This is a genomic window from uncultured Halopseudomonas sp., from assembly GCF_963977355.1.
Taxonomy (GTDB): domain Bacteria; phylum Pseudomonadota; class Gammaproteobacteria; order Pseudomonadales; family Pseudomonadaceae; genus Halopseudomonas.
Genome location: NZ_CAXBOV010000011.1, coordinates 1 through 57,671 on the forward strand (window position 1 = coordinate 1; position 57,671 = coordinate 57,671).

The following is a 57,671-nucleotide window of genomic DNA, read 5'->3' on the forward strand; positions in this document are numbered from 1 at the left end:
GCCAGCAAGCTGGCCTGGCGATCAGACAGGTAGCTGGCGCCAACGCCGAAATGCTCACGGGCGGCTGCATCGACACCAAATACTCCGCGATCCCATTCGGCAATGTTGAGGTAGACCTCGAGAATCCGCTGTTTGGGCCAGAACACTTCGATCCAGAGGGTAAACCACACCTCCAGCCCCTTGCGTGCCCAACTGCGGCCGGACCAGAGAAACTGATTCTTGGCTACCTGCTGGCTGATGGTGCTGGCACCGCGCACGCTTCCACCCTGGCGATTGTGCTCAACCGCTGCCTTGATGGCCTGCAGGTCAAAGCCGTAGTGCTCGGCAAAGCGCTGATCTTCGGCTGCGATCACCGCCATTTTCATGCTATCGGGTATGCTGTCGTACGGCACCCAGTCGCGGCGGATCTCATAGGGGGCGTCATCGCCACGATGCTCGATCCAGCGCTCGACCATCAGCGCCGAGCCGGGAGAGGGTATCCAGCGCAGGGCGATGACCGGCAGCAGGCTGATCAACATGAGGATCAGTACCCACTTGGCGATTTTCAGCAGGACTTTCTTGAACATTCATGGGCCCTTCACAGCATTGGCTCGCAGTATAGAACGGAGTATTCGGCCATGGCCAAACTATTGCTTTTGCTGGCGTCCTTCAGCGGTTTTACCGGGGTAGCCCTTGGCGCCTTTGCTGCACACGGGCTGCGCGCCAAGTTGCCAGAGAATCTGCTCAACGCCTTTCAGACGGGCGTTCAGTATCAGCTCTGGCACACCGCCGCCCTGATTGGCATCGCACTATTGTTGCTGCGCTGGCCGGAGAGCACTTTATTCAAGGTCTCAGGTGGCCTCTTTGTTTTGGGTATTGTGCTGTTTTCCGGAAGCCTCTACGCCATGGCGCTGAGCGGGATCGGCAAGCTCGGCATCATTACCCCCTTTGGCGGCGTGTCTTTCCTGCTGGCCTGGCTGTGCATGGGCGCCGGGGTATGGCGTCATTTGTGAGCCGTTGAGCATGGTCAGCCCCGGCGCGATCACGTTACAATAGTGCTTTCCCGATGATCCCCAGCCCCCGAGAAGCCCATGCAGATCCAACTGAATGGCGACCCTTTCGTCCTTGACAGCGCCACGACCCTGACCGACCTGATCGAACAGCTGGGTCTGACCGGCAAGCGTCTGGCCATCGAGCTGAATCTGGAGATTGTGCCGCGTAGCGAGCACAGCCAGACGGTCCTGACCGAGGGTGATCGGATTGAAATCGTCCATGCCATTGGCGGCGGCTAGCCTGCCCTGCGGAGAACACATGACAGATCTGAATCAGGACGCCTTTACCATTGCCGGCGTGCAATACGGCTCGCGGCTGCTGGTTGGCACTGGTAAGTACAAGGATATGGAAGAGACCCGCGCGGCCATCGAGGCCTCTGGGGCGGAAATCGTCACGGTCGCCATTCGCCGCAGCAATATCGGCCAGAACCCTGATGAGCCCAATCTGCTGGACGTGATCCCGCCGGATCGCTACACCATCCTGCCCAACACAGCCGGCTGCTATACCGCAGAAGATGCCGTGCGCACCTGCCGCCTGGCCCGTGAGCTCCTGGACGGGCGCAACCTGGTCAAGCTGGAAGTGTTGGCCGACCAGAAGACCCTGTTCCCCAATGTGATTGAAACCATCAAGGCGGCAGAAGTGCTGATCAAGGATGGTTTTGACGTGATGGTGTATACCAGTGACGACCCGATAATCGCCCGTCAGCTGGCCGAAATGGGCTGTGTAGCTGTCATGCCCCTGGCCGGATTGATCGGCTCCGGGCTGGGTATCTGCAATCCTTATAACCTGCGCATCATCCTCGAAGAAGCGACAGTGCCGGTACTGGTTGACGCCGGTGTGGGCACAGCGTCCGATGCTGCCATTGCGATGGAACTGGGCTGCGCCGGGGTATTGATGAACACCGCCATCGCCCACGCTAAACAGCCGGTAATGATGGCTGAGGCTATGAAGCATGCGGTACTCGCGGGCCGTGGCGCTTTTCTGGCCGGCCGTATGGAGCGCAAGCTTTACGCCAGTGCCTCTTCGCCGCTGGCCGGCACCTTTTTCTGAACGAGATCTACATGTCCCAGACCCCCCCTGAAAACACCTCCGACGATCTGCCCGCCAGCGATGCAAATGAAGTGATCGAAGTCGCAACCGGCGAGGAGGGCACGTCCCATCCGCGCCGGGCAATTCGCAGCTTCGTGATGCGTGCCGGCCGCATGACCGAGGCCCAGAAACGCGGCATCGATCTTGGCTGGCCGCGTTTTGGCCTGAGTCTGGATCAGGGTCAACTGGATCTCGAGGCGCTGTTCGGCCGCCAGGCTCCGTGCACCCTGGAAATTGGTTTTGGTATGGGGCAATCCCTGCTGGAGATGGCCCAGGCCGCACCCGAGCAGGATTTTATCGGCGTCGAGGTCCACCCTCCCGGCGTGGGCTCGTTGCTTAACGGCGTACTCACTGCCAGCATCGACAACCTGCGGGTATTTGACTGTGATGCCATTGAAGTCCTCAACCAGTGCATACCCGATGGCAGCCTGGACCGGTTGTTGCTTTTTTTCCCTGATCCCTGGCACAAGAAGAAGCACAACAAACGCCGTATCGTGCAACTGGCCTTTGCCGAGCAACTACGCAGCAAGCTGAAGATCGGGGGCATCTTCCATATGGCCACCGACTGGGAAGCCTATGCCGAGCACATGCTGGAAGTCATGAGTGCGGCACCGGGTTATCGCAACCTGTCTGAAGACGGCACCTTCGTGCCCCGCCCCGAAGAGCGGCCGATCACCAAGTTCGAGCGCCGTGGCGAGCGCCTGGGGCACGGGGTGTGGGACCTCAAGTTCGAGCGCGTAGACTGAATCTGGCGTGTGCGAATGACATTGTTCCTATGGGTTGGCGGGCTGTACATACCTAAGTCGGATGCGCTCCAGTTCGCCTGACTCTTGAAGCTGTTCCAATGCCTCCGACCAGGCGGCCACCAGGTCGTCGTCGCTGTCCTTGCTGAAGGCGATATACAGCGAGGCGCGGTAGATCTCAACTGGAACCTGTCGCAGCATTCCGGGTGCGATATCCAGTTGACGGCTGTAGTGCGCTACGCCGCTATTGGTGTCGCCAATGATTATCTCCGTTCGTCCAGCCAGCAGCATGAGGTAGAGCTGCTGGTTTCTGACGGCGCTCCGGTCCAGATTGTCGAACCCCAGAGAAACCAGCAGGTCGGGAATGAGGCCCGCATTTCGCGTAGTAATTCGCGGTGCGCGCATAAGTTGTTCCAGGGAATACACCGGCTGCGGTGCACTGGCCAACTGATAGGGGTGGATGGACACTTCAGCGATCGGGCCCACCCATTTGTACAGCGACTCGCGCTTTGCAGTGCGGAACAGGGAATACATGATCGTTCTGGGCTCCAGGTTCAGAGCGCGGGTAGCTCTGAGACTCGGCACCAGTTGTATATCAAAATCATCACCGGTTACTGCCATGATGGCCCGAACGACTTCCGTGGTCATGCCGGTGAGTTGACCCTGCTCCTGATAGTTATAGGGCGCCCACTCTTCAGTGACAATCTGGTATTGCTCGGCGGTGGCCATGCTGCTGAGTATCAGAATGAGCAGCCCTGCGGTCCATGTTGACACTTTCACTCGTTCGGCCTGGTCTGAGGTGAATGGCTAAAACAGAGTCTTGAACGGAATCTGACCCAGAAAGCATAGACGTTTACGCGCATAAACCTTGCTAGCGTTTAAGGCATGATGTGTTCGGAGGACCGGAAGCTACACACTTTCAGCTGCATGAATTCGGTTGCGGCCTTTTTGTTTGGCTTTGTACAGGGCTGCGTCGGCCGCATAGATCAACTGATCGGCACCGCTTGGTGCACTGGGTACCATGGTGGCATAACCCACGCTGACGGTGACCCGGTTGCTGGGCGTCGAGTGCTCGTGCCTGATACCTAGCGCTTCGACAGCGCTGCGTGCGTTCTCAGCCACCTGTATCGCACCACTGCTGTCGGTGTCGGGGAGTATCAGCATGAATTCTTCACCACCGTAGCGCACCAGCATGTCGGTGGAGCGCTGCAGCTGGGCCTGGATTGCTTGAGTTACCTTGATCAGACAATCGTCACCCATCTGGTGGCCATAGTTGTCGTTGAAGAGCTTGAAGTGGTCCACGTCGAGCATGATCAGCGACAAGGGTTGCGGTTGCCGCCGCAGACGCAGCCAGACCTCCTTGAGGTAGGCATCACCAGCACGTCGGTTGGCGACCCCCGTCAATCCGTCACGGTCAGCCAGACTCTGTAATTCCTTGTTCAGCTCCTCCAGTTTGGCGGTGCGTTCAACCACCTTGTCTTCAAGAATGCGCGAATGATCCTGAATCTGGGTATACAGGCGTGCATTTTCAATGGCGACGGCGGCCTGGGCGGCCAGGAGCTTGATCAGCTCAACCCTCTCATCCGTGAAGGCGCCATCAGTCAGGTTGTTTTCCATGTAGACGGCTGCCTCAAAGCGCTCCCTTGCAATGGGTACGCAGAGGACTGAGCGCGGCTGAAGCTGAACGATGTAGGGATCGTTAACAAAGGGGCCTTCGCGCCTGGCGTCGTGGAGCACAACAGAGGTCCCGCGTTGGAACGCCTGGCTGATAACGCTCATTGGTAGGCCCAGCGCATTACCCTCATGATCGCGCAGCTTGCAATGCTCTGGGAGCTCTGCAAGGGAGGGCGGTGTTTCTGGCAGGGTGTCCGCTTCGATGATCAGCACGCCGGCGGTTCTTACAATCAGGCAGCCCCATTGGCCGCCAGCGTTCTCGAGCAGGATCGCCAGGGTTTTTTGCAGCAGCTGATCAAGGACCATTTCACCGGAGATCTCGCGTGAGGCTTTCATTACCGAGGCCAGGTCCAGCGTCGATAGCTGATTACCCGTCTGGTTGCGCCGTGCATGACCCCACTCGCGCAGTAGCGGAAACTCCATTTCCAGTTGGTTGACCTTGCGTAGCGCCCCCCAGCGGTTATAAACGCCGTGCGCGCCGCGCAGGTAGCCCTCGGCTGCATGTTGCTTGCCCAGGGCCAGCAAGTGCCGTCCAGCACGCTCAAAGGTGCTGGCTTCATCATGAAGAAAACCATGCAGACGGGCGTTGTCGATTGCCGCATCGTAGTGCTCAAGGGCTTTGCCATGCTCACCGTCAAGTTGCGCAAGTTCGGCGCTCATCGCCCATTGCAGGTGGCGGAAATTGGCTTCGCAGTTATCGGCCCAGCGGGTCATGCGGGCCAGATCTTCTTCCAGCCGCTGGCGTGTGCTTTGTTGCTCGGCTTTGTCCATGGTGGGGTACAGCGTGCTGAGCGTCCGGTTGGCGACGATGTAGAAGCGCACCAGTTGCGGCAGGGACATGGCAGACTTGATCAGCTTGTCCTGCTGGCGGACGCATTGCAGGGCCTCTGCGTAGTTGCCATACAGCAGATGTATCTCGGCGCTGTAGATATGGTGGTTGGCGATGCCGGTCTGAAACTCGCGCTCGCGCATGGCATTCAGGCAGGCCTGGGCGTCAAAGTCGTCGCTGCTCAGGCTGCCAGGGGCCAGGGTGTCACCCAGGAAGTTGCGCTGTAGCTGCAGGAACAGGCTGCCGGAGTCCATCGAGTCCTGGTACGCACACTCGCGCACGATAGCCAGGTTCTCGGCATGCAGCCGCCTGGCGGTTTCCAGGTCTATGCTCGGGTCCCAGATCACGCAGTCCTGGGCACTGTAGGCGAGGTAGAGCAGGTCGCCGGACTGGTAACCCGCCTCTATACCCTTGCGGAACCAGGGCGTCAGGGTGGCCCAATGGTTGCTCCAGTGGTGAATGAACATGGCGTATACATAAATCACCCGCGCACGCAGGCTCAGGTCATCCAGGCGCTCGTTGATGGCCAAGCCTACCTTGCCATATTCGTAGCCCAGGGCGGGTTCGTCCATTTCCCCGCACAGCAGCATGCCGTAGGCAGCGTAGGCAAAGGCTGACTCAGGACAGTTGCCCCGCAGCAGCGCCAGGTTGACGGATTTGAGCACCAGGTAACCAAACAGATTGCTGCCTGACAGGAACGCGGCGGCAAAAATTTCCATCAGCAAACGCATGGCGGTCAGCGTCGCGGGGTCTTCGATGATTGGCGCATTGACCAGATCGGCGATCTCCCGGCCAGCCAGATAATGTTTGACCAGACGCAGCTCCAGCGCGATTTCCTCTTCCCCGGGATGCTCGCTGAAGTTGACCCCCAGCAGCGCGAGCCCTTCGATGGCCGCATGGATGGACGCTTGCATCCTGCCCAGCGTTGCATTCTGCCGGCAGCGGATGGAGAGGATGTCGGCGCGCTGCAGGTCGGACGTGGCATGCTCAAGCATCTGTTCCAGCCAGCGGTCGGCCTCATGGGTGTGCCCGGTGAGATAGTTGTTCAGCTGCATCTCGGTGGCCAGGGTAGCCATCATCGAAGGCACCTGTATCCAGGGGTCTTCAGGCAGAAGCTCTTCCACTACCTGCAGATAGCCCAGCGCCTGTTCGTAGGCCGATGCCTTGCGGGCGCGGTAGGCGCTGCGCAGATTGAGCTCGGCCAGCTGTTTGCGCTCGCTGACGTCGGTGATCAGCGCCCGTCCCTGATTGAGGTGGTTGACGATATCAATCAATAGCTCATCGGCCACCTGTGCTCCGGCCTCCCGAAGCATCAGCCGCCCGATTATCAGGTGTACGCTGGGTAGTTCTTCACTATCGATCAGGTGGTAGGCAGCCTGTTGGACCCGGTCATGTTGAAACCGGTAGTCCGGATTGAGTTCCAGGCTCTCGCTGTGTTGCGTTGCCAGTCGGTAGTCATTGTGCAGCGGAAGCACGGTGTACTGCTGCAGCGCGGGAACCAGGGCCTGGGCCGTGTCAGCCTGAGAATGGTTGTAAATGATCGCGAGCGTCTGCAAGGTAAAGCTGTTGCCGATACAGGCGGCCAGTTGCAGTACCTTTTGCGTGTTCTCCGGGAGTTGGCGAAGGTTATCCAGCATGAACTCGACTACATCATCACTGGCGGCTTCCCAGCTGGCCTTGTCCAGATGCCAATGCCACTGACCGGTGCCGGGGTCGGACCAGATAGCGCCCCGCGCATGCAGTTGGCGCAGCAGCTCGTTGGTGAAAAAGGGATTGCCCTTGGCCCGGTGGAAAAGCATGTCACTCAGGGCCTGGCTGCTCTCTGGCGAGCAGCGCAGGGCTTCGGCAACCAGGCGCGACACCGAATCCTGGTCCAGGGGATTGAGATGTATCTGGTGTATGCGTCGGTGTTCTCCCAGGTCGTCCAGGAGCAGGCGAAGCGGGTGACCGGGGCCCACTTCGTTACTGCGGTAAGCGCCGATCAGCAGCAGGTGACTCTGGTCCCGGGAGCTGATGATTCGCCGCAGCAGTTCAAGCGTGGGGCTATCACTCCACTGCAGGTCGTCAAGAAATAGCACCACCGGATGGCCCTCGTCGGCAAACACCCGTAAAAAAGCTGCGAGCATCAACTGCAAACGGTTGCGACTTTCGGCAGGGGGCAGCTCGACCACCGGCGGCTGATCGCCGATGACCAGTGCCAGTTCCGGCACCAGATCGATTATCAAGGCGGCATTAGGACCGAGTGCACCTGCCAGGCGTTCACGCCAATCGGCGAGTTGGTCTTTGGGCTCGAGCAGGATCTGTTGCACCAGGGCTCGAAATGTTGCGGCCAGCGCCGAGTAGGCTTCGCCTCGCTGATACTGGTCGAATTTGCTCTGCACCAGAAAGCCGTGCTCACGGATCTGGTAGGGGTCGATTTCGTTGACCAGGGCTGATTTGCCGACGCCGGAATAACCATGAATCAGACACAAGCGAGTGTGTCCCTGCACTGCCTGCCCGAACAGGTCATACAGAATCTGCAACTCTTGCTCACGTCCATACAGGGCCTGGGGGACCAGAAATTTCTGTAATTGATCCTGCTCGCCAAGCGTGAAGGGCAGGAGTGCTTGATTCTGGTCCAGGGCTTTGGCGCACCGGTCAAGATCGTGAAGCAGGCCAACGCTGCTCTGATAGCGGTCCTCGGGCGACTTTGCCAATAGCTTGAGAACCACCGCGCAAACGGGTTCAGGTATCGTCGGCACCTGTTCAGCCGGCGATGCTGGTGCACGGCTTATATGGCTGTGCACCCATTCCAGGGTATTGCTCGCGGTAAACGGAGGTTGGCCGGTCAGTAATTCAAAGAGCACGCACCCGAGAGAGTAGTAATCAGAGCGGTAGTCCAGACTCCGGCTCATGCGGCCAGTCTGCTCCGGGGAGATATATGCCAGCATCTCGTGGGACTCGATAGCCAACTGGCTGGCCTGGCGCTCCTGGCTCAGTTCGGAGGCCATTGCGAATCCGGCCATAAACAGCTCGCCACTCTGGCGATCGATCAGAACGTTATGCGGTGACAACGACTTGTGCACTATGTCCTGGGCATGTACCTCACCGAGGAGCAGGGTCAACCTGCGGGCAATGCTCAAGACCTTTTGTACCGGCAGACATCGGCCTGGCGTATGGTCCATGAGCGAGGCCAGGGAACTATCAAGGAAGTCGCACACCAGCGCGAGGTTGCCGCTGCCATGGGGCACCAGAGCCTGGATGTTGCGTATGCCATCGATTCGCTGCAGACGTCTACTGATGCTGGCTTCGTGACTGAGCATGGCTATCTGACGACGGTCCGGATAGGCGGTATCCAGCGTTTCAATACAAACTTCGGCATCATCGGTCAGGCGGCGGGCGTGATAGGCTGCCCGGCCTGACTTGCGCCATAGGCAGGAGACGATCCTGAAGCCGGGCAGCTGTAATTCGCTATGCATCAGATGCCTCTTGCGTGGTTACGCTTAGCAGGAAAAGAGTCGGTTGAAAGAATTGCCGAACGCCGCCTGGGCATCCTCGAGCAAGGGTTCGCCATGGCCACACAGGGCGTGCCTGAATGTCAGTGTCTTGAGGCGAATAAAGTCCTCGGCGCCCGGCTCTGCAGCCTGTAACCATACCGGGCCCACATTCGCCGGGGTAAAGAAGCCCATCTGCTCCATGCGCTGGCGCGAGGCATCACAGAAATGCTCATCGGGCTGTAGCCAGTTCTGCAGGGCATCGCAGGCAAGCAATATGCCGCCATCGCGCTTCAAATGGAGTATTCCCTCGGGAAGCTTGCTGGTTTTGAACTGAAACAATGAGGCATCAGCCAGGGGCAGTGCTGAATCTTCGCCAAGGGTCAACGCTGCACCCTGTTTCTCTGGCTCCAGACCGGGCATGACCCAGTACTGGGCCTGGTAGCGATCCAGGTAGAAGGCGTCGTCGCGCCCGTGCAGAGCCCCCAGCCGGATAACGTCAGTCACTCTCCCCAGGCGGTCCAGTGCGGCCAGACCTTCGTCGCCGAGCCGCACCGAGTTGATCAAGATCAGCCGTTCACCCTCGCGAACAATGATCATGTTGCGGCTGAACTGCCAGTCGAGCTCCATCAATACGGTTTCCATGGCGCCGGTGACAAAAAATATCTCTGGCAGCACCTCTTCGATAGCACCGTGGGCCAGGGCGGGCGGGAATAACGTCATGCTTGCTCCTCAATCCTTATTGTAGATATAGCGGCCAGCGTAGCGGTATTCCCTGGCGTATTCATTCAGGTACACGTTGAGATATTGCTGTTGAGCCTGGTTCAGGCGACCTCGGGTAATGTCATCAATGGTTTCATCAAGGTTGCTGGTGTCCAGACGCCGCAGATGATAAAGAGTCATGTCCTTGCCGCCAAAAAAGCCCTTGAGAAAGGTGTGCAATGGCCGGGCTGGCGACATATCGAAAACCGCCCCATAAAGCGCCGTGAGAAGCGGTTGTTCTGCCAGGGAATCACGGTCAAAGGTGGGATAATCCCCAGGCGGCGCCACGTAGGGCGGATAGTCTTCTGCCCGATGCAATGGCTGGCCGGCCAGCGAATTCAGGTAGTCTTCATCCAGCCCCGCCTGGCGACCGCCGTGCAGGATGATGTTCAGGTAGCGGCGGCTCGGCAGGCAGCTGTTGTCGAGAAACTCCGGCATGCCGACATAGGTCAGGGCCGGAACTTGTGATTGAGTTCCAGCGTCTAGGTGAATGGTTTCCACTGCAACCTCAATACGGTCATAGCCGTGTCCGTACGCTTCTGCCGCATCCAGCAGTGCCAGTGCTTCATCCGCGCACTCGTGGAGTACCCCCAGAACCCGGTCATCCGGATGGCCGGTGTACTCAATGTTACCCACTCCGCCCTCGTGGCGAAAAAAATGCTGAACATTGAAGCGCAATCGCCAGCCGTGCAGTACTGCTCTGGTTGATGCCAGAGGTTCTATACCCTTGGCGCGCAGTGATAGCAGACTCATGTTCGAGCCAAAACCGAAATAGTGAAACATCGTTCCTTTGCCTCAGGTTAACCCGCCGTTGTTCACTTCTCCACTCCTGTCCGCGCGCAGCTGCCGTAGATCCTCGCCCGGTTACGTCTCCTTGGGAAAATCATGATCATAAGGGACGTTAAAGGCCGGCGCACTTTTACGGGGTTCGTGCTCGGTGAGCAGGCCCTCGATAGTAGGTACGGCCGTTATTCGGTCGCCCAGCCCCCAGGTCTCCCGGGCAACGCCGTACCAGTCCAGCAAGGTCGCGGCAAAGGAGGTGGCATCAAAGGCCTGACCATTGCCGCTACGCAGGATGGTCTGGGGTTTGATCCAGGGCGAGGCGAACACGGCGGGCACCCGTGGCCCCATGATATCGAACGCGAAGCCGTCGATCAGGTCGTTTGGCCAGGGCTTGGGCGCATAGGGCGGCGGCTGGTGGTCGAACAGGCCGCCGCTCTTGTCGAAAGTAACGACTAGCAGCGTTTTCGACCAAAGCTCCGCATTGCTGCTGAGCGCTTCATAAATCCCATTGAGCGCCCGTTCAGCCGGGACCAGTGAATTGAGTCCTTCAGCGGAGGAACCGGGGTGGTACGAGGTGCATTCGGCGCCGACCCAGGCCGGCTCCAGATAGCTGAAGCGCGGCAATGCATCGTTTTTCACATCGGCAAAAAATTGCTCCAGCGGCGCAATCCAGTTCGAGCTGGGGCGGCTGCTGTTGTTATCCAGCGCCTTGGCCCACGCTGCGTCCACCTCGGGAATCTGGCCCTTGAGATACAGCTGATGGGTGAACACGGCGTTGTCCCAAAGGATGCTGTAGTAGACCTTCCAATCCTGATGGCCGTGGCACCAGAGGGTGTTCCAGAGTGATTGGCGATGCGCGGTGTCCGGCCAGTCCTGATAGGCGGTTCCCCCTTCCCAGGTGCCCAGGCGGTTGTAGGCAGAGCCGCTGACCGAGAAGCCGCGATTTACATCCGTGCCGCCGGGGATCGAGCTGAACCAGTCATCACTCAGGGCGTAGGCGTTGGCCAGGCCATTGAGTACCGGTAGTTGTTGCGGGGTGAAACTCGATAGTACGTCAGCCGTGTTCTGGTTCCAGGCAAAACCATCCATGCTTGGCTGCTTGCGTTCGGCGTAGCCGGCATAGCCATGGAACATCTGCATCAGCCCGTCGCTGTTGTCGTGCCAGGGGTCCTGGGCCGGACCGCCGAGCACAAAATCATTGCTCAGTTTGCCCGCCATGTACTGGCTGACATGAGCCTCTTGTCCATTGGGCAGCGGATTGCTCATGTTGGTATCGAGGCCGCGGAAGCCATCGGTCGGGGCGCCGATCCAGTTCAGGCCGTCCTGCTGCCCGCGGGTGTGCAGCCAGCCCAGCACGTTATCGAAGGAGCGACTTTCCAGCATGTAGTAGACAACATGCTCGATCTTGTTGCGCATGAATTCGATGCTACCGGGTGTGTTCTCCCGTTCTTGGAGCGCGGGCTGGCTGGGCACCGTTCCAAACAGACTTGATTCGGCCGTGAACCCCTCAGGAAGAGCCGAGGTGTTGATTGGCTGACCGCCCAGTGGGTCAGCATTGCTAGCATCAAACTCCCAGATGCGGCAGCCCTCTGACACATCCTGTGGCTTCCAGGTCAGCACATGATTACCCACCACTGTCATCGCATCGCTCTGGTCGATGGCGGTCCAGTTACCGCTTTGCACGGTTGGCAGCGCCAGTGGCGGTGATGACTGTGGATCGAAGCTCCAGAGCCGGTAATTGGCACCGTGGCGGTCGAGTACGTAGTTACCGATGGCATACAGCTCGCGGTGGGCGTTAATGTCGCGGAAGCCACCACTGGAGAAATTCCCGGCAGAGAGACAATCGTCCTCGGCCTGGGGATCGAAACGCCATAGCTGATAGCTGCGCCGACCGGCAGCGGGGATCAGGCTGAGCACATAGCCGGGCAGCCCGATCAGCTCGAGCTGGGCAAAGCTGGCGCCCATGTTGGGGCGATAGTCGCCAAAGAATTTTTCCTTGTCCCAACTGCCGTAGGCTACGGTTCTCTCGGCCATGGGGTTGCCGCTGTTGCGGTCGAACTTGAGTACCCGGTAGTGGATCTGGTCGGCGTCGGTGGCCGGTGATGTCCATTCCACCACGTAGCCACCTACCTGCATCAGTCGGCGGTCAGCCGGCAGGCTGGCGTGGCTGTCCATGGCCACTTCGACGAGTGCCTGGCTGGCTTCTGGCAGAAGGGCGTAACTGGCGTAGGCGGGTGAAGTCGCGCTGCGTGCCAGTACAAAACCGTTTGCCTTGCTCTGCGCCTTGCTGGGCTTGAAGCTGTTGTTGTCGAGATTGAAGGCCAGGTCCTGCTCTTTCATCATTGCCAGCAGAGGAGCCACCCTGTCTGGCTTCACGCAGCCCTTGGCCGCGTCCCAGCCCCATTTTTGCTCAAGCTCAGTCAGTACCTTGTGCGGATCGTCCGCCGGATGCTCGGACATGTGCGCTTGCCAGCCTGCGGCAATCAGGTCCTGGCACATGACGGTGATCGGCGGTGGATAATCACCATTGGGTTTGTCGGCATCGCTCAAGGGCAGATCAGTGTCGTAGAGGTACTCGCTTGGGTGATTGGCGCACAGCACCCAGGTAGTCGGGGCCGTTTGCCCGGCTTCAGCGTCAAGTATGGTCAGCTGCACGATATCCAGCACGCGGGGCGTTTGCGGCAGATCGAAAGCCTGTTTCAGCCAGTCGTGCACGGGGCCGCCATAGGCGACCACGGGTTGGGTCCGCTGATTGCTGGTAAAGGTCAATGGTTTCAGATAATTGCGTAACTGCGCCTTGGCGTAGGGAATAAAGGCGTTGTTATAGTCGCTTAGCTCATTTCCGGCCCCGCCCGGTGCGGCAATAGGAGCAACATCTACAATACGCTCGACCGGGGTGTTGTTGGCGCCATTAAAGCCATTCTGCGCCAACAGGCATTCCCAGCGGCGGTTGGTTGGCGAGTAGAGGTAGTCTTTGTAGGTAAAGGTCTCCAGTGGCGGAAAGTGCAACAACTGGATGGACTGTACATTCGCCATGGCTAACCCGAACGGCAGCAGAAACTCCCAGCCCTCGCGCGCTGAAGCTGGAATGTTGGCGTAGTAACTGGCATAGGCCTGCTGCCCCGCTGCGATGTAGCCGGGGATGAGTTCCTCATAGGCAGATACATCGTCGGTGGGACTGGTGATCTTGAGCCGGTATTCGCCGTTGCCGTTGCGGTATGCCTGCGCCCAGGAACCAAAGTAAAGATCGCGTTGCAGCGTCTGGCTGAATACAAAGGTGATGGTGTCTGCGAGATCGGGGCCGTCGGCGCCAAAGCGGAAAAGTCCTGCTATATCCTCATAGTAGCCCAGGCCGATATCGATACTGTTTTGCTTGGTAGATGTCTTGTGAGTCAGCAAAATCCTCTCCTTGTGATAGTTGCGGTTATAGCCTTGCCTCGGCAAGTTTGCGCTGTCAGGTTCACATCAGACACGCAAGTTATCGACTCCAGTGCTGATAACTGATGCTCAAAGATAAAAAACAAGCTTATACCAACTTTCACCTTGCGGAGAAAAACGTGAAAATAGGCCGATATCCTTTCACCGTCGGGACCGGAGCGACGAGCGCAGGTCAGTTGTAAAGGAATGCAGATAATAATTAAAAAGGGAAATGAGATGAGTGACTCAGCTATAGAAAACAATTTTCAGGTGGTGTATCACGGCGTCTTGCCTGGTTTCAGCCATACGGATGTTCGCTCGGCGCTGGCCAAGCTGTTCAGGACCACCGAAGAGAAAGCCGACAAAATTCTTGCCAGCAACCGCGCCATCATTAAAGCCGGTATCGATCAGACCCTGGGCGAGAAGTATCTGCAGAAGCTGTCCAGCATTGGCATTGATGCCCAGTTAAAGCCTGAGCCTGCCCTTGTCGCTTCAACTTCAGCCTACGAGGCCCCCGTCGCGCCAGTTACCGCAACTGGCGGCGGCGCAGAGCGGATTTCGTCCAATGCCGGTGCTGCAACAAAATTCAAGACCGAAGAACACGTGCCTTTTATCTTTACCGGTAATGGTTTTGAGTATTTCAAGATCTGGATCGTCAATATCCTGCTGTCCGTCATTACCCTGGGTATTTATTCCGCCTGGGCCAAGGTGCGCAACAAGCAGTACTTCTACGGCAATACTCTGCTGGATGGCGCCAGCTTTTCCTATACGGCCAATCCGGTCCAGATTCTGATCGGCCGCATCATCGCCTTTGTCTTCTTTGTTGTTTACGCCGTGGCCGGGGAGCTGAGTGTTGTCGCAGGTATGGTTATGGGTGGGTTGTTAATCATTGTGCTGCCCTGGGTAATCTGCAAGTCCCTGCGTTTTAACGCCCACTACACTCAGTATCGCAACGTGCCTTTTGTCTTCCGTGGTCGCCTGGGTCAGGCTGCCATGGCGTTTCTGCTCTGGCCGCTTCTCGGCGTTCTCACGCTGGGTATTCTCATGCCCTATGCCTTTTACCAGCAGCAGAAATTCATCTATGGCAACCACAGTTACGGCACGGCAGAGTTTGATTTCCGGGCCACCGTGGGTGCTTATTACGGCATTTTCCTGCTCATCCTCGGCATTTTTGTGGTTGGCGGTATTGCCGCATTTGTAGCGGGTATGGTGCTACCGCTTCTGGCTTTCCCCGTGATTGCAGCGATGTATCTGGTGGTTTTCGCTTATTTTGTCGTCGCCACCAGCAATCTCAATTACAACAATATTCATGTGCGCGAGCACCGCTTTCAGGCCGGTTGGAAGGTACAGTCCTATCTGTGGCTGATGCTTACCAACACGCTGGGCATCCTCGTCACCCTGGGCTTTTTCCTTCCCTGGGCTCGGGTGCGCACGGCCCGCTACAAGGCCAAACATACCAGCGTTCACGCGGTGGGTGATCTGGACAGCTTTGCCGCTGCCGAACGGGAAGCGGTGGGCCCGGTGGGTGAGGGCGTGGGCGATCTGTTTGATATAGAGGTTGGCTTCTAGTGAGCTCTGCGACTCAGTCGATAGCAGGTAGCTGGTTCATGGCGGGTCAGGCTCGCCGTGAACCTGCTGAACTGACAGTCGATGCCTTGGGTATTGCGCGCATTGCCGCGCAGGGAGAGGGCCGCGAGCTGGCGCAGGCTGAAGCCGCCGAGCTGGATATCAGCGCGCGGTTGGGGCAAACGCCCAGGTTTGTGCGTCTACCCTGTGGCGGTGTGCTGGAGACCGGCGACAATGATGCAGTGGATGCCTTGCAGCGTCAGTGGCAGCCCAGCAGGTTTCGGGGCTGGGTCCACACGCTGGAAAGCCATCTGCCCTTTGTGCTTGTCACCGCAGCGCTGGTTCTGGTTCTTGCCTGGGCGAGCATTTTTTACGGCTTGCCAGCTGCCGCCGAGCGCATGGCCCACGCCCTGCCAGCGGAAACGCTCAACACCATTTCCACAGAAACCCTGACACTGATGGACAGGCTGACTCTGAGTCCCAGCGAGCTCTCCGCCGCAAAGCAGGCTGAGCTGCAAGCCGACTTTGCCCCGGTACTGGCCAGCTATCCGCAATTGCCGCTCAAGGTCCTGTTTCGCAAAGGCGGCGAGCGCATAGGAGCCAACGCCTTCGCGCTGCCCGACGGCACCATGATCTTTACCGATGAAATCGTCGCGCTGGCAGAGCGCAATGAGGAATTGGTCGCGGTTTTAGCCCACGAGATCGGTCACATTCATCACCGCCACAGCTTGCGCGCGATGATTCAGAACAGCGTGATCGGTATTGCCTATGTGATGCTGGTGGGCGACGCGTCAGCCGTGGGTGACCTCTTTGTCGGCTTGCCCGTAGTGGCGGCAACCCTGGCCTATTCCCGCGAGCATGAACTGGAAGCGGACCGCTTTGCCGTTGGCTACCTCGACCGGGAGGGGATTGATCGTCGGGCGTTTGTGGATATTTTGCAGCGGATGGACGATACCGCTCAATGCAGCGAATTGCTCAGTGAGGAGGATGATATTGTTGTCGAAGAGCTGTCCGAGAGTGAGCGGGTGGCTCTGTGTGAGGAGTTGATAGCTGAGCAGGATGAGGCTGGAGACAGCAGCTGGAGCAATTACTTGTCCACCCACCCGGCTATGCAGGAGCGGTTGGAACGGTTTGTTGGATATCCACGATAAATGAAGACCCTAGAAAACAGGGTCACATGCAAATAAATCACGGCAATGATCGGTAGTGGTTTTCCTTCGAATGAATTTTCGCCTCGATCACCGCCGTCTTCGCCACAGGGCAAGCCTCGTATTCCTGAAACACCAATAAGTTGCACCTGCTTATCGCAGTCTCTTCATATAGCGATCCACGCCGTGCTAGGTTAGCCAAAGAACCGAGCGCCATAACTGGACCCGAGAAGGGGCATTGTATGAACAAGGTGATTTCCGGGGTCTGGCCTCTACTGCTTGGCATCTTTTTGATCATGCTGGGCAACGGCATGCATTTTACCCTGATGGGACTGCGTGGTGGGATTGAGGAGTTTTCGGCGGCAGAGCTGGCGATTGTTACCTCGGGCTACTTTATTGGCTTCCTGTCTGGCGCCCGACTCACGCCATTGATGATCCGACGGGTGGGGCATGTTCGCGTTTTTGCAGCCTTGGGCAGTTTCATGTCGGCGGGACTGATCGCCTTTCCTCTGCTGGCGGAACCCTGGGCCTGGACGCTGCTGCGGATACTGATAGGTTTCTGCATGTCGGGTATCTACGTCGCTGCCGAAAGTTGGCTGAATGACGCCGCCACCAATGAGTCACGCGGAACCGTGCTCTCCACCTACATGATCGCGCAGACCTTAGGCATTATCGGTGCCCAGGGGCTTCTGACGCTGGGTGATGCAGGGACCTCGGTATTGTTCATCGGAGCCTCGATTCTGGTTTCGATCTCCTTTGCTCCAATCCTGCTCTCTGTCGCTCCGGCTCCGGTGGTCACGGTCGCGCGGCCGATGGGCTTGCTCAAGCTGTTTTCCAGCTCCCCGCTTGGCACCGTTGGAATCTTTCTGCTGGGCAGCGTCTATGCGACCCAGGCCGGCATGGGGGCCGTCTTCGGCTCCCAGATCGGTTTGACAGCGGGGCAAATCGCGCTGTTCGTAGCCATGTTGTTTGCCGGGGCACTGGCTATGCAGTACCCCATTGGCTGGCTTTCAGACAAGATGGACCGGCGCAGGCTGATCTTTGGAGCTTCCTGCGCCGGCGCCGTTGCTTCTTTAATGGGATGGATTGCTGGAGACGGTCTGTGGTCGCTGATGGCGATAGCTTTCTTCGCCGGCGGCGTAACAACACCGCTCTATGCCTTGTTCCTGGCCCACACAAACGATTTTCTATCTGTGGAGGATATGCCTGCTGCATCTGGAGGGCTGATTTTCACCTTTGGGCTTGGCGCCATTGCCGGTCCGCTGGTGACCGGCTGGGCAATGGAGGTTTTTGGCCCGTACGCGTTCTGGCCCGTGCTCGGTCTGACTTTTGCCAGCATCGCCCTTTATGCCCTCTACCGCATGAAACAGCGTTCGTCTGTGCCCGTTGAACAGACCGAGCGCTACATTGGCGTTCTGCCAACGGCCTCTCCAGTGGCGGTGGAAGCCGCGGGCGTCTGGGCTGCGGAGCATGCTGAGGCCGAGCGCGAGGCCGAGGCTGAGTTTAAGGGCGATGAACAAACCAGGTAACGCGCCCATCGATGCATTATGCGCGCGATTTTTAAAACAATAGTTATTCGGCGCCAGGTAAGCAGGGTCAGATAAGCATCCAGTAGTCTGACCCGCTACTTAAAAGCGCTTATTGATCCTTGGCCGCGAACTTGTCCTTCATCAAATACGCATAGGCCGTATTGAAAGCAGCTTCCTGAAAGGCCTTCAGGTCTGTGTCCGCGTATGAGATCTGGATTGGATTGCGCTTCAGCGAGTCTTTGATATCTGTTGTGGACATGACGGTCACGTTCAGGTCGGTGATCAGCTCTATAGCTGCCTCCAGCTTGAAGCCGACCGCGCCACCAGCAAACTTGCCCTTCATTGGGCGCTGGCGGATCACCACCCGGTCGATCTTGTAATCGTTCATCAGCTTGGCAAACGTCTGCTGAAAATAGCGTAGTTCCTGCGTGCTGTTGATGTCCTTCAAGGTCAGCTTTCGCGTGCGAAAATCCGGCAGCTCAAATAGCTCATCTGTTAGCGACAGCAGGCACACATGTACATCATTACTGTTGATATCGACGCCGCACACTCTCATGGAATTACCCCTTCTACTTGAATGGGCGCAGTGTAGCGCAAACTTTGGGTTGATCTGTCGATTCGGGGATTTGAGGCGGCTATGAAGATACTGGCTGCAAGCCGTTAAAATGGTCATATCAGCCAATCATTCCTGTCTATCGACGTAAATATACCGCTAGCGAACCTTCGCCATCACCTAAGATAGGGTCGCAAAATAAAAAATGAGCCAAGCATGAAACTGGACTGCCCGTGGCAAGTGGCGCAATACAGCCTGGCTCGCATGAGTAGCGTCAAGCCTTGACTCTGGATAAAGGATTTCCATGACATACCGAATTGTTCCGACCCTCGCGCTACTCATAATGCTGGCAGCCTGTGCAGGTAGCCCTTCAGGACAGTCCGGCAATAGCGATTCCAAACTGCCACCAAACGACCCGCAGGTTTACAATTTCTACGAGGCAATGGGTCTGCTTTATCCGCTGCAAAGAGCGGTGGCTTACACCATGTTTGATGCAGCTGAGGCTAACCCGGCGCAGAAGCCGCTCTATTACTGCATGATAGGAAAAGCGACTTCCGAGCGGATTATTGCGCAGATTGCGCCAAGCGTTCGCAGCGTATTTACGGACGCGGAAATGGAACGAGCGATCATGTTTTTCTATTCCCCTGCAGGGCAGAAATATCGACCAGGCCAGTCCGATCTGGCGGCGAATCTTACCGCTGCCGAATACAAGGTCACGCTGGCCTTCAAGCGCGACTTTGACGCCAAGTTCGAGGCTCTCTATCAGCCTGAGCTCTCCCGCAAGATGAATGCCGCAATCAAGCCGATCTGGGACGTCGCCTTCGATGAGTGCGCCGCCGAGAATCCGCAGAGCCTGGTCAAAGTCCCTCTCACATCGGTGCAACCAGAGCATGTTTGCGAAAAGGTTGAAGTGCCGTTCGGTGATGTGTTGATTGATCTCAACAAAGAGGGGATCGGTTTGATTATTGCGAAGGAAGAGAGCGGCGAGTTTCTGATCAAGCGGGTTGTGCCTGGAGGGCCTGCCCACAGAACCCACGCAGTCTCGGTAGATGACGAAATAGTCGCCCTGTCACCCAACGCAGACGGCGTCTTCCTCGATGCTGAAAGCTTTTCCCTACCCGATTTGATAAGACAACTGAGAGGTTGCCCCGGGGCGCCAGTAGCATTGCGGATGAAAAGAGGCGATGAGTTTTACGATATCGAGGTGCGACGAGAGCGAGTTGCGGCGCAATAGTCAATCATCCACCTCGACAATACCCCCACATACGCCTTCGTAACACAACTGGTGATGGTGACCGGTCAGTTCTACACTGGCGGCATATGATTAACAGGGAGTACCCGCATGTCTTATGAAACACTCGATTACCAGGTCAAGGACGGTATTCTTACGCTGACGCTCAACCGCCCAGACCGCATGAATGCGTTCAACGGTGCGATGTGCCGCGAGCTGATCGCGGCATTCGATGCGGCCGATGCCGATGATGAAGTACGCGTGATTGTTATGACCGGAGCGGGCAAGGCGTTTTGTGCTGGCGCGGATCTGGAGAAGGGCGGTGATACCTTCAACCGTCACAAGCGCCAGAGCGAGCCTGAGGGCGATACGCTGCGCGATGGAGGCGGTACGGTTTCCCTGCGTATTTACGAGTGCACCAAGCCGGTGATCGGTGCGTTCAACGGCGCGGCAGTGGGCGTGGGTGTAACCATGACCTTGCCAATGGATATTCGCATGGCGTCGACCAAGGCGAAGTTCGGCTTTGTGTTTGCCCGCCGTGGTATCACCATGGAGGCCTGCTCCAGCTGGTTCCTGCCGCGCCTGGTCGGCCCGATGCAGGCGGCCGAGTGGGTTTATACCGGCCGTGTATTAAGTGCTGAAGAGGCGCTCAAGGGTGGTCTGGTGCGCAGCCTGCATGAACCGGATGAGTTGTTGCCAGCCGCCTATGCGCTGGCCAAGGAAATTGCCGACAATACCTCCGGCATGTCCAACGCGCTGAACCGCCAGTTGCTGTGGCGCATGATGGGCGCCGACCATCCGATGGAAGCGCACAAGGTCGACTCGCGGGCGATAGCCTTCATGGGCGAATCACCTGATGCTCAGGAGGGCGTACAATCCTTCCTCGAGAAGCGTCCGCCGCAGTTCAAACTGAGCCCGAGCAAGGACCGCCCCCCATTCTACCCCTGGTGGGACGAGCGCCCCTTCAAGTAAGGCTGCGCTCACCCCAGGTACAGAGGAGTCCATCATGAGCCGTCACTTTGAATCCGCCGCCGGTCTGTGCGAGAACCGCGATGCTGCGACCGAAGGCTTTGTGTTCAACCAGACCATGCTGCGTATCAAATCTCCCGAGGCCACTCTGGATTTCTATACGCGCATCATGGGCATGACGTTGGTCAAGAAGCTGGATTTCGAGCAGATGAAGTTCAGTCTGTACTTTCTGGCTGCGATCGACAGCAAGGATCTGGGGTTGTGGTCGGATGATCCGAAGGAACGGCTGGTGCAGACGTTTGGTCGCCCGGCGATGCTCGAGCTGACCCATAACTGGGGTACAGAGAACGATGCCGACTTTGCCTACCACAACGGTAACGACGAGCCGAAGGGCTTTGGCCATATCGGCTTTGCAGTGCCGAATCTGGAGGCAGCCTGCGAGCGCTTTGAGGAGCTGGGAGTGAGTTTCGTCAAGCGGCCGCAGGACGGCAAGATGAACAATATTGCCTTTATCCGCGATCCGGACGGTTACTGGATCGAGCTGTTCACGCCGGGTGACTTGCGTGGTGCGTTCGGATGAAGTCTCGGCTTACAGCTGGACGGTTCAGAAAATCATACCGCGCCTGATGGAGCGGTATTTTTTTGCTCTGGACCTAGACCTAGACCTAGACCTTTAGCCGCTCAAGTGCGGCTTTCGGGCCTGCCGGAATAGCGCAGGAGCTGTTGCTCTCGCGCTCGACGAATACGTGTACAAAACGGCCAGCCGCGCAGGCGGCTTCCGTGCCTTCCTTGAACACCGCCAGTTCATAGTGCACTGAGCTGTTGCCCAGCTTGGCGACGCGTACGCCGATCTCGATCGCATCAGGAAAGGCGATTGGGGCGAAGTAGTCGCAGCCGGAGCTAACGACGAAGGCTACCTGCTCCCCATTGTGTATATCCAGCCCACCCTGTTCGATTAGCCAGCTGTTTACTGCGCTGTCGAAGTAGTTGTAATACACCACGTTGTTCACATGACCGTACACGTCGTTGTCGTGCCAGCGGGTCGTGATGGGGTGCAGGTAGGGGTAGTCATTGCGTGTGGGTTTGGTGCTCATGTCAAAGTGTTCTCTCGGGAAATTCGGTTCTACCAATGCCGCCGTGACCTATGGGTGACTTTGGATTCCGTACCTGCTGCCTTGAGCGACACCCTCCGTAGACACGCCGTGAACCCGTCCTTGGGGGCTCCCTATGCCCATCCGACCGCCATGGACGGCGGAAGTGTCGAAAATGCAGGAGCAATTTTCGACCCTGGGCATAGAGGGTCTACTGCGGATGTCGCTCAAGTCAGCTCAGGCATCGGAGTGGCCTGCAGGTAGAAATCTTTAAGTTCAATAGGCCTTGCGATAGATCGCCAGTGCGTCAGCTTCGGTCAGTTCGCGCGGGTTGTTGACCAGCAGCCGCTGCTGCAGCATGGCGTCCTTGGCCAGCTGCGGCAGCATGTCTTCCGGCACGCCGGCATCGCGCAGGCGCGTGGGCAGGTTGGAACGTGGGCTCAGGGCAGACAGTTCGGCGACCAGTTGCTCAGTGAGACTGGCAGCGTCACCAGCTTTCAGATCCTTGACCAACAGTGGCGCCAGCTCGGCGTACAGGTCTTCGGCAGCCGAGGCGTTAAACTCGATGACGGCGGGCAGTACCAGGGCGTTGGACAGACCATGGGGAATATGGAAATGGCCGCCCAGCGGGTAAGCGAGGGCGTGTACCGCCGCGACCGGGGCGTTGGCAAATGCCTGGCCGGCCAGCAGGGCGCCGAGCAACATGCCCTGGCGTGCTTCGCGGTTGCTGCCGTTATGCACGGCTTCATCCAGGTTGGCGGCCAGCAGGCGCAGGGCCTCACGGGCGAGCATGTCCGACAGCGGGTTTTTCTTGACCTTGCTGGTGTACGCCTCGATGGCGTGCACCATGGCATCGATGCCTGTCGCGGCTGTCACTGCCGGAGGCAGACCGACAGTCAGGTCGGCATCGAGCAGAGCCATGTCGGGCAGCAGAATGGGGGACACAACACCCATCTTGGTGGTTTCGCCGGTGGTGATGATCGAGATCTGGGTGACTTCCGAGCCGGTACCGGCAGTGGTCGGCACCTGGATCAGCGGCAGGCGCTGGCCCTTGGCATTGCCCACGCCATAAATGTCGGAAAGCTGCTGGCTGCAATTGGGATGCGCCAGGAACGCGACCAGCTTGGCCACGTCCATGGAGCTGCCGCCACCAAAGCCGATGACCAGATCGGCCTTCATCGCACGGCCCTGTTCCACGGCGGCCATGACGACGGATTCCGGCGGATCGGCCTGCACTTCATCGAAGATTTCATAGGCAACGCCGGCCTTGGCAAAGCCGGGTGTGATGCTGTCGAGCATGCCCAGTTTGGTGATGCCAGGATCGGTGACGATCATCACGCGGCTGGCGCCGCGCTCCTTGCAGAGCTCGGCCAGGCGAACGGCCGAACCGGATTCACAGAGGATTTGGGCAGTGGTGGCAAACAGAAAGGGAGACATGGGTACCTCGGTTAATGAGACAGTTCGGAATACTGTATGGGCGCGAGCGAAAAGCTGCAAGTTTCAAAGAGTAAGCGGTAAGCCACAAGCGGGCAGGCAGTTGCAGGGAACACTCGTTTTTAAAGCTTTCTTTAAAGGAACATCTCGAGCAGGTCGTTCAGAAATAGTCGCCCGCGTTCTGTGGGGCGCAGCTGTTCCTGCCAGGGCTCAAGGAGTCCGCGGTCAACCGCACGGTCCAGCAGCGCTGCGATGCTGGTCAATGATTGGCCGGTGCGGGCATGGTAGAAGGCCGCGGGCACACCGTCGCCCAGGCGCAGGGCGTTCATCAGAAAGTCGAAGGGCAGGTCGGTTGGCTCGAGAATCTTGTCGCCGGCGCGAAAGGGTTTGGCCGGATCGAGGTAATCGCGTGGCAGCCGGGTTTTCCAGTTACGTTCTACCCGGCCATCAGCATAGGTCCTCTTGCCGTGGGCGCCGGCACCGATGCCGATAAAATCGCCGTATTGCCAGTAGTTCAGGTTATGCCGTGCCTGGCGCCCTGGCTGTGCATATGCCGATATTTCGTATTGCACCAGCCCGGCCTCGGCCAGCCGTTGCTGTCCTTCCTCCTGGATGGACCAGAGAATATCTTCCACGGGCAGGGTCGGTGGTTTGTTATAGAACACCGTATTGGGCTCCAGCGTAAGCTGGTACCAGGAGAGGTGTTCCGGGTTGAGTGCGATGGCTTGGTCGATGTCTGCCAGGGCCTGTTCCACGGACTGACCAGGCAGGCCGTGCATCAGATCCAGATTCAGATTGTCAAAACCGGCGCGGCGGGCCATTTCGACTGCGCCAAGTGCTTCGCGGTCGTCATGTATACGGCCCAATGCCTTGAGGTGTTCAGGGTTGAAGCTCTGAATGCCGATCGAAAGCCGATTGATGCCAGCGCTGCGATAGTCCGCGAACTTGGCCTGCTCGAAAGTGCCGGGGTTGGCTTCCAGAGTGATTTCTATGTCGTCGGCGAAATGCAGACGGGAGGCCATGCTATCGAGTATTCGGCCCAGGCTGGCTGCGGAAAACAGACTTGGCGTACCGCCCCCGAAAAAAATAGAGCGCAGTTCACGCCCACCGGTAGCGGGCAGATCCTCATCCAGATCCGCAATCAGGGCATCCACATAGGCCTGTTCGGGCAGGCCCTCATCGCTGACGTGGGAATTGAAGTCGCAATAGGGGCATTTGCGCACGCACCAGGGAATATGAACATAGGCGGACAGGGGGGGAAGCGCGAAGCCGGGGGTTGAAGGCTGGAGCTGGTCCGCTGTGGTGTCTGCATCGGGCTTAGGGCTTTCAGTCTTCAGCTGACTCACACCAGTCCCAAACGCTTGCGCAGATCGGCCATCGCTTGTGCCCTGTGACTGAGGCGGTTCTTGTCGGCGGGGCTTAGCTCGGCACTGGCGCAGCTCATTTCGGGAACCCAGAACAACGGGTCGTAACCGAAGCCCTGGCTGCCCTGTGGTTCATGGAGTATCCGGCCGTGCCAGATGCCCTCGCAGATAATCGGCGTGGGGTCCTCGGCGTGCAGCATGAGTACCAGGACCGAGATGAAACGCGCGCTGCGCTGGTCGTCGGGTATCCCTTGCAAGGCTTGCAGTAGCTTGGCGTTATTTGCAGAATCACCGCCGCCCGCATAGCGCGCAGAATAAATACCCGGCGCACCACCCAGGGCATCCACGGCAAGGCCCGAGTCATCGGCTAGCGACGGAAGCCCAGAGGCTTTGGCAGCGTGTCTTGCCTTGAGAATCGCATTCTCGACAAAGGTAAGTCCGGTCTCTTCGACTTCCTGCTCAACGAAGCGGCTTTGCGGTATGACTTCTACTGCGTTGCCCAGCATGGCCTGCAGTTCGGCCAGCTTGCCGGCGTTACCGCTGGCAAGCACCAGTTGGCTAAAGGATGGCCTGGAAGCTTCACTCATCCGGAAAGAATTCCTTCTGGAAGTTCAGCGTATGAACCGGGCCGCCTTCCTCGGGTTGTATGTTGACTTCAAAGCGCAGAATCGAACGTGTTGGCGCGCCATAATTGGCGACAAAATACAGGGCATCCTCTTCCTGTACCCGGATGAAGTTCAGGGGCGTTTGCTGCTCGATCAGTGTCTTTACCGTACCGGTGACGCGTGCGTCGACGGGCACCGGGCCATCTGCTGTTTGACGTTGCACGGCAATATTCAGCACGCCCTTGTCGGGAGCGCGTTCGAGGCCAACGTTGGCGGCGACTTCCGGTGCTACATAGCTACTGTTAAACGGGCTGAAGTAGACAATCAGATCACCAAAGCGTTTGGGGCTCTGATCCTGGGCCAAAGCCAGGGGGGCGACGGCCAGCATGAGGATGCAAATCAGGTTGCGTAGCATGGTGTTCTCCTATCGGGTTACCCGGTAGATGGCAATTTCACCCAACAGGTTTGGCCAAAGCCCACTCAGTCGCGTGCTCCGGTGGGCATGGTCCACGACCAGCCGGTCAAGAATGCGAATCGAGCGCTCCCGGCACAGATCCTCAAAGTCCTGAAACGTGCAGAAGTGGATATTGGGTGTGTTGTACCAAGTATAGGGCATGAACTCCGACACAGGCATGCGGCCCTTGGTACCGAGATATAACCGGCAGCGCCAGTGGGCGAAATTCGGGAAGGTGAGAATCGCCTCGCGGCCGATGCGTAGCATCTCTTCCAGCACCTGATCAGGGTAGTGAACGGCCTGCAGCGCCTGGGTCATCAATACGCTATCGAAGGTGTTGTCGCCGAAATTGCTCAGGCCGGTATCCAGGTTCTGTTCGATCACGTTGACGCCACGTTTGATGCAGGCGTTGATCTTGTCGGGATCGATTTCCAGACCATAGCCGGTCACCTTGCGGTGGTCGGACAGATAGCGCAACAGCTCGCCATCACCGCAGCCCAGATCCAGCAGTCTGCTGCCGGGCTTGATCCATTCCTGAATAATTTCCAGATCCGCGCGCATAGTCATCAGGCCACCTCGATCTGGGTCATATAGGCCTTGAAGGCCTGGACATAACGGGGAATCGGCAGCAGGAAGGCGTCGTGGCCCTGTGCTGCTTCTATTTCCAGATAACTGACTTGCTTGCCCGCAGCGAACAAGGCGTCGACCAGCTCCCGCGAACGTGCCGGAGAAAAGCGCCAGTCAGTGGTAAATGACATCACCATGCACCTGGCCTTGATGGCTTCAAGGCTGTTGGCCAGGTTCCCGCCGTGGGCTCCGGCGGGGTCAAAGTAATCCAGTGCCTTGGTCATCAACAGGTAGGTATTGGCGTCGAAGCGCTCGGAAAATTCCTGGCCCTGATAGCGCAGATAGCTTTCTACCTGGAACTCGACACTGGTGAAGTCGTAGTTGAGCACGTCGGTACGCAGCTCACGGCCGAATTTCTCACCCATCGAATCATCCGACAGGTAGGTGATGTGCCCGACCATGCGGGCCAGCATCAGTCCGCGCTTGGGGATGACGCCGAAGGCTGCGTAGTCGCCGTTGTGGAAATCCGGATCATTGATGATCGCCTGGCGCGCCACCTCGTTGAAGGCGATATTCTGTGCGGAAAGTTTCGGGGCTGTGGCAATGGCCAGACAGTGGCGGATGCGGTCAGGGTAACTGATAGCCCATTGCAGAGCCTGCATGCCGCCCAGGCTACCACCCACTACAGCGGCCCAGCACTCGATACCCAGCCGGTCAGCAAGCAGTGCCTGACTGTTAACCCAATCCTCGACGGTGAGAACCGGGAAGTGTGCGCCGTAGGATTTGCCGGTGGCTGGGTCAATGCTTGAAGGGCCAGTTGAGCCGTGGCACCCGCCCAGGTTGTTCAGGCTGACAACAAAGAAGCGGTTGGTATCGATAGCCTTGCCGGGCCCGATACAGGCGTCCCACCAGCCGGGCTTGCGTTCGTCTTCGCTATGAAAACCGGCTGCGTGATGGTGCCCGGACAGCGCATGGCAGATCAGCACGGCGTTGCTGCGATTGGCGTTCAACTCCCCATAGGTTTCGTATACCAGCTCGAACTGGTTCAGCGCCTTGCCGCAGGCCAGTTGCAATGGCTCGGAAAACGCCTGGCGCTGTGGTGTCACCAGACCGACAGAATCGGCGGGGAATCTGGACATGGATATGCTGTTCCTGTGTGGTTAGGCGATAGCCCGATGCGGGCTCGCCAACAGACGAGGCGCCAGTCTAAAGAGCGCCGTGGCCCGACGCAATATCTGCTCTGCAGCCCGACAACCATGGCTTACACCGTGGTTGTCGAGCGGTTTTCGGCGTGTGACTGCCGCCCTGATGCTGGGCTTAAAGCGCCAGGGTCAGCCCGCGGGGCATGCCGGTGGCTGCAGCAATGTTGGCGATAACCAGCATGTCGATCAGGCGCAGGGCGATAAAGGCGAAGATAGGCGAGAGATCCAGACCACCCATCGAAGGCAGAATGGCGCGCACGGGAGCCAGCACCGGTTCGCACAGTTGATGCACCAGCATGGCCGCCGGGTTGCCACTCTGCGGCGCGACCCAGGACAGGATCACGCTGATGATGAGCGCGAAGAAGAAGACCTTGAGAAACAGTGCGGTTATGGCAACCAGGGACCAGACCAGAATCTGCAGAATGTTGGGCAGGGCAGCACCCATCAACTTGATGATGATGGTCATCAGGATCATTTGCAGAATCAGGGCAAGAATCAGGGAAGCGAAATCAATTCCGCCATAGCCTGGAATGACTCGGCGCAGGGACATCAGCAGCGGCTTAGTGGCCGTTACAATGAACTGTGAAATCGGGTTGTAGAAGTCGGCCCTGACCAATTGCAGGATAAAGCGCATCAGGACGATGACCAGGTACAGGCTGCCCAGTGTTTGCACCAGGTAAATCGCGGCCATATTCAGGTTGTTCATGTGGCCTCCTCAGGCGAGTTCTTTGGTCATTTCTGCACCGCGTGCGGCAGCGGCCCGCATGGCGCGCTCGACAATAGCTGGCAGGTCGTCAGTGGCAAAGCTGTTGATCGCCTGCTCTGTGGTGCCCCCTGGAGAACACACGCGACGGCGCAGTTCGGCGGCGTCGACGTCGCTGTGGACTGCCATGTCGGCAGCGCCCAAAGCGGTGAACAGGGTCAGGCGCTCGGCTGTATCGCGGGGCAAGCCGAGCTTCTCGCCGGCAGCGGTCATCGCTTCCATCATGTAGAAGAAATAGGCAGGGCCGCTACCGGACACCGCGGTGACCGCATCAATCAGTTCTTCCTGATCCAGCCAGAGACTGATGCCCACCGCGTTGAGAATGTTCTCGGCCTGCTCTTTCTGTGTATCGGTGACCGAGGCGTTGGCGAACAGACCGCTTACTCCCTGGCGACGCAGGGATGGGGTGTTGGGCATGCAGCGTACGATCGCACTGCCTTCACCGAGCCACTGCTCCAGGCTGGAGCAGCTGATCCCGGCGGCTATGGAAACAATCAACTGGCTGGTCTTGCGCTCGCGGGGCAGGTCGCGACAGACCGCCTGCATGACCTGCGGTTTGACGGCGAGCACCAGTACATCGCACTCGTTAGCCAGCACGGCGTTGTCCAGACTGGTACCAATGCCGAACTGCTTGGCCAGCCGCTCGCATTGCTCTGTGGTGCGATCGCTGGCGATGATCTGCGCAGGTTTGATGTTCTGTTGCAGCATGCCGCCGATCAGGCTGGTAGCCATGTTGCCTGCGCCGATAAAACCAATAATGGGGGCGGTCATGGGGTGTCCTCTTTCTTGGTGTGGGGGGCAGTTGGGGTAGCTGGGTCGCCGGTCTTCTCACGTTGACCGAACAGGGCGGTACCCACGCGTACCAGGGTGGCACCTTCCTGTACGGCTTCGCCCAGGTCGTCGCTCATGCCCATGGACAGCGTATCAAGCTGCATGGGCAGACTTTGCAAGCACTCACGCAGCTCTCGCAGGGGCTGGCGTCGTGACTCGCTGTCGTCAGCGGGAGCCGGTATGGCCATCAGGCCGCGCAGTTTCAAGCGCGGCAATGCTGCTACCGCAGCAGCCAGCTCGGCTACGTCCTCGGGTAGTATTCCCGACTTGCTCGGCTCGCGGCTGATATTCACCTGCAGGCAAATATTCAGCGGTTCCAGCTCCGCTGGGCGTTGCTCGGACAGGCGCTGGGCAATCTTCAACCTGTCGACACCGTGCACCCAGTCGAAATGCTCGGCAATCGGGCGCGTCTTGTTCGACTGAATCGGGCCGATAAAGTGCCAGATGAGGGGAAGTTCGGAGAGCGCCTCGATTTTCTCCAGGGCTTCCTGCAGATAATTTTCTCCGAAGTCCCGCAAACCCGCGGCCCAGGCGTCGCGAACTGCGCTCGCAGGCCGTGTTTTGCTGACGGCAATGAGGGTGATTTCGGATGGATTGCGGTCAGCAGTGACCGCCGAGCGCGCAATACGTTCACGAACGTTTGCAATATTCTCTGCTATCGTAGACATTACCAAGATAACTACCTAGCCAATATCGGAAAAGACCTCCAGGCATTCTACATGCTTGCCGGTTGCAATGGGGAACCCAATGGATATAACCGAGCTGTTAGCCTTCAGCGCGAAGCAGGGCGCGTCGGACTTGCACCTGTCGGCAGGATTGCCGCCCATGATTCGAGTCGATGGCGATGTGCGTCGTATCAACGTACCGGCAATGGACCACAAAATGGTGCATGGCCTGATCTACGACATCATGAACGACAAGCAACGCAAGGATTTCGAAGAATTCCTGGAAACCGACTTTTCGTTCGAGGTGCCCGGTGTGGCCCGCTTCCGGGTCAACGCCTTCAACCAGAACCGGGGCGCCGGCGCGGTTTTCCGTACCATTCCCTCCAAGGTCTTGAGTATGGAAGATCTGGGCATGGGCGATGTATTCAAGAAGATCTCCGATGTGCCCCGTGGTCTGGTACTGGTCACCGGGCCGACCGGTTCGGGCAAGTCCACCACCCTGGCGGCGATGCTCGATTACCTGAACTGCACCAAGTACCAGCACGTGCTGACCATCGAAGACCCGATCGAATTCGTTCACGAATCCAAGAAGTGTCTGGTCAACCAGCGTGAAGTGCACCGCGATACGCTGGGATTCGCCGAGGCACTGCGCTCGGCACTGCGTGAAGACCCCGATATCATTCTGGTTGGTGAGATGCGTGACCTGGAAACCATTCGCCTGGCATTGACCGCTGCGGAAACCGGTCACCTGGTGTTCGGCACCCTGCACACCACCTCTGCTGCGAAAACCATCGACCGGGTAGTTGATGTATTCCCGGCAGAGGAAAAGTCGATGGTACGCTCAATGCTCTCCGAGTCACTGACCGCGGTTATCTCGCAAACCCTGCTGAAGAAAATTGGCGGGGGCCGTGTGGCTGCCCACGAGATCATGATCGGGACGCCGGCCATCCGTAACCTTATCCGTGAGGACAAGGTCGCCCAGATGTACTCCGCGATCCAGACCGGTGGCAACCTGGGAATGCAGACTCTGGACATGTGTCTCAAGGGTCTGGCTGCCAAGGGTATTATCACCAAGGAAAGCGCCAGAGAGAAAGCCAAGTCGGCTGACTCGATCTGATTTAGAAGAGAGATACCATGGAGTTCGAGAAACTATTACGACTGATGGTCGAGAAGGGCGCCTCGGACCTTTTCATTACTGCGGGCGTCGCTCCCAGTATGAAAATGCACGGCAAGATCCTGCCCGTGACCAAGACTGCTCTTTCTCCCGAGCAGACGCGGGAGACCGTGCTCGGGGTGATGACCGAGGCCCAGCGCCGTGAGTTCGCCGAGAACCGCGAATGCAACTTTGCGATCAGTGCCCGCGGCATCGGTCGTTTCCGTGTTAGCGCCTTTTACCAGCGTAACCTGGTGGGCATGGTTCTGCGCCGTATCGAGATCAATATCCCGACTATGGAAGAGCTGCGGCTACCGGAAATTCTCAAGAAGCTGTCGATGACCAAGCGTGGTCTGGTGATTTTTGTTGGCGCCACCGGTACCGGCAAGTCGACCTCGCTGGCGTCCATGATCGGCTACCGGAACAAGAATTCGAGCGGTCATATCATCACCATCGAGGATCCGATCGAATTTATCCATCAGCACCAGAATTGCATTGTGACCCAGCGCGAAGTCGGTATCGATACCGATTCATTCGAAGTCGCGTTGAAAAACACCCTGCGGCAGGCGCCGGATGTGATTCTGATTGGTGAGGTGCGGACTAAGGAAACCATGGATCACGCAGTGGCCTTTGCCGAGACAGGTCACCTGTGTCTGGCTACGCTGCACGCGAACAACGCCAACCAGGCACTTGATCGTATCATCCACTTTTTCCCGACCGAGATGCACCAACAGGTGTGGATGGATCTGTCGCTCAACCTGAAGGCCATCGTAGCTCAGCAGTTGATTCCGACCCCGGACGGCAAGGGGCGTCGGGCTGCCATCGAGGTGCTTCTCAATACCCCATTGGCTGCGGATATGATCCGCAAGGGTGAGGTGCATGAGCTCAAGCCATTGATGGCGCGTTCCAATGAGCTGGGTATGCAGACCTTCGACCAGGCGCTCTACAAGCTTTACAGCCAGGGCGAGATTACCTATGAAGATGCGCTGGCCCACGCCGACTCTGCGAACGACTTGCGACTGCTGATCAAGCTGGGTTCAGAGACCGACGGCAAGACACTCATGATGGGCGGGAAGAACGAGTTTGCCCTTGAGGGCAGTGACGAAGACCACCGGCGCTAAACAAAAGGCTCAGTCGGCGTCCGTCTGAGCTGCCCGCGAGAGCTGATTGCGGCCTGATCGTTTTGCCGTAAGCAGTGCCCAGTCTGCGTGGTTGATGGTATCTGAGTAGTTATCGTCAGCCCGTTGCTCGGCTACACCGATACTGGCCGTTACAGATATCGACTCATCGCCGATGCGCATCTTCAGTGATTCGATCGCTCCGCGGACCCGGTCCAGCACCAGACAGGCAACGTCCATCCTCGTTTCTGGCAGAATGATCAGAAACTCTTCCCCACCCCAGCGTCCACACAGGTCCTGATCACGGATCTGTGCGTCCATCGCACGCGAGACTTCCATCAGTACATGATCGCCGAGTTCGTGGCCGTGCGCATCGTTGACCCGCTTGAAGTGGTCGATGTCGAGCATGGCGATGCTCAGTGGGCGGGCGTAGCGGCGCGAGCGGTCGGTTTCCTCTTTCAGTCGCTCCAGGAGCAACCGCCGGTTGCCCAGACCCGTCAGAGGATCATGGGTCGACGCCTCGCGTAGCGCCAGGTTGAGGTCGTGCATCATCTTCTGGTAATGGTCGGAAATGCGCGCGACCTTGTTCAGTTGGCGCAACTGCTTGTCGAGCCGCTTGATGAGGTGGGTTTCGTTTTCCTTGGTCAGGCTCTGGTAGGCGTCGGATATGCGACTGATTCGTTCGATACGCCGGGCGAGATCCTTGTAAGCGCCCCATAACTCTTCGAGCGGCTGGTACAAAGGCTCGTCGCGCAGCTCCTCGTTGATCAGCAGCTGCTCAATACGCTCTTCAAGGGGCTCGTCCGCGGTGCTCATTTTCAGGTTCCCAGGATATTGAATGGAAAGCTGCAGTCTTCCTTGAACTCTTCCGCCAGCTCGGCCACGCGCTCGTTGCGCTTGTCGTAGTGCCAGTCGACGCTTACCTGTTTGCTCTCGCCATGCGCGGCTTCCAGTACATCAAAGATATCCATCATCGCCTTGATACTACTGGTGTTGAGGTACAGCAGCTGCAGGTCGAGCTTCAGCGGGCGGCCGGACTCGTTCAGGTATTGCTCTATCCACTCGACGACCTGGTTGAATAGTTCGTAGGAGTTCTCGGGGTAGGAGTCACCCTGCAGATAAAGGACACCTTTGTCCCAGTCACTGCGAATTTCCGGGGTGGATTGGGTCCCTGCTATGGAAAAATCAGTCATGGTGGTCTGGCTCATAAATCGGTCAGATGACGGCGCGCAGGCTGAAGAAGCTGCGGCCCTCGCTAATGGGCTGGATGCGAGCACCCAGAGGCTGGCTGGCCTTGCGTGCAATGTCGATCAGGCCAAGACCTGCGCCACTGCTCTTTTCCGCGTCCCTGGGTTTTCGAAGTTGTTCCTTGTAGGCGGCCTTGAGCTGGGCCTTGTCGAGACCGGCCAGACTGTCCACTGCATTGAGCAAGCGTTCGCTGTCGGCTGCGAGGATGATATTGCCGGCCGATACCACGTAGTGACCGTCGTCATCCCGCGAGACCACCACCGTGGCGCCGGATTCCTGTTCGCTCCAACCCTGGGTTCGGGTGTAATGACTGATGTTCTGGGTCATTTCGATATAGACCGCAAACACGTCCATGGCAGCCGAAGGGTGCGCGTGGTCGGCGGCCAGATAATTACGCAGGGCATTACCGATCTCCTCGATGAGGCTGCGGCTGATCGGCCCATTGAAGCACAGCATGATCTGCTGGCTGTTGAAGCGCTCGCGCATGGAGAATAGATCGATGGATTCCATTACAGCTCCTGTTAACGATTATAACCGCTGGAGTTGGCCGGTCAGGGCCAGTTCAGTCGAATCGAAAGCATAACATCGTGATGTCATCGCGTTGCGGGTAAGTCCCCTGATACCTCGCCAGCGTCTCGCTGAACGCTCGGCTCTGCTCCTGTAATGGCAACCGGGCGTGTTCGCGCAGCATTTCGGCAAAGCGGCTATTGCCGAAGCCAAAGCCAAGCTCACCGCCAGCCTGATCTAGGAAGCCGTCCGTACAAAGATAGAAGGTATTGTGGCCCAGGGCGATCTGATGATTGTGATATTCGCCTATTTTCCTGTCTCCGAGTGCACGCCGTCCACCGGGTACATGGTCTACCTTGACGCCATCACTGAGAAACAGCGCTATTTTCGCACCGGAGAAGGTCACCATTCGTTGATCAAGATCAACATAGGCCAGACCCACGTCCATATTGGTGGCCAAGGATTTGTCCTCGGCAGAATGTCCCAGCATGCTGCGGATGATGTGATCGGTACGCTTGAGGATGGCGGCGGGATCATCCATCCCGCAGTCGGTTATTGCCTGATCCAGCGCCGCATGGGCCAGCATGGTCATCAGTGCACCGGGAACGCCGTGACCGGCACAATCGATTACGCCGATCAGACTGCGGCGCTGTTCACTGCGGAATACGTAGAAATCACCCCCGACCACGTCCCGCGGGCGCCACAGCACCGCGTGGTGTTCGCCTAGGGCACTGAGCAGTTCGCGGTCTGGGAGGATGGAGCGCTGGATCAGGCTGGCATAGTCGATCGAGTCTCCGATCTTCTTTTGCGCAGTGGCCATTTCGCGGTTGGCATCTTCCAGATCACTGGTGCGCTCACGCACCCTTTCCTCGAGTTCCAGCGTGTGACTTTTAACCTTGTTGGCCATGGTGCTGAAGGCGGCGCTGAGTTCGCCGATCTCGTCATCACGTATGCGTGGCAGAGCCACGTCATAGCGCCCGGCGGCCATGGCCTGTGCGCTGTGCTTGAGCTGGCGCAGGGGCCGCAGCACCAGCCTTTCGACAGCCAGGGCAAAGAGCAGGACCAGAATCAGTACCAGCCCCACCAGGGCAGCCAACAGGGGGACCAGCCATTGACTGTCGATCACCTGGGCGCTGTCGAGATCGATGGCGTTTACAACGTACCAACCCAGTTCTGGAATGAAGGTCAGGGCGAGCAGCTGCGTTGTGCCATTGAGGGCCACATTGAGACTCTCCACGCTGTCCGGTGACTGCTGGGCGTTTGCCATGGCGCTCTTCATCTGTTCGATCTGCTCGGGGCTGCCAAGCAGGCTGAACAGTCTGGCACCCTCTTCAGTCTCTCCGACTGCGCCGGAGTTGAGCGCGATCAGCGACGAATCCTGGTGCACCTGAATGGCACCATTCACGTCCAGGATCATGGGCGTGACGCCAGGGGCGTCGCTGGCAATGAAATCATTGATAAAGGTCGACAGGTTAAGACCGGAGCCCGCCAGACCAATGGTACTGCCGCTGCGATCGACGACCAGAATGTTGAACCAGACCTTGGTGGTGTTGAGTTCGCGATTGTAATCAACGTTGATGTTGTAGTTTTCGGTGTCCTGCAGCGTGCTGAAAAACCAGCGATCGGCTTCATCAGCTTTGTCGAGAATGTAGCGGGCTGCCTGGCTGGGCGGCTCCTCGTTGCTGTTGAAGTAGTACCGCAGACTGCCCGTGCTACCGATGAAGTAGGCGTGATCGCGAAAGTCCCGGCGATAGCCCTCGGCCTCGCGAAAGAACAGATCACGCTTGGCTGGATCATCCTCATCGAGCAGCCACTGGCGGGTCACTTCAGAGTCGGCGAGGCGCAGCGACAGTGCCAGCTCGCGGGAAATCGGTGCGCGGATCTTTTCGCGGCTCAGCAGTGTGGCGTTACGCGCGTAGGCATCGGCGAAATGTTCATGGATACCCTGCAGCACCAGCCAGCCAATGAAGGCAGCGGGTACCAGTGCCAGCAGGCAGACGAGCAACAGCGCCAGAATCGACTTGCCGCGAAGGCCAAAGGCTGCCATGTAAACTCCCTTTAAGATGTGCCTTGTCAGGCCTTATAAACCAGTTTTCCATTACATATGGTGTGGGTAACTTTACAGGGCACACCCTTGCCGATAAAGGGACAGTTGGCGCCCTTGGAGATCCAGTTGTGGCCTACCAGGCTCGCTTCGACAGGATCGAACAGCGTAACGTCGGCATGCGCGCCCAGGGCCAGATGGCCCGCTGGCAGCCCCAGTGCACTTGCCGGGCCGCTGGTCAGCCGGGACAGCAGTGCGGGAAGTTCGAGCAATCCGTCAGCGACCAGTGTCATCGCCAATGGCAGCAGTACTTCAATGCTGCTGATGCCGGTCGCCGAAGCGGCGAAGGGCACCCGCTTGGCTTCCTGTTCGTGGGGCTGATGATGGGAGGAAATGGCCTGCACCACGCCTTCCTGTACGGCCTGGCGCAGGGCATGCCGATCGCTGCTGCTGCGCAGGGGTGGCAGCACGTGCAGCAAGCTCGAGAAGCCTTCCAGATCTTCATCGCAGAGCAGTAACTGATACATCGCCACGTCGGCGGTCACACGCAATCCACGGGCCCTGGCATCAGCCAGCATATCCATTGCGCGGGCGCTGCTCAGTCCGCTGAAATGGGCCTGCACGCCAGTCTGCTCGACCAACAATAAATCACGTGCCAGGGCGATGGTTTCGGCGCTTTCGGGAATCCCTATCAGGCCCATGCGCGCGGCGGTCGGACCTTCGTGGGCACTGCCGCCCTGGGCCATTTCCGGATCCTGTGACATGAACACGACCGGCACATCGAAGCCGGCTGCATATTCCAGAGCGCGGCGCAGAATACGATTGCTCTTCATGGGTGCCAGACCCTGAGTAAACGCCACACAGCCGACGTCTCGCAGGGCGACCAGCTCGCTCAGGTGCTCACCATCCAGGCCGTGGGTCAGGGCGCCGAAGGGGAATACCCGCGCATGGCCGGCCCGCTCACTGCGTTCGAGAATAAGCTCGGCGACTGCCGGGGTGTCCAGCACTGGCCGGGTATCAGGCAGGCTGCACAGGCTGGTAACGCCCCCGGCCGCAGCCGCACGGGTTTCGCTGTCGATGGTGCCCTTGCGGGTCTGGCCGGGTTCACGCAGACTGACGTTCAGGTCGACCAGACCAGGACTGGCGATAAGGCCGCTGGCGTCAATTGTCTGCTGGGCCTGGAACCCCTCTGGGGCCGCGCCTATGGCATGAATGCGCCCCTCTTCGATATGCAAATCGGTAATCTGGTCAAGCTGATTGGCCGGATCGATGACCCGGGCGCCTTCAATGGTCAGTCGCATGCTGGGCTTCCTGGTTGTACTGGCGCTGGGCATTCTGTCCGGCCATGGCCATGGACATCACGGCCATCCGCACGGCTATGCCGTAGGTAACCTGATTGAGAATCACCGACTGAGCACCGTCGGCCACCTCGGATTCAATCTCTACGCCCCGGTTGATCGGCCCTGGATGCATGACCAGGGCGTCGGGCTTGGCCAGGGCCAGGGTTTCACGGGTCAGACCGTAGAGGCGGTAGAACTCGCCTTCGCTGGGTAGCAGGCCGCTTTGCATACGCTCTTTCTGCAGACGCAGCATGATTACCACATCGACGTCGCGCAGACCGACACGCAGGTCGTTGAACACTCGGACGCCGTATTGCTCAATCCCTGCGGGGAGCAGGGTGCGTGGCGCGATTACCCGAATATCGGGGCAGCCCAGGGTATGCAGCGCCTGCATATTGGAGCGCGCCACCCGTGAATGCAGGATGTCCCCGACGATGGCCACGGATAGATTCTCGAAATTGCCCCGGTGCCGGCGAATGGTCAGCATGTCGAGCATCGCCTGGGTCGGGTGCGCGTGATTGCCGTCCCCGGCGTTGATGATGGCTACGTCCGGGCAGACCTGTTGGGCGATAAAGTGCGCAGCGCCGGAGTCGCCGTGGCGTACCACGAACATGTCCGCAGCCATTGCCTCAAGGTTGCGCAGCGTGTCATACAGCGTTTCGCCCTTGCTGGTCGAGGAAGTCTGGATGTTCAGATTGAGTACGTCAGCCGAGAGCCGCTTGGCAGCCAACTCGAAGGTGGTTCGGGTGCGTGTGGAATTTTCGAAAAACACGTTGCACACGGTTTTGCCGCGCAGCAGCGGGACTTTCTTGACGGCACGTTCACCTACTTCGAGGAAGGAGTCGGCGGTGTCCAGCAGCTCGGTCAGCAGGGCCCGCGAGAGGCCCTCAATAGTCAGAAAGTGACGAAGCTGTCCCTGGTGGTTGAGTTGCAGATGACTGGGTATAGGGGTCATTGGGCTCTCTACTGGGCGACGGAATTCAGGGTCAGTTGCAGGGGCTGGGGTCCGGTCAGCTTGACGCGCTGACCCTCGGGCAGGGTCAGGCTGGTGCCCAGTACGTCTGCCCGGATAGGTAGCTGGCGTGCCTCTATATCGATCAGTGAGACCAGTGTTACCGACGCCGGACGCCCATAGTCGAAGAGTTCATTGAGGGCTGCGCGAATGGTGCGGCCGGTCATGAGCACATCGTCGACCAGCACCAGATGTCGGTCATCAACACTGAAGGGCAGCTCCGACGGGCGCACCCTTGGGGGCAACCCGTTCTGCTCGAAATCGTCGCGATAAAAGGCGATATCCAGCGTACCCAGGGGTGCATCGGGCAGACACTGGTTGCGCAGGTGCTCGGCGATCCAGACGCCACCGGTGTGTATGCCGACAAAGGCCGGGTTCTGGATATTGCGGTGTGACAGATACTCGGTCAGGTCCGCAGCCATGCGCTCGAGCAGCGGGGCTACGTCGGGCAGAGCGCTCATGATATCTCCTTGGGTAGGTTGCCAAGCCAGGTTTCCAGCAGCAGTGCGGCGGCCAGGCTATCCACCGGATTATCCCGATAGCTGGCTGGCGTGCGACCGCTGTCGCGCAGGCTCTGTTTGGCTTCAAAGGTGGAAAGACGCTCGTCGATACAGTCGACAGGTAGATTGAATCGGCCATGCAGGCGGCGGGCGAATTTTTCCGCGCGTGCGCTCATCTCGCTGGGGGTGCCGTCCATGTTCAGCGGCAGGCCGACAACCAGGGTGTCGGGCTTCCATTCGCTGATCAGGCGCTCGATCTGGCTCCAGTCCGGCACGCCATCGCGGGCACGCAGGACGGCGACTGGTTCTGCCCGGCAGGTCAGGCTCTGGCCAACGGCTACGCCAATCTGGCGCGTACCGTAGTCGAAGCCCATGGCGCGTTGCAGTGTGCTCATCAGGCGTGTCCGGCCTGACTGGTCAGCAGGTTCAAGTCGATCCCCAGCGTGCGCGCAGCCGCAGCAAGGCGCTGGTCGCTGGGCAGCTCGAACAGGATCTGGTTGTCGGCGGGGCAACTGAGCCAGACATTGTCGACCAGTTCCTGGTCGAGCTGCCCAGCGTCCCAGCCGGTGTACCCCAACATGATCAGCACATCCTCGGGTCCGATGCCGCGGGACATATCCAGGAGAATATCCCGCGAGGTGGTTAGCTGCAGCGAGCCCAGATCCATGCTTGCTTCCCATTGTTGCGGGCCGCGGTGCAGCACGAATCCGCGCTCGGTCTGCACCGGCCCGCCGTTGTAGACGGGAACGCTAGCTATCGCTCCGGGTAGATCGGTATCCGGTTGCAGCTGCTCGAGGATATCTGCCAGGTTCAGTTCGCCGGGCTGATTGATTACCAGGCCCATGGCGCCATGCTCATCATGGTCGCAGAGGTAGATCAGGCTGTTGACGAAGCGGGGATCCGCCATATGCGGCATGGCGATCAGAAAGTGATGCTTGAGGTAACTCGAGGTGATTTGGCTCATTCGCCTAGTATTGGGGTTTGGCTGGCAAGCTTCAAGCTTCAGCGCAGTTCAAGGCCGGGTCAGAAGCTGGAAATTGTATCGCCGGGCTCAAAACGCCAGGTGCGGATGATCTCCAGCACATCCACATCCATCAGGTCACCGGTGAATGGCGCGTATGGCGCCGCGAGTCTTACGATGCGCTGGGCAGCGTTGTCCAGTACCTGGTGGCCGGAGGATTCTAGAATCTGGACTTCGCGCAGGGTGCCATCGCGGTTGATCGATACCAGCAAACGCAGGCTGCCATAGATACGCTCGCTTCGGGCCTGGGCCGGGTAGTTCTGGTTGCCGACGCGTTCTACCTTGCGCCGCCAGGCATCCTTGTAATAGGCGCCCTTGTCTTGCATGGTCGATGCCGCATTGAGTCGATGAACACGCGGCCGGTTGGCATAGAGCTGCTTTTCCTCGGCGAGCTGAGCTTCAAGGCTGGCGATTTCCGCCGACAGTTGGCTGCGATTGAAGCGCGGCAGTGAAGGATTGATCTTTTTTTCCGGGGGAGGCACATCCTGCGCGGTAACAGCCTTTTCGGGCTGGCGGGATGTGGTTGTTACAACCTGCTTTTCCACGGCGGGGGCGGGTGGCGGTGCACTGGCTTCCTGGGGTGGAGTGACGGTATTGATTTCCGCATCCTGAAAGATGGTTTCTTCTGTCGTACTGGGCGCGGCCTTCTCATCGAGAGTTCCGCTGCCTTCCTGGTTGAGCTGCGCCAGGTAGTCTGCCTTGTCGGGCACCTTCTCGCTTGGCTGTGTAGCCAGGGTTATTTCCAGTGTCTTGGACAGTTCGCTGGGAGAGGGCAGGTCGAAGGTGATACCCAGAATCACCAATGCGTGCAGCACCGCAGCTATAAACAGCGCAAACCCCAGACGGTCGCGGGACGTCACCTCAGTGGGGGCAGAGGCGGCAGAGGATGTGGTGGGTTTGGCGGCTTTTTTCATGCTGTCCGTAGGCGGGATGCGGCTGACGTTTGTGCGCAGTCTGCCGCGCAATCCCGCAAATGTCTACGTACCCGACCGCGCCTCCAGCTGGCGTTGGATCGCGTCCATGAGCTGGCCGCCGATATCTGTCTGGTAGGCATTGTCTATCTCGCGGATACAGGTCGGGCTGGTTACGTTGATTTCAGTGAGATAGTCACCGATTACGTCCAGGCCCACGAACAGTAAGCCCCGCTGGCGAAGAGAAGGGCCAACCTGCTCGGCAATCCAGCGGTCGCGGTCAGTCAGCGGGCGGGCTTCGCCTCGGCCGCCAGCCGCCAGGTTGCCACGGGTTTCACCTTTCTGGGGGACGCGTGCCAGACAATAGGGAACGGGCTCGCCTTCGATCATCAGTATGCGCTTGTCGCCGTTGCTGATCTCCGGCAGATACTTTTGCGCCATGATCTGCTGTTGTCCGTGCCGGGTCAGGGTTTCGATGATCACACTCAGGTTGCTATCGCCCTCGCGGATACGAAATATCATCGATCCGCCCATCCCTTCCAGCGGTTTGAGAATTACGTCACGGTGCTCGGCGATAAAAGAGCGCAGAATATCTCCGCGCCGGGTGACCAGGTTGGGAGGCGCACATTGGGGGAACTGGGTGGCAAAGAGTTTTTCGTTGCAGTCGCGCAGGCTGGCCGGACGATTGACCACCAGCACACCGGCCCGCTCCGCTGCTTCGAGAATATGCGTTGCATATAGAAACTCATCATCGAAGGGCGGGTCCTTGCGCATCAGTACTACATCCAGATCAGCCAGTGGCGCATGGGTGGGATCACCCAGGTCATACCAGTGTTCCGGATCGGCATGCACGCGCAGTGGCCGCATATGCCCCATGGCTTGGCCGTCGACCAGATAGAGATCCTGGGGTTCGAGGTAGAACAGCTCCCAGTCACGCTTCTGGGCGGCCAGCAGCATGGCCAGCGAGCTGTCTTTCTTGTAACTGATCGAATGGATGGGGTCCATTACGATGCCAAGTCGAATATGCATTGGGAGTCGGTCCGCAGAGTGGGGCAAGATGCAAAAGGAGTGTAACCTTGCGCAGCTCGGGGTGAAAGGTTGACTAATGTCGTGAGATGTCTCATATCTGACATCCAGCGGTAGAAAAACAGATATACCTTGTTGCCAAATAGATTGGCCACGGAAACTGTGATAAAAGTACGCAGAATAGGGAAAGAGTGTTTTGGCGCCGCCATATTGACGTAGGCGCCGACGACTCACCATTAATAACAAGGGCTGGTCAAATGGAAGAAAATTTCGAAAGCCTGAAAGTCATGGTCATTGACGACAGCAAAACCATCCGCAGAACCGCCGAAACCTTGCTCAAAAAGGTTGGTTGTACCGTTATAACCGCCGTTGACGGTTTTGACGCGTTGGCCAAGATTGCCGACAACAACCCGGACATCATCTTCGTCGATATCATGATGCCCAGGCTCGACGGCTATCAGACCTGTGCCCTGATCAAGAACAACAGCGCCTTTCGCGGTACGCCGGTGATCATGCTCTCAAGCAAGGACGGGCTGTTCGACAAGGCCAAGGGACGCATCGTCGGCTCTGATCAGTATCTTACCAAGCCTTTCAGCAAGGAAGAGCTGCTGGGCGCCATCCGCGCCCACGTTCCGCAATCCGACGACCTAGCAGGTGCTTCGGGGGCGTGAGCCTTCGCACCGTCAGCCATACCGGGGGAGCCAAATGGCCCGAATACTTGTTGTAGATGATTCGCCGACCGAGTTGTACAAGCTCACAGGCATGCTGGAAAAGCACGGCCATGAAGTGCTCAAGGCCGAGAACGGAGCAGATGGTGTAGCTCTGGCCCGTCAGGAGAAACCCGACGCGGTGTTGATGGATATTGTTATGCCCGGTCTCAACGGTTTTCAGGCGACCCGTCAATTGACCAAGGACGCCGAGACCGCGCATATCCCGGTCATTATTGTGACAACCAAGGATCAGGAAACGGATAAGGTGTGGGGCAAGCGTCAGGGTGCCAAAGATTACCTGACCAAGCCCGTTGAAGAAGCCACCCTGATCAAGACATTGAAGTCCGTGCTGGGAGCCTGAGGGCCCCTGGCACATGCCGCATAACAACCAGAACAGGCCCGGCATGGCAGAATCAATTCATCCTTTCGATCTTCTCAGGCAGCTTGCACAGCATTGTCGTAGTCAGGCCATGGGCTTGCCCGCGCAGGATGTAGTTAGCGAGACCTGGAGTGGTGTGGGTTTCCGACTCGCCGGACAGGCGATGGTCGCAGCGATGGGTGAGGTCGCTGAGATTCTCCACGAGCCTCGTTACACAGCCCTGCCGCGGGTCAAGAGTTGGGTCCGCGGCGTGGCCAACGTGCGTGGTCGCCTGCTGCCAATTATCGATCTGAGCCGTTTTTTCGGTGCCACTATCAGTGCCCCACGCAAACAACGCAGGGTACTGGTGCTTGATCGAGACGGCTTGTTTGTGGGCCTGCTGGTCGACGAACTCCTCGGCATGCAACATTTTCCAGTAACCAGCTTTACGACCGATGTGCCCACAACGGATGAAGGGTTTCGGCCCTTCGTTGTGGGAGCGTATGTCCAGGACCAGGTCTCCCTGGTTTTCAATTTCAGGGCATTGGCGCGAGATCAGGCGTTTCTCGACGTAGCGATTTGATCAGGGGGCGACCGGATACTCCGGTAACGCGACAGATAAGAGCAACAATAAGAACCATGCGGTAGGCCAGGTAGGGGCCAGATGATGAAAAAGTTCGATACTCAGATTTTCTCCGCAATGCGAAGCAATCGCACGATTACCGGTCTGTTCGCAGCCCTGGTCCTGTCGCTGCTCTTGCTGTTCGTCAACTTCCTGTACCTCAACATCCAGAGTGGTTACGACACTGAGTACATCGGTCACGCCGGTGAGCTGCGGGTACTGTCCCAGCAGATATCAAAGTCGGCCAGTGAGGCCGCGACGGGGACGCCCGAGGCGTTCGGCCAGTTGCTGGATGCACGGAACGACTTCCAGCGCCGCTGGGATTATCTGACGCTCGGACGCTCCGAAACCGGCTTGCCTTCGGCGCCGGCAGTACTTGATCAGCAGGTCGCCCAGGTTCAGGGCAACTGGAACCGGGTACGTACCAACGCTGACGAAATTCTCGCCAGCCAGCGTACCGTGCTGTCCCTGAATGAAGTGGCCCTGACCCTTTCCGACACTATTCCTCAGCTGCAGGTGGAATACGAGGAAGTGGTGGATCTGCTGATCATCGGTCAGGCTCCCGCTGACCAGGTAGCGATTGCCCAGCGCCAGTCGCTGCTGGGTGAGCGGATTCTGAACTCGGTAAACCGAGTACTCGCCGGTGAGGAAGACGCGGTGATGGCAGCGGACAGCTTCGGCCGTGATGCCAGCCTGTTCGGTCGCGTACTGCTCGGGATGCTCGAGGGCAATGCCACCATGGGTATCTCCCAGGTGACAGACCCCCAGGTAGTGGTTCGACTGAACGAGATTGCCGATCTTTTCCGTTTCGTATCCGATTCGGTAGATGAAATTCTGCTGACCTCGCCCGAGTTGTATCAGGTGAGTCTGGCGGCAAACCAGATTTTCGCTGACTCGCAGCTGCTGCTGGAAAACGTGTCTACGCTGACGATGGGTTTCGAAGCACGCAGTGACGCGCGCTGGATCAACACCCTGTTTGGTTATTTCCTGGGCATCGTGGCATTGGCCTGCATCCTGTTGATCGGTGTCCAGATGACCCGTGAAACGCGCAGTCGTCTTGCCGAGACAGCCGAAAAGAATGACAAGAACCAGGCCGCGATTCTGCGTCTGCTCGATGAGATCGCCGACCTTGCAGACGGTGACCTGACTGCGGAGGCCACGGTGAGTGAAGATTTCACTGGCGCCATCGCCGACTCGATCAACTACACCATTGACCAACTGCGCGCCCTGGTCGGTACGATCAACGATACCGCCCTGCAGGTATCCGCCGCCGCCCAGGAAACCCAGGGCACGGCAATGCACCTGGCTGAAGCCTCCGAGCACCAGGCGCAGGAAATTGCCGGCGCTTCGGCAGCGGTAAACGAAATGGCCGTGTCGATTGACCAGGTATCGGCTAACGCCGCCGAATCCTCCGCGGTAGCAGAGCGCTCGGTAGCCATCGCCAACAAGGGTAACGAGGTGGTGCAGAACACCATCACCGGCATGGATACCATTCGTGAGCAGATTCAGGATACATCCAAGCGGATCAAGCGACTGGGTGAATCTTCCCAGGAGATTGGCGACATCGTAAGCCTGATCAACGACATCGCCGACCAGACCAACATCCTTGCATTGAACGCGGCGATCCAGGCCTCCATGGCCGGCGACGCCGGTCGCGGTTTCGCGGTGGTAGCGGATGAAGTACAGCGTCTGGCGGAACGTTCCTCAGCGGCGACCAAGCAGATCGAAGCGCTGGTAAAGACGATTCAGACCGACACCAACGAGGCAGTTATCTCGATGGAACAGACCACTTCCGAGGTGGTACGCGGCGCACGCCTGGCCCAGGACGCGGGTGTGGCACTGGAAGAGATCGAAAAGGTATCGACCAGCCTCGCGGCGCTGATTCAGAACATCTCCAACGCTGCCCGCCAGCAGGCATCGTCTGCCGGTCATATTTCCAACACCATGAACGTCATCCAGGAGATCACCTCCCAGACATCCGCCGGTACCACCGCCACAGCGCGCAGCATTGGCGATCTGGCAGCGCAGGCCGAATCGATGCGTCAATCGGTCGATGGCTTTACCCTGCCGCAGCAACTTTGAGATGGGCGCGCGGGTAGCCTGGCGGCTATCTGCACTCCGCAATGAGCAAGGGAAACACAGTGCAGAAAACGCCGAATTGGTCACTACAGCAACTGCCGGAGATGGATATGCAGCAATTCCATCAATGGCAGGCATTGCTCGAGGCGCGGACAGGAGTCTGCGTCACTGACCAGCGCCGGGTTTTTCTGCAGACCAGTCTGGGCGCGCGCATGCGCGAGTTGCAGATCGAGGATTACCAGAGTTACTACGAGTATGTAACTCAGGGTCCGGCCGGAGCGATCGAATGGTCGGCCCTTATTGATCGTCTGACGGTGCGCGAAACCAGCTTCATGCGCCACCGCCCCTCCTTTGACTGTGTGCAGAGCCATCTTCAGGGTCTGCTCGCCACGCGCGTGCCGAACCAGCCTTTGCAGTTGTGGAGCCTGGGGTGCGCTAGTGGCGAAGAAGCCTACTCATTGGCCCTGATTACTGAACAATGTCTGGCGGATACTGCCAGTGCCGCCCCCGATTATGCGATTTGGGCCACCGATATCAGCCTCAAGGCCCTGGAACAGGCGCGCCTCGCGCGCTATCCGGTCGGTCGTCTGGGTGGCCTTACCGACGCAGAGAAGAATCGCTGGATGCAGCCTGTCGAAGGCGACAAGCTGGAAATTCTGCCTTCGTTGCGTGACCGAATCTGCTTTACCAGGCTGAACATCCTGGAATTGGCCCAGGCCCCGATACGGGATCTGGATATCATTTTTTGCCAGAACCTGCTCATCTACTTCCGACGCTGGCGCCGCCGCGACCTGCTCAACCTGCTGGCCAAAAGACTGGCTCCAGGTGGCATGCTGATCATCGGACTAGGTGAAATAGTGGACTGGAACAATCCCCTGCTCGAGCGGGTACCTGATGATCGGGTACAGGCCTATGTGCGGCGGGCTTCTCAGGAAAGTCTGGAGTGACTATGGGTGATCGGCATGATTATGTCGCCCTTGACTGGGTAAAAGGGGAGATTTCCGAGACGCTGAACCAAGCGCGTCAAGCCCTGGAAGCCTTTGTCGAGAATCCCGGGGATTCAACCCGGTTGCGTTTCTGCCTGACCTATATCCATCAGGTTCACGGCACGCTCCAGATGGTCGAATTCTACGGTGCAGCCTTGCTTGCCGAGGAAATGGAGAAGCTGGCCCAGGCCCTCATGCACGGCTCGACCAGCAGGGAGGGCGAGGCCCTCGACGTGCTGATGCAGGCCATACTTCAACTGCCAACCTATCTGGACCGCGTGCAGTCGGGTCGCCGTGATTTGCCCCTGGTGTTGTTGCCGCTGTTGAATGATATGCGCACCGCCCGTGGTGAAAATCTGCTGTCGGAAAATGCGCTCTTCACCCCGGACGTCGACACCGGCAGCCCAGCCGATGGCGCCGAGCGGCTGGGTAATTTCGCCGCAGATGACAATATTCGCCAACTGCGCAAGCTGCGCCAGGCTATGCAGATTGCCCATGCCGGGGTCATCCGAAACCAAGAGATTCCAGCCAACGCTCGTCAGCTAGGCAAGGTATTTGCGCGCCTGCAAACCCTGTGTCAGGGATCGGCCCATGCCGATCTCTGGGCCGCCTATGCCGGCGTCGTCGAGGGTGTCGAACATGGCACGATTGACCCTGGTGCAGCCATCAAGCAGCTGTTGCGCCAGGCAGATCGAGAGGTCCGGCAATTGCTGGATCTGGGTGCGACAGCGCTGGACACCCCGCCAGCTCCAGAATTATTGCGCAATCTGTTGTTTTACGTGGCCAAGAGTCCCGGGGGCAGTCCGCGCCTCGATGGTTTGAAGCAGCGTTACCAGCTCAAGGCCTTGCTCACCGACGACGACATTGCCAACCAGGCGACCGGTTCGCGGCTGGTCGGACCGGACCGCAGCGCCATGCAGTCTGTAGTTGAAGCTCTTGGCGAGGAGCTACTGCAGGTCAAGGATCGACTGGATCTGTTTGTGCGCGGCGATCGCACACAAACTCACGAACTTGCGGCCCTGGTTCCGGCCATGAAGCAGATTGCCGATACCCTGGCCATGCTGGGTCTGGGTCAGCCACGGCGGGTCCTGCTGGAACAAATTGAACTGGTCGGCCAACTGGCCGGCGGTGTGTCGGTTATCAACGACTCCTCATTGATGGATGTGGCGGGAGGCCTGCTCTATGTTGAGGCTAGCCTGCATGGCATTCTGGGGATGGAGCGCGAGCGCGGTGATGTAGCCGATACATCGCAGGGCAGTGACATGCAGCGTCTGGCTGCGGCCCAGGATATGGTTCTGGTGCACAGGCAGGTGGTACAGGAAGCACGTAACGCACTTGAGCAGAGTCGCGAATCGATCAATGCCTTTATCATCAGCCAGTGGGATCATTCCCAGCTGGAGCCTGTAGCTGATCTACTCAATAGCGTGCGCGGTGGCCTGGAGATGCTGCCGCTGGTGCAGTGCGCAGCGATCATCGGCAATTGCCGGCGCTATGTTGTCGAGCAGTTGCTCACCCCGAAAAAGATTCCCGATTGGCCAGAACTTGATGCGCTGGCTGATGTGATAACCAGTGTCGATTATTACCTCGAGCGGCTTGCCGAGGACGACAGTGAGCGCGGTGACAGCATCCTTGCGGTAGCCGCAGAACGCCTGCTTGAGCTCGATTACGGCCTTGGAATGGTGAAGTCGGAGACCCCGTCCGAGGTCGCCGAGACGCTGCCCGACACCGTGGATGTGCAAGACGAGACCGGTGCCGAACAGCCGGATATGTCCATTGAGCAAACCTCAGATGCAGAGCCCGAGCCCAGTTCAGATTCCGAACTGGAACTGGATGCCCTTCCAGAGGAACTGGACCACCTCGAAATCACCCCGAGCCATGCTCCGCCGGGCATCGATGCCCCTGACCAGACGTCACCTGCGAATGCAGAGGTTGACGCTGCTGCTGATGCTCGCGCCGAGGTAGAGGTAGAAGCCGAAGACGACGAATTCGATGCGGAGCTGATCGAGATCTTTGTCGAAGAAGCCGGGGAGGTACTTGAGACGCTGACCGAGTACACACCGGTCTGGCAGGCCAACAACGATGACCATAAAGCCCGTGCCGAGGTACGCCGCGCTTTCCACACACTCAAGGGCAGTGGCCGGATGGTCAAGGCTGGCATCATGGCGGAGCTCGCCTGGTCAGTTGAAAACATGCTCAACCGGGTCATCGACCGCAGTATTGATCTTACGCCAACCGTATTTGACGTAATCAATGCTGTACGCGCCCTGATGCCAGAACTTGTGGATGATTTTGCTCTCAGCAAGCAGCAGAATCTGCCAGAGGTATCCCGGCTGGCGAGTGTGGCGGATGCATTGTCGCGCGGTGAGTCGGCGGAAGAAGCAATGCTGGCCGGCCAGGAGCAGTTGGAGAGCCTGGAAGAGCCGCTGGAAGACTCGACTGAACAGACGTCCGACCTAATCAATGACCCGCTATCTGTCGACGTAGATCACGACGCAGAAGATTTTGAGGCCTTGCCAGTTGCTGAGGTGGATCTTGAAATCGAGCCCGAATCCGAATCCGAATCCGAGCACGAAAGCGAAAACGAGTTCGACTCAGACCTTGATTCAGAGCTCGACACCATGCCCGCGAAAGGGGATGGAGAGGATTGGCTGTCCGAGATAGCTGAACAGGGCGCCGAGGACGAACCAGCCAGCGCGGAGACGGATGATTCGGATCAGCCTGCACCTGATCTGCAAGCAGTTGCGCTTGAGCACGGTCTGGACCCTGTGTTGCTGGAGATTTTCAACAATGAAACCCAGTCTCACATCGAACAGATAAACGCCTTTATCGACCAGTGTGAACAGGGCTTGCCTCGCCAGATTAGCGATGCTCTGCAGCGTGCGCTGCATACCCTCAAGGGCAGTGCACACATGGCGGGCATTCAGCCGATTGCGGTGCTTGCCACGCCATTGGAGAAACTGGCCAAGGACTTCAAGGCCAACCTGATCCCTGTCGAACAGCCCCTGGCGGATCTGCTTGGCGAGGCTGTGATCCTTTTTGAAGCTGGCGTGGCCCAGCTCGACAGCAATCCTGAACGTACCCTTGAGGGTACCGATGAGTTTCTAGAACGCCTCGATGATCTTTGGCGTCAGGGCCTGGCTGCCCGTGATAGCAGTCGTGCCGACATGGATCAGAGCCCAGCCCAAAGCGGTCTCCTGTCGATATTCCTGACCGAGGGTATCGATCAGTTGCTGGATGTCACCGATGCGCTGGCGCTGTGGGAGAATGGCCAGGGTCCGGCTATCGATAGCCGTGAGCTGTGCCAGAGCCTGCGCGCGCTTGGTGAAGTGGCCGGCGACGTGGATCTGGGCGTCATCGAATCCCTTTGTCAGAAGCTCGAAGACTTCCATGAAGCGCTGATGACCGGCCGAATAGAGCTGGGTCAGCCTGAGGCTGATGCGCTTGCAGTGGCACATGAGCGCCTGATCGGCATGATGGATCAAGTGGCGGCCCACCAGCATATTCCGCCGGCCGATGTGGAAATTGCGGTGTTACAGGCCTTGTTGCCGGGTGTATCTCAACCCCCAGTGCAGGCTACTGAAGCACCTGGGGCCTCGCTGGTTAAGTCTGTGGGACAGCCGACCTGGAATCCGCGGGATGCGGGCACCGATGCGGAGCTGGTGGATATTTTCCTGGAGGAAGCTCAGGAAATTATCGACAGCTCTTCCGCGAGCCTGCAGGAGTGGATCGGCGATCCGGCCAATACTCTTGCGGTGGAGTCCCTGCAGCGTGATCTGCATACGCTCAAGGGCGGTGCTCGCATGGCAGAGATCCCGCCGATTGGCGATCTGGCCCACGAGCTTGAGTTCCTTTACGAAGGCCTGGCCAACCAGCGATACCAGCCCAGCAACGGACTCAATGATCTGTTGCATGCCTGCCATGATGATCTCGCCAACATGGTCGAGGGCGTCATGGCCGGACGGCCCATCAGTGACGGTTCAGCGCTTATCGCCGCGATCAAGGGTTATCGTGCGCGGCCGGACCAGCCGCCACAATTACCAGGCCATGGCGGGACGACAGCATCCCAGCCAGAGCGGGAACCCGAGGTCGAGCACGCCTTTTCCACTGAGGGAACGGCCGGAGATCCGCTGCAGGGCATGCTGGGCATGTTCCTGGAAGAGGCGCGTGAAATCGTTGCACCCTGTACCGAACTGCTTGAGCGCATGCCCCATGATTCATCGGCCGGTGATGAGTTGGCCCGTCGGGTGCAAACGCTCAGGGGTAGCGCGCGCATGGCGGGGCAGACGGCATTGGCCGAGCAGAGCAAGACTCTGGAAACGGCCTTGCAAAACAGCAATACCCCTCATGATCAGCTGAAAGCTCAGTTGCAAGGCTTGCATGAGGCTCTGGATACATTGGGTGGCGGCGTTGAGCCGGGCCCGGCGGATTGGTCGATGCCTGAGATGGCGCCGTCTGCAGTGCCTGCGCCGGCACCAACGGAGAGCCTGAGTGCGGTCCAGGAGCCCGCTCCGGCGCCGCGCCAGACACTGGCAGCGGTGAAGGGAATATTGCAGCAGGCGATGGCCGCCAGTGAAACGGACAGCGACGACCAGTCGGCACGCATCAGCGGGCAGGAGACAGTCAAGGTCTCGGCCAAGCTGCTTGAAGAGCTGGTCAACCTGGCTGGTGAGACGTCGATCTTTCGCGGTCGTATCGAACAGCAGGTCAACGACCTGGCGCACACCCTGCAGGACGTTGATAGCACCATCGAGCGTGTTCGCGACCAGTTGCGTCGACTTGATATGGAAACCCAGGCCCAGATTCTGTCCCGTCACCAGGAGGAAATCGAGCAGGCCTACGAAGACTTTGATCCGCTGGAGATGGACCGTTACTCCCAGTTGCAACAGCTGTCGCGCTCACTGTTCGAGTCCGCGTCCGACTTGCTCGATCTGAAGGAGACGCTGGCTGCCAAAAGCCGTGACGCAGAAACGCTCCTGTTGCAACAGGCGCGGGTCAACACCGAGCTGCAGGAGGGCCTGATGCGCACGCGCATGGTGCCATTCGAGCGCCTGTTGCCGCGTATGCGCCGTGTGGTTCGTCAGGTCGCCAGCGAAGTGGGCAAGCAGGTAAGCCTGGAGATCGGTAGCGCCGAAGGGGAAATGGATCGCAGCGTGCTAGAGCGGATGATTGGACCCCTGGAACATATGCTGCGCAACGCCGTGGACCACGGTATCGAATTGCCAGAGGCGCGCCAGGATAAAGGTAAGCCGGAGGAGGGACGCATCACCCTGGATCTGCAACGCCAGGGTGGTGAGATTGTTCTCTTGCTTTCTGATGATGGTGCAGGGATCAATCTTGACGCCGTGCGGCGCAAGGCGATCGAACGGGGTCTTATGGATGTGGATGCCGAACTGACCGACCAGGAGGTTTTGCAGTTCATTCTCGAGGCAGGCTTCTCCACTGCGGACAAGGTCACCCAGATTTCCGGCCGCGGCGTGGGCATGGACGTGGTCAATTCCGAAGTCAAACAGCTCGGTGGCAGCATGAGCCTGGATACTCGTCCTGGCAAAGGCAGTACATTCACGATCCGCCTGCCCTTTACCGTGTCGGTCAACCGCGCACTGATGGTGTATTCCGGAGATGACCTGTACGCGATACCGTTGAACACCATTGAAGGTATCGTGCGGGTTTCCGGCTATGAGCTGGAAGCCTACTACGCGCCCGATGCGCCGCCTTTCGAATATGCAGGCAAACAATATGATCTGCGCTATCTCGGCGATCTGCTCGTCACGGGGCAGCAGCCGCGTCTGAGCGGGCACAGCCTGCCGCTGCCGGTCATCCTGGTCCGCGGAGCAGAGCACACGGTGGCTGTGCAGGTCGATGCCCTGGCTGGCTCCCGCGAGATCGTGGTAAAGAGCGTGGGCAAGCAATTCGCCGTGGTGCCTGGTATTTCCGGCGCGACCATTCTGGGTGACGGACGGGTGGTAGTGATTCTTGATCTGCTCGCAATTATTCGCGCCCAGCAGGCATTGCAGTCCCAGCAGCGCCTGGCCGCCGAGCGTGCCCAGAATATTGCCGAGAAGGAAGACGAGCGTGCCACGCTGGTCATGGTGGTCGACGACTCGATCACCGTACGCAAGGTGACTACACGCCTGCTTGAACGTCATGGCATGGAAGTGGTTACGGCCAAGGACGGGATCGAGGCCATAGCCCGTCTGCAGGATGTGCATCCGGATATCATGCTGTTGGATATCGAGATGCCACGCATGGACGGTTTCGAGGTAGCAACGCTGGTACGCCATGATGACCGGCTCAAGGATCTGCCCATCGTGATGATCACCTCACGCACCGGGGAGAAACATAGGGAGCGGGCGAAGGCAATCGGCGTGAATGATTATCTGGGCAAGCCCTACCAGGAAAGTTTATTGCTGGAGGCCATTGGCAAGTTGGTCAAGGTTCGTGATTGAGCCAGCTGCGCCTGCTATCGCGCTGCTGGCAGGCAAGATGCAGAAGCGTCAACTGTTGCAGGAGGTGCTCGAGGGTTTCGGCTACCGGGTGATTTTTGCCGGTGAGCCCGAGGGCCTGACTTGCGCCTCGCTGGAGGCTATTGAGGCCGACGCCTGGCTTCTGGAGCTGGAAGAGGAATCCGAACTGGCTGATTGGCTTCTGGAGCACAGTCCAGTTCCGGTGCTACTGGGTGCAGGGGAGATTCCCCACCACGAGAGCGAGGACTATCCACGTTGGAAACGCAGGTTGGCGGCCAAGCTGTTGCCCCTGTTGGGCCCTCCCCCTGAGCGTCATCAGGAGCTGGGTGATACTGGTACGCCGTCTGCTGTGCTTCCCTCCGCACGCTGTGTATGGTTGCTGGCGGCTTCATTGGGTGGGCCTGCCGCGGTAAAACGTTTTCTTGATCGGTTGCCTGCGGATCTGCCAGTGGCCTTTGTTTATGCCCAACACATAGACGCGGGTTTTGAGACGCAGCTGCCCACGATTCTCGGCAGGCAGAACGCCTGGCGTGTACTCAACTGCGTCAGTGGTGCTCATCTGCATGATGGTGAAGTGCTGGTGGCTCCAATCAGGCGCAGTCTTGGCTTCGCGCCGGAGGGGCAGATCCGTCTGAGCGATACGCCCTGGCCTGGCCCTTATCAACCCAGCATCGAGACATTGCTCGATTCAGTGGCTGGCGCCTTCGCACCAGCGTGTGGGGCCATTATTTTCAGTGGCATGGGTGAGGATGGTGTTGAGGCTTGTGGACGGCTCCGCAACCAGGGCATCCAGGTGTGGACCCAGGACGCTGCCAGCGCCACCTGCGCCGTCATGCCCCAAGCGGTAGCGGATGCGGGCTACAGTTGTCGTCAGGGCTCGCCGGAGATGCTGGCCGACGCGCTTCGCTACTGGGTGGCACAAGAATGGCCGGTTGCGCTGTAGCGACGGCAAAACAGAATACGAGAGGACGCGCTATGACCGACGCACTGGAAAGCCTGAATGGACTTATCGTTCCCCTCGCAGATCAGGCTCTGTTGCTGCCCAACGTGGCAGTAGCGGAGCTGGTGGGGTTTCGCCTTAGCCGGGAGCCTGGGAATGCACCGCCCTGGTTTTTGGGTTGGACCCTCTGGCGCGACCAGCAGGTGCCGGTAGTTGATCCCCATGTGTTGCTCGGCCAACAGCCTGACGAGACCGGCAGACAGCCTCGTACATTGATACTCAACGCCATCGGCGAGCGCCCTGGCGTGCATTTTATCGCTATGCGCATATGGAGTATTCCGCGTTCGCGCAAGATTGCCCGCGGCGAGATTGCCACAGCCGAGGGCAACCTGCCCTATGTGCTGCAGTCCGTCCAGCTCGGCGATGAAAGTCAGGCCCTGTGTATTCCCGACCTGTTGGGAATAGAGCAGACGCTCGATTCGGCTGGACTACTCAAAGTCTGAGAAGCCAAACGCTCAGACCGGAAAGCTCAGACGTGCCTCGGTGCCACCGCCGCTGCGGTTAAGCAGTTGCACCGTGGCGCCATGGCTTTCAGCAATTCGCTTGACGATGGCCAGGCCCAGACCGGTGCCCTTGGTGGTCCGCGCGCGGTCTCCGCGGGTAAAGGGCGTGAACAGAGCCTCGCATTCAGTAGGGTCAATTCCCGGTCCGCGATCAAGAATCGAAACAACCAGGTAGGGCTGCGCAGCTGCGCGGGTAACGTAAGTACACACCTCTATTCCCGAGCCACCGTGATGCAGTGCATTGTCGATCAGGTTGCCGATGACACGCTTCATGGACAGACGGCGCAACTTGATCAGGGGAACCGGCTCAAGGCATAACCGGACTCGCTCTTCGCCGGTATTCTGCGGCGCAACCACTTCCCGAATGATCTCGTTGATATCCTCCGGCTCGTTCGCCTCGGTGCTGCCATCACGCATGAACGACATGAACTGATCGAGAATCGCATCCATATCCTCGATATCCCGAATCATGCCTTCAGTCAGGTCCGGGTCAGCACTGGACAATAGCTCCGTGGATAGTCGCATGCGGGTCAGGGGAGTACGCAGATCATGGGAGACGCCCGCCAGCAGCATAGAGCGGTCGCGGTTCGCTTCCTCTACGTCATAGGCCATCTGATTGAAGGCACGGTAAACCTCGGCGATTTCCGCAGGGCAGTTGGTGTCAAGCAGGCGAACGCTGTGCCCCTTACCGATACGGCGGGCAGCCCGTTCGAGGGTTTTCAATGGGTTGTTCAGTTGTCGCACAAAAACCCAAGCGGCGGCGGTGGACAGCACACCTATCAGCCCGAGCCATAACACGACCATCCAGATTCTCTGGCCTCGCAGGGGGTGAGCGTACAACGGAACCTGCAACCAATTGTCACCATAGTTGGGCTGATGGACCCAGAGCAGAGGCTCGCCCTGGATACGCACCCGCACCTGGGTCATGTCACCCAGTTCCTGACGCAGCTGGTTGGTAAATATGCCTGAATAAGGCCAATGGACTTCGCCTCGAGGCACTACATTGGAGGGGACCAGACGCAGACCGGTCACCTGTTCAATGTCGGCTCGCGCGGCTGGATCGCTGGCCCAGTAGGAAGTGACCAGCATAGCAGTGCCGTGGCTATACTGGCGGTCGACCAGCAAGTCCTCGTTGGCCAGCAGATAAAGCATGGTCAGAATTTTCGAGAACAGCGTGACCAGTAGCACCAGGGTGATCGTACGGGCAAAAAAACTGCGTGGCAGTAATGGATGCCAGCCGGGCCCTCCTTTCACGAAGCCTTGCCGTCCGGAACAAAGACGTAACCGACACCCCAGACGGTCTGGATGTAACGTGGCTTGGAAGGATCAGGCTCAAGCATGCGGCGCAGGCGTGAGATCTGTACGTCGATCGAACGCTCCAGGGCATCCCATTCGCGGCCACGGGCGAGTTGCATCAATTTGTCTCGGGTCAGAGGCTCGCGCGGGTGCTGCACCAGCGCCTTGAGCACGGCGAATTCGCCCGTGGTCAGCATGTGTACTTCCTCGCCCCGGCGTAACTCACGGGTTGCCAGGCTCAATACAAACTCGCCAAAGCTGACTTCTTCATCTTCGCCACCCGGCGCACCGGGTACCTGTGGCGCCTGACGGCGCAACACTGCCTTGATGCGTGCGACCAGCTCACGCGGGTTGAAGGGTTTGGGCAGGTAGTCATCGGCGCCCTGTTCAAGACCGAGGATACGGCTGGCCTCGTCACCCTTGGCTGTCAGCATGATGATCGGCGTCTTGTTTTCTTGATCGCGCAGGCGCTTGCATGCTGTCATGCCATCTTCGCCGGGCAGCATTAAGTCGAGCACGATAAGAGAATAGAGTTCTCGGGCGAGCAGTCGGTCCATCTGTTCGGTATTTTCAACAGCCCGCACGCGGTAGCCCTGTTCGGTCAGGAAGCGTTCAAGCAAACGGCGCAGGCGCACGTCATCGTCAACAATCAGGATCTTTTCACCTTCACTGGTCATACCGGCTCCACCCTTAGTGATTTCGAGCTATTGTGGCTGAACGCGTCTGTTCGCGGGCTCAGGCATTGTTACAAGAGGTTTCTTTTGTACAAGTTTTTCGCCTCCGCGTCATCCAGGACTATCAGCCCGGATTCGCCACGCAGGGGAATCTCTCGGTTATACTGCGCGGCTTGTCAAACTGAACTGGAAGTCGCGCCCATGGAATCTATCGCCTCACGCATCGCCACCGAACTCGCTGTTCGCTCCGAGCAGGTCGACGCGACGGTGAGATTGCTGGACGAAGGTGCCAGCGTGCCGTTCATTGCCCGTTACCGCAAGGAGGTGACCGGCAGTCTGGATGACACGCAGCTACGTTATCTGGAAGAGCGCCTGCGTTACCTGCGTGAGCTCGAGGATCGCCGCTCAACCATTCTTGCCAGTATTGATGAGCAGGGCAAGCTCAGCCCGGAACTGGAGCGCGATATTCGCGGTGCAGACAGCAAGACGCGCCTTGAAGACCTTTACCTGCCTTACAAGCCCAAGCGCCGGACCAAGGGTCAGATCGCCCTGGAAGCAGGTTTAGGCCCACTGGCTGAAAGCCTGTATGCCGATCCGACGCTGACGCCCGAGCAGCAAGCGGCAGCCTTCGTGAACGTCGACAAGGGTGTGGCCGACGTGAAAGCTGCGCTTGATGGCGCCAAGTACATACTGATGGAGCGTTTCAGCGAGCAGGCTAACCTGCTGGAACGGCTGCGCAGTGCGCTGCGCCAGGATGGCAGAGTGCTGTCCAAGCTGGTGCCGGGCAAGGAAGATGAGGGTGCCAAGTTCCGCGATTACTTTGATTACGCGGAAGACCTGCGCAAGGTCCCGTCGCACAGGGCCCTGGCGATCCTGCGTGGCCGCAACGAAGGTATTCTCAGTATCGCCCTGGAGCTGGGCGACCCGGATCGGCCGACCAGCGCTGCGCACCCATGCGAGGGCATGATTGCCCAGGCAGTCGATATCCGTGATCAGGGCCGTCCGGCCGACCGCTGGTTGGCAGAAGTTGTGCGCTGGACCTGGCGGGTCAAGTTGCTCGGTCAATTGGAGACAGAGCTGTTGGGCGACCTGCGCGAAAGCGCCGAGGACGAGGCCATTCGGGTGTTCGCCAGCAATCTCAAGGATCTGCTCCTGTCAGCGCCGGCTGGCCCGCGCGTGACCCTGGCGCTGGATCCGGGTCTGCGGACCGGCGTGAAGGTGGTAGTCGTGGATGCGACTGGCAAGCTGGTGGACTTCACCACCGTATTCCCACACGCACCGCGTAACCAGTGGCAGGAATCCCTGGCCGTGTTGGCCGGTTTATG

The 57,671-nt window shown here is 58.7% G+C and carries 50 protein-coding genes and 1 pseudogene (1 of these 51 running past the window's edge); 21 read left to right on the forward strand and 30 right to left on the reverse strand.

Features of this window, described 5'->3' with window-relative positions; genetic code table 11:
• Positions 1–566: monofunctional biosynthetic peptidoglycan transglycosylase (mtgA, locus tag AAC076_RS07415; RefSeq protein WP_339844039.1), on the reverse strand; the 566-nt coding region annotated here is incomplete at its 3' end.
• 51 nt (positions 567–617) lie between these two features.
• Between mtgA and AAC076_RS07420 the strand changes: the two genes are divergently transcribed.
• From AAC076_RS07420 to trmB, 4 genes are all read left to right on the forward strand, one after another.
• On the forward strand, positions 618–992 hold the full coding sequence (locus tag AAC076_RS07420; protein WP_339844040.1) for a DUF423 domain-containing protein: 375 nt from the start codon (positions 618–620) through the stop codon (positions 990–992).
• 78 nt (positions 993–1,070) lie between these two features.
• Complete coding sequence (thiS, locus tag AAC076_RS07425) at positions 1,071–1,271, forward strand: sulfur carrier protein ThiS (protein WP_339844042.1); 201 nt, start codon at positions 1,071–1,073, stop codon at positions 1,269–1,271.
• A 19-nt stretch (positions 1,272–1,290) separates the two neighbouring features.
• A complete protein-coding gene (locus AAC076_RS07430) occupies positions 1,291–2,082 on the forward strand; it encodes a thiazole synthase (RefSeq protein ID WP_339844044.1) in 792 nt (263 codons plus the stop codon).
• 137 nt (positions 2,083–2,219) lie between these two features.
• Entirely contained in the window at positions 2,220–2,867 is a 648-nt protein-coding gene (trmB, locus tag AAC076_RS07435; protein ID WP_339844224.1) for a tRNA (guanosine(46)-N7)-methyltransferase TrmB, read from the forward strand.
• Positions 2,868–2,894: 27 nt separating this feature from the next.
• On the opposite strand, the gene AAC076_RS07440 is transcribed toward trmB, so the two are convergent.
• From AAC076_RS07440 to AAC076_RS07460, 5 genes are all read right to left on the reverse strand, one after another.
• Positions 2,895–3,644: a transporter substrate-binding domain-containing protein gene (locus tag AAC076_RS07440; RefSeq protein ID WP_339844046.1), complete on the reverse strand. Its 750-nt coding sequence runs from the start codon at positions 3,642–3,644 to the stop codon at positions 2,895–2,897.
• Positions 3,645–3,773: 129 nt separating this feature from the next.
• A complete protein-coding gene (locus AAC076_RS07445) occupies positions 3,774–8,825 on the reverse strand; it encodes a diguanylate cyclase (protein ID WP_339844047.1) in 5,052 nt (1,683 codons plus the stop codon).
• A gap of 24 nt (positions 8,826–8,849) precedes the next feature.
• Positions 8,850–9,563, reverse strand: a complete 714-nt coding sequence (locus AAC076_RS07450) for a hypothetical protein (RefSeq protein ID WP_339844048.1) — start codon at positions 9,561–9,563, stop codon at positions 8,850–8,852.
• A 9-nt stretch (positions 9,564–9,572) separates the two neighbouring features.
• A complete protein-coding gene (locus tag AAC076_RS07455) occupies positions 9,573–10,385 on the reverse strand; it encodes a gamma-glutamylcyclotransferase family protein (RefSeq protein WP_339844050.1) in 813 nt (270 codons plus the stop codon).
• Positions 10,386–10,466: 81 nt separating this feature from the next.
• Positions 10,467–13,784: an alkaline phosphatase family protein gene (locus AAC076_RS07460; RefSeq protein ID WP_339844052.1), complete on the reverse strand. Its 3,318-nt coding sequence runs from the start codon at positions 13,782–13,784 to the stop codon at positions 10,467–10,469.
• A gap of 255 nt (positions 13,785–14,039) precedes the next feature.
• On the opposite strand from AAC076_RS07460, the gene AAC076_RS07465 reads away from it, so the two are divergent.
• The 3 genes from AAC076_RS07465 (at position 14,040) to AAC076_RS07475 (ending at position 18,045) form a co-directional block, all read left to right on the forward strand.
• The gene (locus tag AAC076_RS07465) at positions 14,040–15,371 is read left to right on the forward strand and encodes a YjgN family protein (RefSeq protein WP_339844054.1); all 1,332 of its coding nucleotides are present in this window, start codon (positions 14,040–14,042) and stop codon (positions 15,369–15,371) included.
• The gene (locus tag AAC076_RS07470) at positions 15,371–16,519 is read left to right on the forward strand and encodes a M48 family metallopeptidase (protein ID WP_339844056.1); all 1,149 of its coding nucleotides are present in this window, start codon (positions 15,371–15,373) and stop codon (positions 16,517–16,519) included. The genes AAC076_RS07465 and AAC076_RS07470 overlap by 1 nt, the downstream gene beginning before the upstream one ends.
• A 239-nt stretch (positions 16,520–16,758) precedes the next feature.
• Complete coding sequence (locus AAC076_RS07475; RefSeq protein WP_339844057.1) at positions 16,759–18,045, forward strand: MFS transporter; 1,287 nt, start codon at positions 16,759–16,761, stop codon at positions 18,043–18,045.
• Between the two features lie 109 nt (positions 18,046–18,154).
• Here the strand turns inward: AAC076_RS07475 and AAC076_RS07480 are convergent, their stop codons facing one another.
• Positions 18,155–18,718 (reverse strand): DUF3010 family protein, encoded by a 564-nt coding sequence (locus AAC076_RS07480; RefSeq protein ID WP_339844058.1) that lies wholly within the window; start codon positions 18,716–18,718, stop codon positions 18,155–18,157.
• 184 nt (positions 18,719–18,902) lie between these two features.
• Between AAC076_RS07480 and AAC076_RS07485 the strand changes: the two genes are divergently transcribed.
• From AAC076_RS07485 to gloA, 3 genes are all read left to right on the forward strand, one after another.
• A complete protein-coding gene (locus tag AAC076_RS07485; protein WP_339844059.1) occupies positions 18,903–19,832 on the forward strand; it encodes a hypothetical protein in 930 nt (309 codons plus the stop codon).
• A gap of 108 nt (positions 19,833–19,940) precedes the next feature.
• The gene (locus AAC076_RS07490) at positions 19,941–20,801 is read left to right on the forward strand and encodes a crotonase/enoyl-CoA hydratase family protein (RefSeq protein WP_339844060.1); all 861 of its coding nucleotides are present in this window, start codon (positions 19,941–19,943) and stop codon (positions 20,799–20,801) included.
• 34 nt (positions 20,802–20,835) lie between these two features.
• Positions 20,836–21,378 (forward strand): lactoylglutathione lyase, encoded by a 543-nt coding sequence (gene gloA / locus AAC076_RS07495; protein WP_339844061.1) that lies wholly within the window; start codon positions 20,836–20,838, stop codon positions 21,376–21,378.
• A gap of 85 nt (positions 21,379–21,463) precedes the next feature.
• Here the strand turns inward: gloA and AAC076_RS07500 are convergent, their stop codons facing one another.
• The 10 genes from AAC076_RS07500 to AAC076_RS07545 form a co-directional block, all read right to left on the reverse strand.
• Positions 21,464–21,892, reverse strand: a complete 429-nt coding sequence (locus tag AAC076_RS07500; RefSeq protein WP_339844063.1) for a thioesterase family protein — start codon at positions 21,890–21,892, stop codon at positions 21,464–21,466.
• 273 nt (positions 21,893–22,165) lie between these two features.
• Positions 22,166–23,326 carry an iron-containing alcohol dehydrogenase gene (locus AAC076_RS07505; protein WP_339844064.1) on the reverse strand — a complete coding sequence of 387 codons (1,161 nt, stop codon included), beginning with the start codon at positions 23,324–23,326 and terminating at the stop codon, positions 22,166–22,168.
• 131 nt (positions 23,327–23,457) lie between these two features.
• On the reverse strand, positions 23,458–24,576 hold the full coding sequence (gene hemW, locus AAC076_RS07510; RefSeq protein WP_339844227.1) for a radical SAM family heme chaperone HemW: 1,119 nt from the start codon (positions 24,574–24,576) through the stop codon (positions 23,458–23,460).
• 89 nt (positions 24,577–24,665) lie between these two features.
• Positions 24,666–25,274, reverse strand: a complete 609-nt coding sequence (rdgB, locus tag AAC076_RS07515; protein WP_339844066.1) for an RdgB/HAM1 family non-canonical purine NTP pyrophosphatase — start codon at positions 25,272–25,274, stop codon at positions 24,666–24,668.
• Positions 25,267–25,707, reverse strand: coding sequence for a DUF4426 domain-containing protein (locus AAC076_RS07520; protein WP_339844068.1), 441 nt, complete (start codon positions 25,705–25,707; stop codon positions 25,267–25,269). The genes rdgB and AAC076_RS07520 overlap by 8 nt, the downstream gene beginning before the upstream one ends.
• A 9-nt stretch (positions 25,708–25,716) precedes the next feature.
• A complete protein-coding gene (gene metW / locus AAC076_RS07525; protein ID WP_339844229.1) occupies positions 25,717–26,307 on the reverse strand; it encodes a methionine biosynthesis protein MetW in 591 nt (196 codons plus the stop codon).
• A 5-nt stretch (positions 26,308–26,312) separates the two neighbouring features.
• Positions 26,313–27,452 carry a homoserine O-acetyltransferase gene (locus tag AAC076_RS07530; RefSeq protein ID WP_339844070.1) on the reverse strand — a complete coding sequence of 380 codons (1,140 nt, stop codon included), beginning with the start codon at positions 27,450–27,452 and terminating at the stop codon, positions 26,313–26,315.
• Between the two features lie 178 nt (positions 27,453–27,630).
• Positions 27,631–28,221, reverse strand: a complete 591-nt coding sequence (locus tag AAC076_RS07535) for a YggT family protein (RefSeq protein ID WP_339844071.1) — start codon at positions 28,219–28,221, stop codon at positions 27,631–27,633.
• 9 nt (positions 28,222–28,230) lie between these two features.
• Positions 28,231–29,049 (reverse strand): pyrroline-5-carboxylate reductase, encoded by an 819-nt coding sequence (proC, locus tag AAC076_RS07540; RefSeq protein WP_339844072.1) that lies wholly within the window; start codon positions 29,047–29,049, stop codon positions 28,231–28,233.
• Positions 29,046–29,777, reverse strand: a complete 732-nt coding sequence (locus tag AAC076_RS07545) for a YggS family pyridoxal phosphate-dependent enzyme (RefSeq protein WP_339844073.1) — start codon at positions 29,775–29,777, stop codon at positions 29,046–29,048. The genes proC and AAC076_RS07545 overlap by 4 nt, the downstream gene beginning before the upstream one ends.
• A gap of 79 nt (positions 29,778–29,856) precedes the next feature.
• Between AAC076_RS07545 and AAC076_RS07550 the strand changes: the two genes are divergently transcribed.
• Together AAC076_RS07550 and AAC076_RS07555 are read left to right on the forward strand one after the other, a co-directional pair.
• A complete protein-coding gene (locus AAC076_RS07550; RefSeq protein ID WP_150276605.1) occupies positions 29,857–30,891 on the forward strand; it encodes a type IV pilus twitching motility protein PilT in 1,035 nt (344 codons plus the stop codon).
• A gap of 17 nt (positions 30,892–30,908) precedes the next feature.
• On the forward strand, positions 30,909–32,048 hold the full coding sequence (locus tag AAC076_RS07555) for a PilT/PilU family type 4a pilus ATPase (RefSeq protein WP_335607209.1): 1,140 nt from the start codon (positions 30,909–30,911) through the stop codon (positions 32,046–32,048).
• Positions 32,049–32,057: 9 nt separating this feature from the next.
• Here AAC076_RS07555 and siaD read toward each other — a convergent pair whose 3' ends face one another.
• From siaD to gshB, 11 genes are all read right to left on the reverse strand, one after another.
• Positions 32,058–32,861 (reverse strand): biofilm regulation diguanylate cyclase SiaD, encoded by an 804-nt coding sequence (gene siaD, locus AAC076_RS07560; protein ID WP_339844075.1) that lies wholly within the window; start codon positions 32,859–32,861, stop codon positions 32,058–32,060.
• 2 nt (positions 32,862–32,863) lie between these two features.
• Positions 32,864–33,238 carry a biofilm regulation phosphoprotein SiaC gene (gene siaC, locus AAC076_RS07565; protein ID WP_339844077.1) on the reverse strand — a complete coding sequence of 125 codons (375 nt, stop codon included), beginning with the start codon at positions 33,236–33,238 and terminating at the stop codon, positions 32,864–32,866.
• Between the two features lie 22 nt (positions 33,239–33,260).
• The gene (gene siaB, locus AAC076_RS07570) at positions 33,261–33,803 is read right to left on the reverse strand and encodes a biofilm regulation protein kinase SiaB (RefSeq protein WP_339844079.1); all 543 of its coding nucleotides are present in this window, start codon (positions 33,801–33,803) and stop codon (positions 33,261–33,263) included.
• Positions 33,804–33,855: 52 nt separating this feature from the next.
• The gene (siaA, locus tag AAC076_RS07575) at positions 33,856–35,847 is read right to left on the reverse strand and encodes a biofilm regulation protein phosphatase SiaA (RefSeq protein ID WP_339844081.1); all 1,992 of its coding nucleotides are present in this window, start codon (positions 35,845–35,847) and stop codon (positions 33,856–33,858) included.
• A 26-nt stretch (positions 35,848–35,873) separates the two neighbouring features.
• On the reverse strand, positions 35,874–37,145 hold the full coding sequence (locus AAC076_RS07580; RefSeq protein ID WP_339844083.1) for a dihydroorotase: 1,272 nt from the start codon (positions 37,143–37,145) through the stop codon (positions 35,874–35,876).
• On the reverse strand, positions 37,129–38,139 hold the full coding sequence (locus AAC076_RS07585; RefSeq protein WP_339844085.1) for an aspartate carbamoyltransferase catalytic subunit: 1,011 nt from the start codon (positions 38,137–38,139) through the stop codon (positions 37,129–37,131). The genes AAC076_RS07580 and AAC076_RS07585 overlap by 17 nt, the downstream gene beginning before the upstream one ends.
• 8 nt (positions 38,140–38,147) lie before the next feature.
• Positions 38,148–38,657, reverse strand: coding sequence for a bifunctional pyr operon transcriptional regulator/uracil phosphoribosyltransferase PyrR (pyrR, locus tag AAC076_RS07590; RefSeq protein ID WP_339844087.1), 510 nt, complete (start codon positions 38,655–38,657; stop codon positions 38,148–38,150).
• The gene (ruvX, locus tag AAC076_RS07595) at positions 38,654–39,091 is read right to left on the reverse strand and encodes a Holliday junction resolvase RuvX (protein WP_339844088.1); all 438 of its coding nucleotides are present in this window, start codon (positions 39,089–39,091) and stop codon (positions 38,654–38,656) included. Before ruvX ends, pyrR begins: the two co-directional genes overlap by 4 nt.
• Entirely contained in the window at positions 39,091–39,660 is a 570-nt protein-coding gene (locus AAC076_RS07600; RefSeq protein WP_339844089.1) for a YqgE/AlgH family protein, read from the reverse strand. Before AAC076_RS07600 ends, ruvX begins: the two co-directional genes overlap by 1 nt.
• A 59-nt stretch (positions 39,661–39,719) precedes the next feature.
• Positions 39,720–40,631: an energy transducer TonB gene (locus tag AAC076_RS07605; RefSeq protein ID WP_339844091.1), complete on the reverse strand. Its 912-nt coding sequence runs from the start codon at positions 40,629–40,631 to the stop codon at positions 39,720–39,722.
• A 63-nt stretch (positions 40,632–40,694) separates the two neighbouring features.
• Entirely contained in the window at positions 40,695–41,657 is a 963-nt protein-coding gene (gene gshB / locus AAC076_RS07610) for a glutathione synthase (RefSeq protein WP_339844092.1), read from the reverse strand.
• A 254-nt stretch (positions 41,658–41,911) separates the two neighbouring features.
• Between gshB and AAC076_RS07615 the strand changes: the two genes are divergently transcribed.
• From AAC076_RS07615 to AAC076_RS07650, 8 genes are all read left to right on the forward strand, one after another.
• Positions 41,912–42,325: a response regulator gene (locus AAC076_RS07615; protein ID WP_335607199.1), complete on the forward strand. Its 414-nt coding sequence runs from the start codon at positions 41,912–41,914 to the stop codon at positions 42,323–42,325.
• A 34-nt stretch (positions 42,326–42,359) separates the two neighbouring features.
• Positions 42,360–42,725 carry a twitching motility response regulator PilH gene (gene pilH, locus AAC076_RS07620; RefSeq protein ID WP_335607198.1) on the forward strand — a complete coding sequence of 122 codons (366 nt, stop codon included), beginning with the start codon at positions 42,360–42,362 and terminating at the stop codon, positions 42,723–42,725.
• A gap of 43 nt (positions 42,726–42,768) precedes the next feature.
• Positions 42,769–43,305 (forward strand): chemotaxis protein CheW, encoded by a 537-nt coding sequence (locus tag AAC076_RS07625; protein WP_339844094.1) that lies wholly within the window; start codon positions 42,769–42,771, stop codon positions 43,303–43,305.
• A gap of 84 nt (positions 43,306–43,389) precedes the next feature.
• Complete coding sequence (locus AAC076_RS07630) at positions 43,390–45,426, forward strand: methyl-accepting chemotaxis protein (RefSeq protein WP_339844095.1); 2,037 nt, start codon at positions 43,390–43,392, stop codon at positions 45,424–45,426.
• A 101-nt stretch (positions 45,427–45,527) separates the two neighbouring features.
• On the forward strand, positions 45,528–46,370 hold the full coding sequence (locus AAC076_RS07635; protein ID WP_339844231.1) for a CheR family methyltransferase: 843 nt from the start codon (positions 45,528–45,530) through the stop codon (positions 46,368–46,370).
• Between the two features lie 2 nt (positions 46,371–46,372).
• Positions 46,373–52,855: an Hpt domain-containing protein gene (locus AAC076_RS07640; protein WP_339844096.1), complete on the forward strand. Its 6,483-nt coding sequence runs from the start codon at positions 46,373–46,375 to the stop codon at positions 52,853–52,855.
• On the forward strand, positions 52,848–53,816 hold the full coding sequence (locus AAC076_RS07645) for a chemotaxis protein CheB (RefSeq protein WP_339844098.1): 969 nt from the start codon (positions 52,848–52,850) through the stop codon (positions 53,814–53,816). The genes AAC076_RS07640 and AAC076_RS07645 overlap by 8 nt, the downstream gene beginning before the upstream one ends.
• 32 nt (positions 53,817–53,848) lie before the next feature.
• Positions 53,849–54,316, forward strand: coding sequence for a chemotaxis protein CheW (locus tag AAC076_RS07650; protein WP_339844099.1), 468 nt, complete (start codon positions 53,849–53,851; stop codon positions 54,314–54,316).
• A gap of 12 nt (positions 54,317–54,328) precedes the next feature.
• Here AAC076_RS07650 and AAC076_RS07655 read toward each other — a convergent pair whose 3' ends face one another.
• Together AAC076_RS07655 and ompR are read right to left on the reverse strand one after the other, a co-directional pair.
• Positions 54,329–55,630: an ATP-binding protein gene (locus tag AAC076_RS07655; RefSeq protein WP_339844100.1), complete on the reverse strand. Its 1,302-nt coding sequence runs from the start codon at positions 55,628–55,630 to the stop codon at positions 54,329–54,331.
• Entirely contained in the window at positions 55,627–56,349 is a 723-nt protein-coding gene (gene ompR, locus AAC076_RS07660; RefSeq protein ID WP_339844101.1) for a two-component system response regulator OmpR, read from the reverse strand. Before ompR ends, AAC076_RS07655 begins: the two co-directional genes overlap by 4 nt.
• A 198-nt stretch (positions 56,350–56,547) precedes the next feature.
• On the opposite strand from ompR, the pseudogene AAC076_RS07665 reads away from it, so the two are divergent.
• A pseudogene (locus AAC076_RS07665) lies at positions 56,548–57,671 on the forward strand (Tex family protein) (its annotated part continues 1,054 nt past the right edge of the window); the annotation flags it as partial.

What these genes read in the sequence shown, in the direction of transcription:
- AAC076_RS07650 (WP_339844099.1), top strand. Translation starts at nt 53,849, where the DNA reads ATGACCGACGCACTGGAAAGCCTGAATGGACTTATCGTTCCCCTCGCA.
- siaA (WP_339844081.1), bottom strand. Translation starts at nt 35,847, where the DNA reads ATGGCAGCCTTTGGCCTTCGCGGCAAGTCGATTCTGGCGCTGTTGCTC.
- AAC076_RS07500 (WP_339844063.1), bottom strand. Translation starts at nt 21,892, where the DNA reads ATGAGCACCAAACCCACACGCAATGACTACCCCTACCTGCACCCCATC.
- AAC076_RS07530 (WP_339844070.1), bottom strand. Translation starts at nt 27,452, where the DNA reads ATGTCCAGATTCCCCGCCGATTCTGTCGGTCTGGTGACACCACAGCGC.
- AAC076_RS07475 (WP_339844057.1), top strand. Translation starts at nt 16,759, where the DNA reads ATGAACAAGGTGATTTCCGGGGTCTGGCCTCTACTGCTTGGCATCTTT.
- trmB (WP_339844224.1), top strand. Translation starts at nt 2,220, where the DNA reads ATGCGTGCCGGCCGCATGACCGAGGCCCAGAAACGCGGCATCGATCTT.
- AAC076_RS07490 (WP_339844060.1), top strand. Translation starts at nt 19,941, where the DNA reads ATGTCTTATGAAACACTCGATTACCAGGTCAAGGACGGTATTCTTACG.
- AAC076_RS07550 (WP_150276605.1), top strand. Translation starts at nt 29,857, where the DNA reads ATGGATATAACCGAGCTGTTAGCCTTCAGCGCGAAGCAGGGCGCGTCG.
- ruvX (WP_339844088.1), bottom strand. Translation starts at nt 39,091, where the DNA reads ATGAGCACACTGCAACGCGCCATGGGCTTCGACTACGGTACGCGCCAG.
- pilH (WP_335607198.1), top strand. Translation starts at nt 42,360, where the DNA reads ATGGCCCGAATACTTGTTGTAGATGATTCGCCGACCGAGTTGTACAAG.
- thiS (WP_339844042.1), top strand. Translation starts at nt 1,071, where the DNA reads ATGCAGATCCAACTGAATGGCGACCCTTTCGTCCTTGACAGCGCCACG.
- rdgB (WP_339844066.1), bottom strand. Translation starts at nt 25,274, where the DNA reads ATGAGTGAAGCTTCCAGGCCATCCTTTAGCCAACTGGTGCTTGCCAGC.
- AAC076_RS07585 (WP_339844085.1), bottom strand. Translation starts at nt 38,139, where the DNA reads ATGACCCCTATACCCAGTCATCTGCAACTCAACCACCAGGGACAGCTT.
- AAC076_RS07555 (WP_335607209.1), top strand. Translation starts at nt 30,909, where the DNA reads ATGGAGTTCGAGAAACTATTACGACTGATGGTCGAGAAGGGCGCCTCG.
- siaD (WP_339844075.1), bottom strand. Translation starts at nt 32,861, where the DNA reads ATGAGCACCGCGGACGAGCCCCTTGAAGAGCGTATTGAGCAGCTGCTG.
- AAC076_RS07635 (WP_339844231.1), top strand. Translation starts at nt 45,528, where the DNA reads ATGGATATGCAGCAATTCCATCAATGGCAGGCATTGCTCGAGGCGCGG.
- siaB (WP_339844079.1), bottom strand. Translation starts at nt 33,803, where the DNA reads ATGGAATCCATCGATCTATTCTCCATGCGCGAGCGCTTCAACAGCCAG.
- AAC076_RS07605 (WP_339844091.1), bottom strand. Translation starts at nt 40,631, where the DNA reads ATGAAAAAAGCCGCCAAACCCACCACATCCTCTGCCGCCTCTGCCCCC.
- gshB (WP_339844092.1), bottom strand. Translation starts at nt 41,657, where the DNA reads ATGCATATTCGACTTGGCATCGTAATGGACCCCATCCATTCGATCAGT.
- AAC076_RS07450 (WP_339844048.1), bottom strand. Translation starts at nt 9,563, where the DNA reads ATGACGTTATTCCCGCCCGCCCTGGCCCACGGTGCTATCGAAGAGGTG.
- siaC (WP_339844077.1), bottom strand. Translation starts at nt 33,238, where the DNA reads ATGACTGATTTTTCCATAGCAGGGACCCAATCCACCCCGGAAATTCGC.
- proC (WP_339844072.1), bottom strand. Translation starts at nt 29,049, where the DNA reads ATGACCGCCCCCATTATTGGTTTTATCGGCGCAGGCAACATGGCTACC.
- AAC076_RS07615 (WP_335607199.1), top strand. Translation starts at nt 41,912, where the DNA reads ATGGAAGAAAATTTCGAAAGCCTGAAAGTCATGGTCATTGACGACAGC.
- AAC076_RS07640 (WP_339844096.1), top strand. Translation starts at nt 46,373, where the DNA reads ATGGGTGATCGGCATGATTATGTCGCCCTTGACTGGGTAAAAGGGGAG.
- AAC076_RS07520 (WP_339844068.1), bottom strand. Translation starts at nt 25,707, where the DNA reads ATGCTACGCAACCTGATTTGCATCCTCATGCTGGCCGTCGCCCCCCTG.
- AAC076_RS07480 (WP_339844058.1), bottom strand. Translation starts at nt 18,718, where the DNA reads ATGACCATTTTAACGGCTTGCAGCCAGTATCTTCATAGCCGCCTCAAA.
- AAC076_RS07420 (WP_339844040.1), top strand. Translation starts at nt 618, where the DNA reads ATGGCCAAACTATTGCTTTTGCTGGCGTCCTTCAGCGGTTTTACCGGG.
- AAC076_RS07485 (WP_339844059.1), top strand. Translation starts at nt 18,903, where the DNA reads ATGACATACCGAATTGTTCCGACCCTCGCGCTACTCATAATGCTGGCA.
- AAC076_RS07455 (WP_339844050.1), bottom strand. Translation starts at nt 10,385, where the DNA reads ATGTTTCACTATTTCGGTTTTGGCTCGAACATGAGTCTGCTATCACTG.
- AAC076_RS07535 (WP_339844071.1), bottom strand. Translation starts at nt 28,221, where the DNA reads ATGAACAACCTGAATATGGCCGCGATTTACCTGGTGCAAACACTGGGC.
- AAC076_RS07625 (WP_339844094.1), top strand. Translation starts at nt 42,769, where the DNA reads ATGGCAGAATCAATTCATCCTTTCGATCTTCTCAGGCAGCTTGCACAG.
- AAC076_RS07600 (WP_339844089.1), bottom strand. Translation starts at nt 39,660, where the DNA reads ATGAGCCAAATCACCTCGAGTTACCTCAAGCATCACTTTCTGATCGCC.
- AAC076_RS07580 (WP_339844083.1), bottom strand. Translation starts at nt 37,145, where the DNA reads ATGCGACTGACCATTGAAGGCGCCCGGGTCATCGATCCGGCCAATCAG.
- AAC076_RS07505 (WP_339844064.1), bottom strand. Translation starts at nt 23,326, where the DNA reads ATGTCTCCCTTTCTGTTTGCCACCACTGCCCAAATCCTCTGTGAATCC.
- AAC076_RS07465 (WP_339844054.1), top strand. Translation starts at nt 14,040, where the DNA reads ATGAGTGACTCAGCTATAGAAAACAATTTTCAGGTGGTGTATCACGGC.
- ompR (WP_339844101.1), bottom strand. Translation starts at nt 56,349, where the DNA reads ATGACCAGTGAAGGTGAAAAGATCCTGATTGTTGACGATGACGTGCGC.
- gloA (WP_339844061.1), top strand. Translation starts at nt 20,836, where the DNA reads ATGAGCCGTCACTTTGAATCCGCCGCCGGTCTGTGCGAGAACCGCGAT.
- metW (WP_339844229.1), bottom strand. Translation starts at nt 26,307, where the DNA reads ATGCGCGCGGATCTGGAAATTATTCAGGAATGGATCAAGCCCGGCAGC.
- AAC076_RS07430 (WP_339844044.1), top strand. Translation starts at nt 1,291, where the DNA reads ATGACAGATCTGAATCAGGACGCCTTTACCATTGCCGGCGTGCAATAC.
- AAC076_RS07630 (WP_339844095.1), top strand. Translation starts at nt 43,390, where the DNA reads ATGAAAAAGTTCGATACTCAGATTTTCTCCGCAATGCGAAGCAATCGC.
- pyrR (WP_339844087.1), bottom strand. Translation starts at nt 38,657, where the DNA reads ATGAGCGCTCTGCCCGACGTAGCCCCGCTGCTCGAGCGCATGGCTGCG.
- AAC076_RS07545 (WP_339844073.1), bottom strand. Translation starts at nt 29,777, where the DNA reads ATGTCTACGATAGCAGAGAATATTGCAAACGTTCGTGAACGTATTGCG.
- AAC076_RS07445 (WP_339844047.1), bottom strand. Translation starts at nt 8,825, where the DNA reads ATGCATAGCGAATTACAGCTGCCCGGCTTCAGGATCGTCTCCTGCCTA.